Here is a 57,671-nt window from a genome sequence, read left to right as displayed (position 1 = left end):
ATCGTTTACTTCGATGTTGGCGATACGGGAATTGTAAATCCATTCTTTCAATTGGTTGTCCAATGAATCTTTCGGGATCCCCGGCTGGCCCGCCTTGTTGCGGTCGGTGCTGGTCATGGCGATGATTTGCTTGAGGTTTTGGATCGGCACGCCGAATCCTTCCATCACGCCAAATCGCTCTGCCTCTTCTGGTGTAAAGGTGATGCCGTACTTTTGCCCCATCAACTCGAGTGCTTTTTTGCGCACTTCGCGGCCTTTGAGGTCGTAGAACACCTTTCCTTTTCCTACGGTAATGGTGGCCAAATCCGATTCAGGGAGTTTGGTTTGTACCGTAGACGCCGGCGTATCGACGGGCAATGGTTCGGGCTGCTTTGCCGTTGCGGTCAGGATAAAGAACGTCAACAACAAGAAGGCAACGTCACACATCGCGGTCATATCGATAGACGCGGCTTTTTTGGACATTTTTACGTTAGCCATACTTATATTTTAAATACTGTATCCTTCTTATTAAGGACACACTATTATTTATAATTTAGTTTTTCAAAGAACCTCTGAAGTGTCTGTAAGTGTTCACGATGGTTGAACCAGCCTCGTCGATAGAGTAAGTCAACGTGTCGATCTTAGACGTAAAGAAGTTGTAAGCGATGATCGCCAAAGCCGAAGTTGCAATACCTGTAGCGGTGTTGATCAACGCTTCAGAAATACCGTTGGCCAACATAGCCTGGTCTGGTGTACCTGCAGTTGCCAACGCGCCGAACGCCTTGATCATACCAGTTACTGTACCCAAGAGACCCGCGAGCGTACCCAATGACACCAATGTAGAAAGGATGGTCAGGTTTTTCTCGAGCATCGGCATTTCGAGTGAAGTAGCCTCTTCGATTTCTTTGTGGATGGTTTCGGCAGCTTCTTCGCTGTTCAAACCTTCTTTTTTCACTTCTTGGTATTTGACCAACGCAGCTCTAATGGCATTGGCAACAGAACCTTGTTGCTTGTCGCAGTTTGCAATGGCACCGTCGATGTCTCCAGTCTTAATGTTGCCTTGAACATTTTTCATAAATTGGTCGAGGTTTCCTTTACCAGCTGCCTTGGTAATCACAAAGTAGCGCTCAAAAGAGAAAACGATAACCATCAAAAGTAAGCCCATCAAAACAGGAACGATTGGTCCTCCTTTATATACCATCGCAAGGTAGTTGCCTGGCAGTGGGTGGCCGGTGTTCACTCCTCCTTCAAAGTTTGCCCCGTTACCCATGATGAATTGCCATATGATCCATCCTACGAAGACGCACAACACAATCACGATACCCGAGAACATGCTTCCTCCTTTTGAACTACTTTCTTTTTTAACGTTTGCCATTTTTTTAATTTTTAATAGTTTAAATAATTTAGAAATTTTTAGTTGTAAAATTTTTTGAATAGGAGCAAATTTAATTTTTTAGTTTAAATAAAAAAACTTTTTTTAATTTTATTATGATTAATTTAATCGCTCAAAATGTCTGCATTGGTGCGGGTTTAGGCATTATTTGAAAATTGTTAAATAAAAGCCTAGATTTACCTAGATTTAGTTAGTCAATGTGTTTTTTGGATGGTAATTTTTCAACAAAAATCGCGTCCAAATCACTGCAAACCAAATCTTACAATTATCAGATTGACAATTATTTTGCTTAACCATTTCATAACAACAAGAACACAATTTACATACACTTTTCCATGAGCAATACAGAAAGCTTTATCCAGCAAATCAACGACGGTTATACGGCCAAAGGCGAAAGCATCACCTTGGGGGCCGCAATGTTAAACGGCGAAGCATTGGGCCAGGCCCATGTCAAAGTCCCGCTCAAGACCATGAACCGCCACGGTTTGATTGCCGGGGCCACGGGAACGGGCAAAACCAAAACCATCCAAGTACTGTCTGAACAGCTTTCGGCATTTGGCATCCCGGTGCTGATGATGGACATCAAGGGCGACTTTAGCGGTATCGCACAACCCGGCACCGAATTGCCTTTTATCACAGAACGCCATACCAAGATTCAAATTCCATACAAAACGTTGGGATTCCCTGTCGAATTAATGACACTTTCCGAGCAAAACGGCGTCAGGCTTCGCGCGACCGTGTCGGAATTCGGCCCCGTGCTGTTCTCGCGCATCCTTGATTTGAACGATGTGCAGGCGGGCGTGGTGGCCGTCATTTTCAAATATTGCGACGACAACAAAATGCCGCTGCTCGATTTGAAAGACATCAAAAAAGTCATCAACTACATCACCGAAGAAGGCAAGGCCGAAATCGAGGAACACTACGGCAAAATATCGACCGCCACTACGGGAACCATTCTTCGCAAGATCATCGAGCTCGAGCAACAGGGCGCCGATTTGTTCTTTGGCGAAATGTCGTTCGACATCAACGATTTGATGCGCATCGACCAAAACGGCCACGGCTACATCAACATCATCCGATTGACCGACATCCAGGACAAACCCAAATTGTTCTCTACTTTTATGTTGAGTTTGCTCGCCGAGATCTATCAGCAGATGCCCGAACAAGGCGATTCCGGGCAGCCCGAACTCGTGATTTTCATCGACGAGGCGCACCTCATCTTTAACGAGGCGAGCAAGGCGCTTTTAGACCAGATCGAAAGCATCGTCAAACTGATCCGCTCGAAAGGCATCGGCATTTTCTTTGTGACGCAAAACCCGATGGATGTGCCGTCGAGCGTATTGGCGCAACTCGGACTCAAGGTGCAACACGCCCTGCGCGCATTTACGGCCAACGACCGCAAGGCCATCAAGATGACGGCCGAAAACTATCCGATTTCTGAATTCTACAAAACCGACGAGGTGCTCACCAACCTGGGCATAGGCGAAGCATTGGTGACGGCACTCAGCGAAAAAGGCAACCCGACGCCGTTGGCCGCCACGATGATGCGTGCACCCATGAGCCGCATGGATATTTTGACGCAAGGCGAAATCGACCAGATCAACGCACAGTCCAAATTGGTTAGAAAATACAGCGAAGTACTCGACCGCGAAAGCGCCTACGAAATGCTCAACAAAAAAATCGAGGTCGTCGAACAGCAACAACAGGCCCAGCAACAGCAGCAAGCCGAAGCCAAGGCCGAGAAAAAAGCCGCAAGCGAACCGATGAGCCAAACCACCAAATCGGTGATCAAAGTGCTTACGAGCGCCACGTTCATCCGCGGGGCGTTCGGGATTTTGACCAAGCTGTTCAAGAAGTAATGAAGAGCGTTTTGACCATCGGGCTGCTCGTACTGTCGAATGTATTCATGACGCTGGCGTGGTACGGGCACCTCAAATTCAAGGAACTCAAATGGTTCGAGAACGCGGGGCTCATCGCGATCATCCTGATCAGTTGGGGATTGGCCTTGTTCGAATACTGTTTTCAGGTTCCTGCCAACAAAATAGGCTACAACGGCAACGGCGGGCCATTTTCGCTGATGCAACTCAAAGTGATACAGGAAGTGATTACTTTGGTGGTGTTCGTCATTTTCTCGCTGTTGTTCTTCAAAAACGAAACCTTCAGGTGGAACCACGCCGTTGGGTTCTTGTTTCTGGTGTTGGCCGTTTATTTTATTTTTAAAAAATAGTGATGCTTCCGATGAAAAAATACCACATCCAAAACGCCCCTTTTGTCGTCCCTACCACCGACGGCAAACTGATCGAGGAACACCACGGTCGCGTGGCCACGAACAACAACGAAATTTCGATTGCACACATGGTCGCGCCACCCCATTGGAGTGAGCCGTTCCAAACACCTGCATTCGACGAATACACGTACATCATTAGCGGCCGAAAGCAATTCATCATTGAAGGCGATACCGTTGTGCTCGAAAAAGGGCAATCGATCCGCATCGAAAAAAATGTACGCGTACAGTATTCGAACCCGTTCGACGAACCTTGCGAATATTTGTCGGTTTGCCTGCCCGCATTTTCTATAGAAAACGTTAACAGGGAGTAGATTTCGCGTTTTTAGCGGTACCTTTAGGTGCCAATTTTAACCTTATGGGAGCACGAAAATCCATCGTCATCGTAGGCGCCGGATTCGCCGGATTGCGCTTGGCGCGACACCTGGAAAATACCGACTACGACGTTTTACTCATCGACAAAAACAATTTCCACCAATTCCAGCCGCTCATGTACCAGGTCGCCACGGCGCGATTGGAGCCCGCGAGCATTTCGTTTCCGCTGCGCAAGGTGTTCCAGCACTCCAAGAACGTACGCATCCGGATTGCCGAAGTGCTTTCGGTAGACACGGCCACCAAACAACTGCAAACTTCGATCGGCGCGTTCGGGTACGATTACCTTGTCATTGCATTGGGCGCGACCACGAATTACTTCGGCAATACGCAAATCGAAAAGTTCTCCTATCCGATGAAGTCGGTTCCAGAGGCCATCCAATTGCGCAACCACATCCTGCAAACGTTCGAGGACGCGCTGTCGGTAGACCCATCGAACCTGCAACCGCTCATGAATTTCGTGATTGTGGGCGGCGGACCAACCGGCGTGGAACTCGCGGGCGCATTGGCCGAAATGAAAAAGAACATCCTGCCCAAGGATTATCCAGATAAAGATTTCTCAAAGCTCACGATCTACTTGCTCGAAGGCAGCCCGTTTACGTTGGCCCCGATGACCGAGGATTCGCGCAAGTGGTCGCAAAAATACCTAGAGGAACTGGGCGTCATCGTCAAAACCAACACCATCGTGAGCGATTACGACGGACGAACGGTCAAGCTCCAGGACGGCGGATCGATCGAAAGCCTGAACCTGATCTGGGCCGCGGGCGTTGTCGGGAATGTCCTCAAAGGCATGCCCGAAGGCAGCCTGACACGCGGCAATCGTTTTGTGGTAGACCGCTTCAATGCGGTGCAAAACGTACCCGATGTATTTGCTTTGGGCGACATTTCGTGGATGCCGACGCCAAAATATGAGAAAGGACATCCACAGGTTGCCGCCGTGGCCAACGAACAGGCCGATGTACTGGCCAAAAATTTCAAGGCCCGGCTCAAAGGAAAAGCAATGACCGAATTCGAATACCACGACAAAGGATCGATGGCCACGGTGGGCAAACGAAAAGCCGTGGTCGATTTACCCAAGTTCCATTTTCATGGGCGTTTTGCATGGCTCACGTGGATGTTCGTGCATTTGATGCTCATCCTGAATCACAAAAATAAATTATTGATTTTCATCCAGTGGATGTTCAGCTACTTCAGCAACGATTCGACCTTGCGCATCCTGCTCAGACCCGTCATCAAAAAAACAGAAAATTTGCCCAGAACAAACTAAAAATTTAACTGTGGTCCAACGGCGATTCGCGGAGCAATTCAAGTATTTTTTGCTCGACCTGTTCGCTGTCCCAAATGGCAAAGATGTTGGCCATGTCCATGACCTCGGCCATGATTTCATTTTGCTTGTCGCCAATGGCCAGCGCCTCTGAGTACGGCCGATGGCTAAACGTGACGCGGCTGTACAACGGCAGCCATTTGTCGGGATGTTTGTCGGAAAAACGTTTTTCGATTTTCTTGGCCAGCAGGAATTTTTCGTCGGCCGTCTTGGAACTCATCTCCATGAAGTTGCGGTAAGACAGCTCGGCGATGGCGTCGGCATTGGGCTTGCGGCTTTGTTCGTAGTGTTTGAACACCGATTGCCAGTCGTCGCCAAATTGCTGCATGAATTCGTTGAGCACGGTGATGTCTTCGAAACCGGCGTTCATGCCCTGCCCATAAAACGGCACGATCGCATGGCACGCGTCGCCAATGAGCGCAACTTTGTCTTCGTATGTCCACGGATAGCACTTCATGGTCACCAACGTACTGGTTGGGTTCTTGAAAAAATCCTCGGCCAGCATCGGGATCACTTCGATCGAATCGGGAAAATGCGTCTCGAAAAACGCCTCGACCTTTTGTCGGTCGGTAAGCGCCGCAAACGAGTGCTCGCCTTCGAACGGCATGAACAGCGTACAGGTGAAACTGCCATCGAGGTTGGGCAACGCAATGAGCATGAACTCGCCGCGCGGCCAAATATGGAACGAATTTTTATCGAGTTTGTGCGAACCATCGGCATTGGCCGGAATGTTCAATTCCTTGTAGCCCGTGTTCAAAAACTCCTGCGAATAGTTGAACATGCTCTGGCGTTGCATGCGGTGACGGATGCGCGAAAAGGCCCCATCGGCACCAAAAACCATGTCGTATTGCAGGTCTTTCCATTCGCCGCGTTCGCTTTCGCCGATGTGCAGCGTGGACGTAGCCAACGTCACGTCCCAGATTTTTTGCTCGAAGAAAAACTCGACGCCCGCCGCTTCCGCCAGGTCGATCATCTTGCGGTTGAGCGTACCGCGTGAAATCGAATAGATGCTCTCGCCTTCTTTGCCATAGGGCTGAAAGTTGAGTTTGTCGGGCAAGTGTATCGCGCGTTTGTCCATGGCAATGGCGATCTCGCGCACCGCATCGCCAATCCCTACACCATCGAGCGCTTTCCAGCCGCGGTGCGACATGGCCAGATTGATCGAACGCCCAGAAAACTGGATCGTACGGATGTCGGGGCTGCGGTCGAAAACGTGTACGGTGTGCCCGGCCCTCCTTAGGTAAATCCCGAGCAACGACCCGACGAGTCCCGAACCCACAACGGCAATCTTAAGCGGTTTTTGCATGTTCACTTGGTAAGTGGCGCAAAATTAAAGATTATTGTATAGAATCGGTCAAAATTGGGGATTATTTGGGATTTGGGAATTTCGGATTTTGACATGGTGCCGTTTTTCTAAATAAATTGACGCCGGTTGACGTTTTATCTTGATTACTTTTTATCGAAATCATCGGCGTTTTACATCGGCTCCTAGGGGATGCCCCAATCCCCGCCCTGAGTTCAAGTTACGCAATAGCGAGCAATGTCGATTGCATAAAATCTGCCTTAAATATTCAAAAGAATTTGCTATGGGAAGTCAAACCGTTTCGTAAAAACAAAAAAGACGGACCATCATCCGTCTTCTATCATATTTTTTGGTGGTTTTTTGAATTTCTAGCGGGGCTCCTAGGGGATGCCCCAATCCCCGCCCTGGATTCAAGTTACAAAAATAAAAGCATAACCATTGGAAGAAAATCTACCCCAAAAATCCAAATTATTTTCTATTGAACTGGATCTTATTGCCCACCGCCAAACCATTGTTCTTGGCCAAAACGCCGCACATGTGGAACAACATCCTGGCGCCCACGTTGCCGTCCCAATCGTCTTCGCCCGGCGCCACTTCGACAAGGTCAAATCCAATGATTTCTTTTCCCGACTCGGCCAAACGGCTCAGCAAATAGGCGGCTTGCTCGAACGAGAATCCACCCGGTACCGGCGTTCCCGTATTCGGGCAATACCACGGATACATGCCGTCTATGTCGAAACTGATGGTAACTTTTTGTGGCAACGCGGCAATGATGGCGTCGCATTGTTGGGCCCACGTGGTGCCCGCAAACGTTTCGGCTTTCAAATCCATATCGGTATGCACGACCACGCGGTCGGTAAGCGCAACCTGGACTTCCTGCTCGCAAAAATCGCGAATGCCCACTTGTACGATTTTCGAAATCTGCGGAATTTTGAGCGCATTGTACATGATCGATGCATGCGAATACTCGAAGCCCTCGTAGGCGATGCGCAAATCCATGTGCGCGTCGAGGTGCAAAATACCAAAGTTGTCATGTGTCGCAGCCAACGCCTCGTAATAGCCCAACGGTGTCGAATGGTCGCCGCCCAAAAGCGCTACTTTCTTGCCTTGCGCCATCCAAAACAAAGCGCGCTCGCGTACCTCATCGTGTAACTGGCGGCATACGCGGTTGATGTCATTAAGATCGGCTTGAAGCGATGCGTTTTCGGCTATCGTTTCGCCCGCTTCGAGCGCCTCGATGATTGGTTGGGCCAACGCCTTGTATTTGACACTGTCTTCGTCCCACTTTTTGGTCTGCTCGTTCAAATCGAGAAACATGCCCAGCTTCCAAAGATCGGGAAACTCCTGGTGTTGCAAATCGACCTGGAACGATGCGTCGAGAATCGCCTCTGGCCCTTCCGAAGCGCCCGCACCGTAACTTACGGTTACTTCCCAAGGCACGGGAATGATGATGATCTCGCTCTCTGCGGCGGTAAACGGCAAACCAAAAATACTTTGGTCGGCCAGGCCGGGTTGCGACGGATCGAACGTGTCTATCTTTTGTTGCTTGGTCAATTCTGCCATGACAATTTGCATTAGGATGGACGGCAAAATTAGGAATTATATCGCGAACGACCCGCAAAATTGCCGATTCTTAATATTTATTTGACACCTCTTTTCGTATCGCAAAAAGCCGTACATTTAAGCGGCTGGAAAACGGCCCGAACACTAAACCATTTGTAACCAACCTCTAACACAACCCACATGAAGAGAACTTTACTCGCTTTTTTTGGCCTCTGTTTTGGCGCTGTCCATGCGCAAGACTACCTCTCGTTGCAAGTCGCGTCTGGCTTTAATGCCGATGTCATCGCCAATGGCGTAGGGCCATCGCTGCTGTCGACCAATTCGTCGTTCGACAACGCTAATTTTGCTTTGCTCAGCGCCGATTTCCAGTTGTTCGCCGGCGACCTGACACCCGATTTTGCCTTACCGGTTTCGGGTACGATCGACTACGCCGTCATGCCCGGTCTGAGCTATCAGTTGGCACCTTATTCGGGCGATAATTCGCTGCGGTTGCAGGAAGAATTCGATTTTGGCTCGTTGTCCATCGCCAACGGCGTTCCCGCCACCACCTTGTATGTCTTGACTGCCACGGGAAGCGGCACGGCGACCTTGGGCGGTACCATCCATTTTTCGGACAACACCACGCAACAAATTACCTCGGGTGTGATCCCCGATTGGTTTTTTAGCGACGATTTGCCTGTGGTACTTTCGGGCTTCGGGCGCATCGGCACCGATACGGATGTCATCGAAAATCCGTCGGGTGATCCGCGTTTGTACCAATTCCAGATCGACATCCTGCCCGAAAACCAAACCAAGACCATCACCGCCATCGATTTCACCAAACTGTCGCCACAAGAAGGTACGATCAATATTTTTGCGGTGAGCGCCAAATCGCTTGGCACCTGTCCTTCGCCTACGCAAGTGACGGTGTCCGATGTGACCAACAGTGCGGCCACAATCAGTTGGGACGAACCCGTCATTGTGCCCGCCGATGGATTTGCGTACTATTTGACACCAGACGGCACGCCGCCCGCCAACGATGCCACCCCAGACGGATACACCGCTGTAGGTGTGACCACCGTGACGGTCGAGAACCTTACCATCGGACAAAATTATTGCGTTTGGATCCGTTCGGTGTGCAGCGGTACCGAGATGGGACCGTTGAGCCCATCGGCTTGTTTTACGCCGGGCCAGATCAACATGACTAATCCGAACGACATTCCTACGCTGTATGCCGATTTTGTAGACCTCAATTCAACGACGACGTGTCCGGGAACCCTGACGGTTAACGTACCCGATGGGTTTCATATTTCATCGGTGGCCACGGCCTATGACATGCAGACCGCGCAAAACGGATGGATGTCGGAACAAAACTCGATTTTGGTGTGCAACACCACAGGAATGATGGAAAGCAACATCACCACCGGCGTTGGCAATACCACCGGAACATACAGCTATGAAAGAACTGGACTTAACATCGCCAATGGCGCGAGCGGCTCGGTAGAATTTGAGTTGCGTGCTTGGCGAACCTATGGCGGTGCTGATTGCAACACCGATTACAACCGCGTCGTGGCCGGAACCTGGACGGTAACGGTGACGATCGAACAAAACCTGGCTGCAGCATCATTTACCCAAAATGACTTTGCCGTGTTCCCGAACCCGGCGCATGACCGCGTTACGGTAGCAGGCAACGAACCGATCCTTGATGTAGCCGTATTCAATTTATTGGGGCAACAAATGCTGCAACAAAATGGCCTTGACCAAAAACAAGTACAATTCGATACGACAAGCCTACCAAGCGGCCAATACATTTTGAAGATTACGGGCGCCAACGGGATTGCGACAAAATCATTGCTCAAAAACTAAAACCGAGCATCTACAAAAAAAGAGTCCGTCTTTCGACGGACTTTTTTAATTGGAAACGATGCCTTGTTTGAGGATTTGCCCGAAGTGGTACATGTCTTCGAACGAACAGTACAACGGGACGGGCGCCAACCTGATGACATTGGGTTCGCGCCAATCGGTGATGACGCCGTTTTTCATCAGGTAATCGAACAGCGTGCGGCCTTCGCCATGCAGGAATACCGACAGTTGCGAAGCGCGTTCCGTGGGATTCGCAGGCGTGATAATCTCGAACGTACTGTCTACCTGCTTGTCGATTTCATGTAGGATGAACTCAAGATAGGCGGTAATTTGATTGCGTTTTTGGATGAGCGCCTCCATGCCCACCTCGGCAAACATCTCGACCGAAGCCAAATAAGGCGCGAGCGACAAGACGGGCAGATTGGAAATTTGCCATCCATTGGCGCCCTGCACGGGATCAAAATCGGGTTCCATCTTGAAGCGGCGTTCTTTGTTGTGTCCCCACCAACCGGCAAAACGATTCAGTGTTTTATCGGCGTGGTGTTTCTCGTGCACAAAACAACCCGAAGCATTCCCGGGCCCCGAATTCATGTATTTGTAGCTGCACCAGGCGGCAAAATCGACGTTCCAGTTGTGCAGCTCGAGTTTGATGTTTCCTGCCGCGTGCGCGAGGTCCCAACCTACTTTGGCCCCGACAGCATGACCGGCTTTGGTGATGGCCTCGATATCGAACACCTGCCCCGTGTAATAATTGACACCGCCGATGAGCACCAGCGCGAGCTCGTCGCCAACTTCGGCGATCTTGGCCAGAATGTCTTCGTGGCGGACGTTGTGCTCGCCCTCGCGGCGTTGGATTTCGACGATGGCGTCGTTTGGCGCATAGCCGTGGTGTTTGACCTGCGACTGGATCATGTATTGGTCTGAAGGGAACGCCTTGGCCTCGCACAAAATCTTGTAGCGCTTGCCCTGGGGACGATAAAACGATACCATCAGCAAATGCAGGTTCACCGTGAGCGTGTTCATCACCGTGACTTCGGACGGTTTGGCGCCGACGATTTTGCCGAGTGGTTCGGCGAAGCGTTCGTGGTAGTCCCACCAGGGTTTGTTGGCATAAAAATGTCCTTCGACGGCCAGGTTGGCCCAATCGTTCATGACTTCATCTACGTAGGCCTTGGTGCGTTTGGGTTGCAGCCCGAGCGAGTTGCCCGTAAAATAGATCACGTTTTTGCCGTTGACCTGCGGGAAGATGAATTCCGAACGGTATTTTGAAAGTGAATCCTGCGCATCGAGCGATTGCGCAAATTCAAGTGTATTTTGGAAAGTCATGTTGTTTTTTGTTTGCGCCGTAAAAGTAAAAAAATTGTTATTGTTTATTGCTATTATTTATTCCGACTAACGCGGTCGTAAGGCAATAAAAAATAGAAGTTGACAATAATATTGCGTGAGGGATGGCAGCGGAAATCCTTTCATGAAGCGCCGCGACTCGAGCGATAGCGAACAGGCGCGAGCAAGTGAAAGATTGCAGCGCACAGCCCGACGGCGCCTTGGATGCGCAACCGAAAAGACCATTCTCTTGCGCCGGCACGCCCAAGAAAAATTCCAAAAAACAAATTCCAAATTCCAAAACATGCTAAGAACGTTTCGGATTTGGAATTTGAAATTTGGAATTTATCCTCGCTAGAGGATCAACATTGCGTCGCCGTACGAATAAAAACGATACTGTTCCTTGATGGCCTCTTCGTAGGCTTTTTTCATGAGGTCGTGGCCGATAAAGGCCGACACCATCATGAGCAGCGTTGATTTTGGCGTATGGAAATTCGTGATCATGCAGTTGGCCACGGCAAAATCGTGCGGCGGGAAGATGAATTTGTTGGTCCAACCTTCGTAGGGGTTGAGCGTTTTGTTGGACGATACCGAGCTTTCGATGGCGCGCATCGAAGTGGTACCCACGGCGCATACTTTTTTGCGTTTGCCCTTGGCGGCGTTGACGATGTCGCACGCCTCCTGGGTGATGACGAGTTCTTCGGAATCCATTTTGTGTTTCGACAAATCCTCGACCTCTACCGGGTTGAACGTGCCCAAACCTACGTGTAATGTAATCTCGGCAAAGTTGACGCCCTTGATCTCGAGTCTTTTGAGCAGGTGCTTCGAGAAGTGCAAACCTGCGGTAGGCGCGGCCACGGCACCTTCTTCTTTGGCGTAGATGGTTTGGTAGCGCTCGGCGTCGTCTTCGTTGACTTCGCGGTTGATGTATTTTGGGATCGGGGTTTCGCCGAGTTCGGTGAGTTTATTGCGGAATTCGTCGTACGAGCCGTCGTACAGGAAACGCAGCGTTCTGCCACGGGAGGTGGTGTTGTCGATGACTTCGGCCACGAGCGAATCGTCGTCGCCAAAATACAGTTTGTTGCCGATGCGGATCTTACGCGCCGGATCGACCAACACGTCCCACAAACGTTGCTCTGAGTTGAGTTCGCGCAGCAAAAATACTTCGATACGCGCGCCCGTTTTTTCCTTGTTGCCGTACAAACGCGCCGGGAACACTTTGGTGTTGTTGAGCACGAGCACATCGCCATCTTCGAAATAATCGATGATGTCCTTGAACATGCGGTGTTCTATTTTCTTGGTGTCGCGGTGGATGACCATCAGGCGCGATTCGTCGCGGTTTTCGGCTGGGTAATCGGCAAGAAGTTCTTTGGGGAGGTTAAAGTTGAAGTGCGATAATTTCATACAAAGATTTTGATACGGCGGCAAATATACGATGCAAGCAGGGGCGTTGTCAAGTGTTTTGGAAGTTATTTGGAACTTGTGCGGCTGAGTCCTTGTCTTTATTAGGTTCAGACGACTTCTTAAACCCGGCCAGCAAAAAAGTTGTGGTTGAAAAAGTACATTTTTTTACTTCGTACAGTTCGCCCTTTGGGCTCGGGTCTGTAGTATACTTATTGACCAAACGGGTATTTTTGTCCCATGGGAAGGGGGCAATGAAGGTATTCCCTAAAAAAACATCAACATACACGCAAGCAGACCCGAGCCTGCAAGGCGAACTGTACGAAGTAAAAATCTGTACATTTTGTTAAAGTTTACCGATAGGTTTCCATTGTTGATGACGGCAACCTCAGCCCTTAGCGTCTGGCAAAATTTCAAACCCAATCGACTGCAAATCATTCCAAAAATTCGGATACGATTTTGAGACGACTTCGGCATCCCCGATCAAGAGCGGCACCTTGAGTGCGAGCGGCGCAAACGCCATGGCCATACGGTGGTCGCTGTAAGTGGCGATTTTGACGTAAGGCGTTATCGAACTGGACGCGGCCAGTGTCAAACCGTCGTCGGTCACGCGGACATTCGCCCCCAATTTCGACAACTCGGTTTGCAGCGCAACAAGGCGGTCGGTCTCCTTGATCTTGAGCGTATGCAGCCCCGTCAAATGACAGCCAATCCCGAGCCCGAATGCCGTGACGGCGATGGTTTGGGCGATGTCGGGCGTTTGGTTCAAGTCTAGAGTTTGAAGTTTGACGTTCGAGGTTTGCTTGTGCAGGACGATTCGATTATCCTCGAAAATTGTTCGGACGCCGAGCGATTGGTAGATGTCGGCCAAAGCACGGTCGCCCTGCAAACTGCTTTCTCTATAACTCGACAAAGTAATTTTTGTACCGATGGCAGACAACGCCACGATCGAATAAAAATAAGACGCCGACGACCAATCGGATTCAACGGTCAACGTGCGCGCCGCAATATGCTGCGGGCCTGGCTTGATCGCAATGACATTGTGGTCAAAAGTAGCGTCGACCCCAATTTCACGCAGCAGTCCCAACGTCATGTTAATGTAAGGGACAGACGTGATGCGCCCCTCGAGCGTAAGATTCAAACCCTTTTCAAGCCGCGGGGCGATGAGCAGTAAGGCCGAAATATACTGGCTGCTCACGTCGGCGGCGAGCGAAACCTTGTTGTTGGTCAAGTTTTTTCCTTTGATCTTGAGCGGCGGAAATCCTTCGGCTTCCAGATAATTGATATCGGCGCCCAGGCTGCGCAACGCGTCGACGAGGATCTTGATCGGGCGTTCTTTCATACGGGAAGAACCCGTCAGCACCACTTCGCGTTGGTCCTGGATCGCAAAATAGGCGGTCAAAAAACGCATGGCCGTTCCGGCGTGGTGGATGTCGACGACGGCATCGTGGCCCGCAATGGCTTTTCGCATGACCTCGGAATCGTCGGAATCTGAAGTGTTCTCGAGCAAAAGTTGCGGATACAGCGCCTGCAACAACAGCAATCGGTTGGTTTCTGATTTGGAACCCGAAATCTGCAACGCCTGCCCTGATCGCAACGCCGATACCGAAAGTTCTAAATTCACTATTTTAGTTTTTCGTTGTTGTGGTGACGGTCGTGGTCGCGCTTGGTCTTCAAATCCATCTTTTTGTCGAAAGCGGCCTGCAAATCGACACCGGTTTGGTTGGCCAGACACAATACGACAAAAACCACATCGGCCAATTCCTCGCCCAAATCCTTGTTCTTGTCGCTTTCTTTTTCGGATTGCTCGCCGTAACGCCTGGCGATGATGCGCGCCACCTCGCCTACTTCTTCGGTAAGCTGGGCCATGTTGGTAAGTTCGTTAAAATAGCGTACGCCGTGGTTTTTGATCCAATCGTCAACCTGGAGCTGGGCATTCTTGAGGTCCATATCTGTGGTGTTAGGTCCTACAAAAATAGCGGTTTTGGGTCAGATTTTTTTCAGGACGATTTTTTCCTGCTGCTTTTCGATCATCTTGCGGTAAAATTCCTTGAGCGCTGGATAAAATCCGGCCGAAACAAACGCCGAATTGGTTTCGTGGGTCACGTTGAGCTGGATACGGTTGTCCTTGTGTACCAGATTGAAGTTAAAATTGCAGACGTTCTCGCCTGTGGTGATACTGACCGATTGCGGTACCGATTCTACCGCGTATCCGTCGGGAACTTGCAGGTTGATGTTGTAACGCATCTGCTTCGGATGACCAAAAAATACGGGCAGGATGCGCTGGTCCATCACAAACGGATTCTTGCTTTCGGCCAGGAAAACCATCGGATTGACATACATTTTCCCGCCAATTTGCTCGACCAGTTCGCTGGATACAAACGAATAGGTTTCGGTGATGGGTTTGGTGCAATCGGTTTTGTTCTCGCAGCCGTATTCCGAAACATCGGCGCCCAAACGTTCTTCGAGCCGCTCTTGGTATTGTTCTGGGTTTTGTCCTGCGAAAGAAGTCCTGAAGTCGTGCGCCTCAAAATCGGTGAGGTTCGCACGTACCTTGCCCGACACCTTGCCCGTCGCATCGATTTGCCCCATCAAATTGATATTTTGCCGCGAAATAAGCGATGGCATCATGTTGATTTCTTGCGAAGACCCGTCGCGACGGATCAACCTGCCGTTCCAATTGCACGCGCGTTGTGGCAAAATCCCCACCGCGGCATACTTGTCGGTCGCATCGAGTAGCGTCATCTTGCCGTCGATTTCTACCCCGACCACCACATAGTTGAACACACGCAGGTTCGGGAACGCGGGCACGCCATTATCGACCGTACTCACGAGCACCGGATAGGCTGGCAGTCCCGAATAATTGAGCATCGAAATCAAAATGAAATTGACCTCGGCGACATTGCCCACCTTGTCTTTGTAGGCCTGTCTGACACCTTTTTTGGTATTGTAGCCGTATTTGTTGTCCCACGTCATGGTGCGCTTGACGTGTTCGAGTACGGCCGTAACGCGCTCTTGCATGGGTGCCGAACTCTTGGCCAGGGCGGGTACGTCTTGTTCAAAAAACTGACGCTGCTCGAGTTCGGGACCAAAACGCTTGTCCTTGTAGATGGTTTTGGCCACACCTTCCCAAGTGGTCGAAATTTGCTTCTCGGGTTCTTCGGGCCAACGGATTCGGTCGAGCTCATGCTGTACAGACGATCGGTAGTTGGCGATGTTGTCCAGGTAGCCCTCTTCCTTTAACGCGGGCAGGTTTTCACCCGTGTACACGCTGTTGACCGACTGGAAATCGACCGAGACCATTTGGTTGTATTTGTTGTCGAACGTAAAATGGCCGCGTTCGATTTTGCCATCGGATTTGACGTAATCGTACCCAAGGATGACGGGCTTGTAAATGTAAAACTCGGGAATCTCGGTGATGTATTGCGTGTATTTGACCGGAATCGGGTACTGAAAATGGAACACCGGGAACTCACCCAAATCGGCCGACTTGAGCGTATACTTGAACTCAATCACCGAACCCGCCTTGACATTGGGCATCGTGATCGATCCCATGTTCCAATATTCGTTCATGTCTTTCTTGAAAGTCCCTTGTCCGGTAAGCTTGGTCTTGACGATTTGGCCATTTTCGAGGTTGTAGGTCACGCCGTCCGAAAACTTGAGCCAGTCGTCTGAAATGTTTTCGTAACCCACATAATACGGCACTTCGAAATTGGCCCACTTGAGCCCCTCGGGTTTGTAGATTTTAATGCGCATCTGGTATTCGTGCACGGCCGTGAAGCCTTTGACGCGGTCGTACTTGAACGTGGTTTTGGCGCCGTTGTACAACACCGCCGCGGCCGCCGACGTATCGATCGAACAAGACTTCTCCTGCAAATCGGCGACGGTGACTTTGCCCCAGTCTTTCTTTTGTGCAAAGCCCGAAAGGCCTAACAACAACAGCAACCAAATGTTTTTTCCCATCAGCGGTTTGTTTGAATTTAGGCTTTCACCAACACGATTTTCTCGGCCTGCTGTTCAACCATCTTTTGGTAAAATGCCTTGATGGTCTCGTAGTAGTCGGCCGGAACAATGGCGGTATTGATGTCGGTGGTCACGTTTACCTGGATCTTGTTGCCGGTTTGCCCGATGTTGTACTTGAACATCCCAACGTCGTCACCCGTAGACAACACAAGCGGCTTGGGCATCGACTCGACGGCATATCCTTCAGGAATTTCGATGGTAACCGAATACTTGCTTTGCGTCGGGTATCCGAAATCTACCGGGTATTCGCGTTTTTCCTGTTTGAACGGGTTCTCGGTATCGGCCAAAAACAACAGCGGCGACACATACAATTTCCCATTGATGACTTCGGTGGCCTTGGCATCTTTGAACGAATACTTCTCGACGAGCGGTTTGCCCAAATCGAGTTCGTTCTCACGCTCGTAATCGTTGATTTCCATATTGGTCCGCCCTTCGATCGATTCCAGATAAGCATCTGTATTCTGTCCGACATAACGCTCCCTGAAATCGAGCGCATGGTGTTCGCTCAATTGGTTGCGCACCTTGCCTTCGATGGCGCCGTCGGGTTTTATCGAATAGAGCAAAAAGCTCACTTCGCGCGAAGGGCTGCTCTCCATCAAATCGATTTGCGTCGAGGTGCCGTCCTTGCGGATCAACCGCCCGAACCAATTCAAATCGCGCAACGGCAGCGTGTTCGGGATCGAATACTTCTCGGTCGCGTCGAGCAACACCATACCTTTGTCGGTTTCCACGGCCGCGATCACGGCGTTGAAAGCCGTCGTATTCGGGAACATCGCAATGCCGTTCGCGCGCGTACTGATGAGTACCGGATTGGCATTGAAACCCGCGTAGCGCAACATGGCCGTGAGCATCAGGTTGATTTCGCCCATGTTCCCTGTTTTGTCTTTGAACGCCTTTTTGACCCCATCGTTACAGCCATAACCATAGTATTTGTTCCAGGTCATGTGGTTCTTAACGTAGTTGAATACGGCCGCCAAACGAGCATTTTGGGCACTTTCTGTACTCAATACCTGGTCAATCTCTTTTTCGAAATAACCAGTCTTGGCCAGCTCCGGACCAAAATCATCGTAGTCGTAAATGGTTTTGGTCAAGCTCGCCCAGTCTGTCGAAAAAGTCTTTGCAGGCGACTGCGGGAACCTGATCATGGACAGCTCGAACCGAACACTTGCCGTGTAATTGTCAATGTTATTCACGAAACGCTCAGCTTTCATCGCGGGAAGATCTTGCGCCTGGTAAGTGGCTTGCTTTTCGGAATAGGTAATTTGATCTTGCGTGAACCTGGTTTGGATGACATGGTTGGTCATTGGTGACGACTTACCTGTAAATACAACAGTTCGTGTCGTTTCGCCCTGGGTTAACTTTGGCGAAATAAATCCCTTGTGGATCGGATTGTAAAAAAAATACTCCGGAACAAATGTCCTGTATTCTGAATAATTGACGGGGATTTCCCTTTGAAAATTCCACTCGCGAATCTGGTCGAATCGCTGCGATTTGATGTTGTAGGAATACTCGATCACCGACCCTTCCTTGACGGCCGGCATCGTAATCTTGCGCTGGCCCCAATACCGGTTGACCTGTTCGTCAAACTCGCCGTCGCTTTTGAGTTTGGTCTTGATGATTTCGCCGTTCACCAAATTGTAAGTCACCGCGTCGTCGAACCTTACCGTTTCGCGCTGCGCCGACGGCAGGTAATAGGTCAGGCTTTTGGTGGCCCAATCATAACCTTCCTTCTTGTAAATCTTGACGCGTACCTTGACTTCGGTGTTCATTGTAAAACCATCGGTTTGGTCATAGTTGATCCTGACTGTGCCTTTTTCGAACAAAATGGCTGCCGCCGCCGACGGGTCTTTCGGGTGTTCTTTTTCCTGCAGTTCGGCCAAACTCACTTTGCCCAAATCGAATTTTTGGCTGTAACTATTCAACACGAATAAAACTACAACCAAGCTGATCACTAATCTTTTGTCCATCATTTTATGGTTTTTTAATGAGTACAATCTTGGCGTTGTCGTTCCGCGAAACCTGGTCCATGAATTGTCTGAAATCTTCGTATTCGTTGCTCGGATAAAGTCCTTTTTTGATCAACAACGTGCGTTTGTACACCAAATGCCGCTCATCGGATTGCACCAATTGGGTCTCGTAGTCCCCGTATTTGCCCGACAACTTGAAATCCTGCGGAAGCGCCTCGATGGCAAACCCCTCAGGCAATTCGACCGAAATCTCATCGACATCGTAGCTACCGCGCGCCATTTCGAACGGAAACTTCCGGTTCCTGATGCGTTTGACCGAGCCGGTCTGGTTGAATGCGTTGACGGCAAACATCATGCGCCCGCCCGACAAGCTCCCGTAGTTCTCGGCCTGCAAATCGAGCGTTTCGGTAAACGCCACTTTTTGCTTGTCGTTGGCAAAAGCCGATTGAACAATCTTGAGGTTGCCGATGTTGCTCCAGTATTCTTTGTAGTGGGCTTCTTTTTCGTTTGCGGGCCGTTCCGCTATGTGGTATTTTGAATACTGAGCCCCTTCAGAAACGATACGTATTTGCCCCGCCATCAATCCGTTCTCAGAAATGCCATAATGGCCTTTACTGAACTGACTGTTTCCCTTGTCATCATAGAATTTGGTCTTGATCATTTCGCCTCCGTCTGGTTTGAGTACCAATGCGTAACGGTCGTCTGTAAAACCTGCCTGAAAATCAAACGGATCGGACTGACTCGTACACTCCATCCAACGGTAGTTTGAACCGTCGGGAATGGCAAGTATCACGTGGTTGAATTGCATTCCGACAAAATCGGGATCTACCCTATTCATCCCTTTTGGCGAACCAAAAATACGGGTATAATACGCTGGGACGTCTACAGCTTCTAGTAGCGCCTTTGTGTAATTGCTCAACGCCTTGCAGTCGCCGTAGCCTAGTCTGTCGACATCTTTGGCAAGCATCGGCCTCCAACCCCCAATTCCCTCTTGAATACTTACATACCGCGATTTTTGCTGCACAAAATCATATACGATACGTGCTTTTTTGATAGGATCTTTCTCGTCGCCCACCAATTGTCGAATCTTTAATTTGGTCTCATCTGGTATCTCGTCGGTTCCCGATAAAATTTTTTCAGAAAACCATTTCCCAAATTCCTTCCAACTCTTTGCATTTCCGTCAACGCCTTCAAGTTGAAAGTAATCTAATCCCATCATTAGCCTCGGGAAAAAATCTGAAGCCGCTGGGCTGAGTTCCTCATACTTATAGGGCACAATGTTCGAAACTTCATAGGAAATATGTGTCGCGGACGCTGCTCCTCGTACTATCGGAAACCTCGAAAAATGCAGTTCTTTTTTCTTGAACCCGAGATCGCTCGGGAAAGTTACCGACAATACACTTTTCTCGATTCCCAAATAATAATGCTTGACCGGTTGCCATTCGGGCAAAAATGCGGTATTGGAAGAGCTTATTTCGCAGTCATAGACAATCGTAATGGGATACTCCGTGGGCGTGTATTCCAAATACAGAATTCTACCATCGGAGACAAATGTACTGCCATCCGCTGCAGTCTGGTCCCTGAAGTCTTTTCGTTTGAACCTTTTCAATTCCTTCCCAAAAGCATCAAAAACGGTCGCCTCGATATTTTTGATTGTGGTTCGCTTATCATAGCTCTCTATTGCCTCAACCGAAGAAAAACCATGTTCGTTAAAAACGGTCACTACTCTTCTTTGCTTCACGGTCATACTACGTTGAGATGCAATATCGACATCCAATCTTTCAAGCCGCACCACCGCATTGGCGTTCTGCTTCAAACTGTCTGGTAACGACAAAATACTGTAATCTGCTTTTTGCCCGCATACCGGCAGCGCCAGCAGGCAAAAAAACACCCAAAACAAAGATTTCATTGGAGACCGAATTTCTCCAAATATAGATTTTTTTTAGAAATATTTAACTTTCTCAGTATTTATTTTTGGTGTCGATCAAAATCGTGACGGGGCCGTCGTTGCACAGCGCAACTTTCATGTCTGCACCAAATTGACCGGTCTGGATTTTTTTGCCGAATGCCGCTTCGAGTCGCGCGACAAATGTTTCGTACAGCGGAATGGCCACCTCTGGTTTGGCCGCCTTGATGTACGACGGGCGGTTGCCCTTCTTGGTCGCGGCGTGCAACGTGAATTGGCTTACCGCAATGATTTCGCCGTTTATTTCGTGTACCGATCGGTTCATCACACCAGCGTCATCGTTAAAGATCCGCAGGTTGACGATTTTTTGCGCCAACCAATCGATGTCTTCGGCAGTATCGGCGTCTTCGATACCAACCAACAACAGCAACCCCCAGCCGATGTCGGCCACCTTGACGCCATCGATCGTAACCGAGGCTTGCGAAACCCTTTGGATTACTGCTTTCATCGATCAAACATTAAGATTCGCGGGTTTTGTCACTTGCGATCCGGTCTTCGTTGTAGGTGTTGGTGCGGTAGTGTTCTTCGTCGCCCTCGAGGATTTGCAGGTAGCTGTGGTAACGCGACCAGGCGATCTCGTCGTGGTCGAGCGCGTCCTTGATCGCGCAGTGCGGCTCGTCTTTGTGCAGGCAGTTGTTGAACTTGCATTGGTCCTGCAACCTGAAAAACTCGGGGAAATAGCCGCCGATTTCTTCTTTTTCCATGTCGACGATCCCGAATCCTTTGATGCCCGGCGTGTCGATGATTTTTGCATTGAACGACAAATCGTACATCTCGGCAAAAGTGGTCGTGTGCTGGCCCTGCTTGCTTTGTTGCGAAATAACCGACGTTTTCAAATCGAGCCCAGGTTCGAGCGCATTGACCAAGGTAGACTTGCCCACGCCCGAATGTCCCGAAAACATGCTCACCTTGCCCACCATGAGTTCTTTGAGCGGCAGGACGCCTTTGCCCTCGGCGGCCGAAACGCGCAGGCATTGGTACCCTATTTCTTCATAGGTATGCTGCAGGAACAGCTGTTCGTCGAGCGTGGCATCGGCCAGCGTGTCGATTTTGTTGAACACCAGGATCGCCTCGATACCATAGGCCTCGGACGTCACCAAAAAACGGTCGATGAAACTGGTGGTCGTGGGCGGATTGTCGATGGTAATGAGTAAAAATACCTGGTCTATGTTGGCCGCGATAATGTGGATTTGTTTCGACAAATTGACCGACTTGCGCACAATGTAGTTTTTGCGGTCGTGGATGTGGTGGATGAGCCCCGTGGCCGTATCGGTTGCATGTTCCAGTTCGAAATCGACGTGGTCGCCCACGGCAATCGGGTTGGTGCTCTTGATGCCTTTGATGCGGAACTTGCCTTTGATGCGACATTCAAACGCAGTACCATCCGCGGTTTTCACGGTGTACCAACTCCCTGTCGATTTGTAAACGGTTCCGGTCATGGTGCAAAATTAACTTTTTCGGACAAACCGCCATACCCATAACGCGGAATTGTGACCACAACGCCATGGCCTGCCAACAAATCGTCTTTATACGAAAACGATTTCCGCATGGCAATAAAGTTTCAAAATTATTACTGGATATCAACAATTTATCTTACATTTAATACAGAAAAACTGAAAAACTTAGATTATGAAAAGTAAAATTACAATCCTTTCCGCTTGGTGTTGCTTGGCGGTGGTGCTGTTTTCCTGTAACAAAAAAGGAGCGATGGCGGGCGACGAACCCATAGATGTCACCCAAATCAAGAACGAAATCCAAGCCATCGAAAACCAATTTGCCACGGCACAAAGCTTGGGCGAAATAGACGGCATGACGTATTATGCCGAAGACGCAACGAGCTATCCTTACGACCGTATGCCTGCCGTGGGCCGCGCCGCCATCCACAAAGACATGAAAGACGAAGTAGCGCGCAGGCCGCCGGGCATCACCAAAGTCACCTATGTCACCAACGAAGTATTCCCTTCGTCCGATGGCGAACAGGTGGTAGAGCTCGGCAGCTACAAGATTTCTGACTCGTCGAGTACGTTGTTGTTTTCAGGCAACTTTGTGGCGCTGTTTGTCAAACGTGACGGCAAATACTACTGCATTCGCGACATGGCCACCTCAGACCGCGCCAAGGAAGTCGCCGAAACCGAAAAAAAATAGCTTTATCCGTTGATGACTTTCACCTGATGGCTTATGCTTTCCTCGTGGATGGCCTTAAAGATGCGCAGGATAAATTCTTCCGTGAGCCCTTTTTGGCCACCCTCGGCGATCATTTTCTCGAGCACTTCGTTCCAGCGTTTGTTTTGCAACACCGCAATGTTGTTGGCTTTTTTGAGCGCCCCGATTTGTTCGGCGATCTTCATGCGATGACCCAACACCTCGAGTAGTTTGCTGTCGTCGATGTCGATTTGCGCGCGTAGCTTGTTCATCTCGGTATTGAAACTGTCGGCCTCGGTCGTGAGTTGGCGGATGCGCAAGTCGTCAAGGATTTGTTTGAGCCTTTCAGGTGTGACTTGTTGCGCCGCGTCGCTCCACGCTTCGTCGGGGTTGTTGTGCGTCTCGATCATGAGCCCATCATAGTTCAAATCGAGCGCCTGTTGCGCAATTTCCTGGATCATGTCGCGCTTGCCCGTGATGTGCGACGGATCGCAAATGAGCGGCAAATCGGGGAAACGGCTTTGCAACTCGATTGCGATTTGCCATTCGGGGATGTTGCGGTATTTGGTTTTTTCGTACGTCGAAAACCCGCGGTGGATGACGCCCAGTTTTTTGATTCCTGCTTTGTACAACCGTTCGACGCCGCCGAGCCACAACGCCAGATCGGGGTTGACGGGATTCTTGACCAACACAATCTTATCGGTATCCTGCAATGCATCGGCGATTTCCTGTACGGCAAACGGGTTGACGGTCGTGCGTGCACCAATCCACAACACATCGATGTCGTGTTCGAGCGCGAGTTTGACGTGCGCCGCCGTGGCCACTTCAACGGCCATGAGCAGTCCGGATTCGGACTTGGCCTTTTGCAGCCATTTGAGCCCGATGGCACCCACGCCTTCGAATCCGCCGGGACGCGTTCGTGGTTTCCAGATGCCCGCACGGTAGATGCTGACGTCTGAATTTTTGAGTTGGTGCGCAATGTCCAAAACCTGTTCTTCGGTTTCGGCGCTGCAAGGGCCCGCGATGACGATGGGGTGTTCGAGTTTGAATTCATCGAGCCAGTTTCTGAGTTGTTTATGGTTTTGCATGATGTTTTTCTTTTTTTGATAAATGTTGTTGTCTGGATGGGCTGCGTTAGCGGTTGAAGCGGCATCCTTTTGCGGCCGCAGCGCAGCGGAGGCCGTAAAAGATAGAGCGAAAGACGCGGTGGCGGCGAGCACAATGCGATCAGCTTTGTGCGAGCCGACGAACGCCCAAAATTAAAACTTCTTCCCCATCCCGTTCAATATTTCCTTAATCCTGTTGACGCCGTGCATTTCCTCGAAAATCGCGTCGTAATCCTCACCCTCCAAAAGTGCTTTGAACTGCTGCAAATTGGCGATGTATTCGTCGAGGCTTTTGGCGACGTGCTTGCGGTTTTGTTTGAAAATCGGCGTCCACATTTCGGGCGAACTTTTGGCCAATCGCACCGTACTTTCGAACCCGCTGCCCGCCATGTCAAAGATATCCCTTTCGTGCTTTTCTTTTTCGATGACGGTTTTGCCGAGCATGAACGACGAAATGTGCGACAGGTGCGAGACGTACGCAATGTGTTTGTCGTGCGATTTGGGCTCCATGTAGCGGATGCGCATCCCGATTTCCTTGAAGATGAACAGCGCTTTTTCCTGGAGCCTAAAGGTAGTCATTTCGACTTCGCAAATGATGTTTGTTTTTCCTGCGAACAGTCCTTTGATCGCTGCCGATGGGCCTGAAAATTCGGTTCCTGCAATCGGGTGCGTGGCCATGAAATTGCGGCGTTTGGGGTGTTTTTCGACCAGTTCGCAAATGGGTTTTTTGGTCGAGCCGGTTTCGATGACCAGCGCGTGGTCTGGAATCAGGTCGAGGATTTTCGGAACCACTTGCAGCGCGGCGTCGACGGGAATTGCGACAATAACCAAATCGACTTCGGGCAAATCTTCAAACGTCGCTTTTTGGTGGATGATGCCCAGTGATAAAGCCTCGTCCAAATGCGCGTCGTTTTGATCGATGCCCAAAACCGTGGCTTGCGCAAACACCGATTGCAAATCGAGCGCGAGCGATCCGCCGATGAGTCCGGTTCCGATGATGGCTATTTTCATGGTTGTCTGTTTTTGATGCGTTCGATGGCTTGCTTGATTTGGTCTTCGGGCACGCAAAGCGAAAAACGGATGTAGCCTTCGCCTTGGCTGCCGAAAACTGTTCCGGGCGTGATAAACACGTGTTGGTTGTACAAAATATCGTCAATAAAACTTTCTGCCGACGCGACGTTTTTTTGCAATTTGGCCCAAACGAACAACCCGACGGCATTGCGGTCGAACGTGCAACCGAGGGCAGTCGCCAATTCAAAAATCAAATCGCGGCGTTGGCCGTAGATTGTGTTTTGGCTTTCAAACCAATCGGCATCGCTTTGCAGCGCGGCGGCCGCACCTTTTTGGAGCGCATAAAACATCCCGCTGTCCATGTTGCTTTTGACCTTTAAAATCGCGTCGAGCAACTGCGGATTGCCGAGCACCATCCCTACGCGCCAACCCGGTATGTTGAACGTTTTCGAGAGCGAGTTGAGTTCGAGTGCGACTTCTTTAGCGCCATCGACCTGCAAAATCGAAATCGGATTGTCATTCAAAATAAAGCTGTACGGATTGTCGTTGACGATCAAAATCTCGTTGCGTTTGGCAAAATCGACTAGTTTTTCAAACAACGCTAAACTGCCCGTCGCACCCGTCGGCATGTGTGGGTAATTGACCCACATCAATTTGACTTTGGACAGATCGGACTTCTCGAGCGCATCGAAATCGGGTTGCCAATCGTTGGCTTGCTCCAAATCGTAAAAAACCGGTTCGCCACCCGCAAGATGTGTCGCCGAAACATACGTTGGATAACCCGGATTTGGAATCAGCACCTGGTCGCCTTCGTTCAAAAACGCGAGCGAAATGTGCACGATGCCTTCCTTGGAACCCATCAGCGGCAGGATTTCGGCATCGGCATCGAGCGCCACATTAAAATGTTCATGGTAAAACGACTGCATCGCACGGCGCAATTCGGGCAAGCCTTGATAACTTTGGTATTGGTGCGCGCCGGGCTGCGACAAGGCCGATACCATCGCATCAATTACGGACGACGACGGCGGTAAATCGGGGCTGCCGATGCCCATGTTGATGACCGATTTTCCCGAAGCGGCAAGTTGTCGGACTTCCTTTAATTTGGCCGAAAAATAGTATTCCCCGACCTGCGAGAGGCGTTTGGCTGTGATCATGGCTGTTCGTTGTTATATTCGCCGAGCACCTTGAAATGTTCGGCCATTTGGGTAATTTGCGATTGTGCGCGTTCGTAATTCGAATAATCGTCGAAAGTCACATCGACAAAAAAAACGTATTTCCACGGCGTTTCGATCTTGGGCAACGATTGGATCTTGGTGAGGTTGAGCCCGCAATCGGCCATCACATTGAGCACGGCGGCCAAACTGCCGCGTTCATGTTTGAGTTCGAATTTGAGCGATGCTTTGTCGAACTTCTTATCGACAACCGATTGCTTTTCGAGCACCACAAACCGCGTCATGTTGTTGCTGATGGTTTGGATTTCGGACGCGAGGATTTCCAGATCGTACAATTGCGCGGCGGCTTTGCTCGCGATCGCGGCGATTCCGGTGGTTCCTTTTTCGCGGATGCGGCGCGCGGTTTCGGCGGTGTCTTTGTCTTCGACCAATTTGAGGTGCGGGTGTTTTTTGAGAAATGCCATGCATTGCAGCAGCGCCATCGGATGCGAATGAACCTCGGTCAAATCGGCTATTTTTTGATTCGGCAGCGCCATCAAATTTTGGTGAATGTTCAGATAATGCTCGCCTGTGATTTGCAATTCGTGCCGATCGATGAGCGCATAATTCGGGATGATCGAACCCGCAATCGAATTTTCAATCGCCATGACGGCGCGCGTTGAATGCCCCGTGAGCAGGCTGTCGACAAGCGCTTCGAACGACAAACATTCATCGACGGCAACGCCGGCACCAAAATAATCGATGGCGACCTGGTGATGGAACGAACCTAGAATTCCTTGTATGGCTACTTTTTGCATCGGTTTGGACAAAAAAAAATCCCGATTTGCATCGGGATTGTATAGGATATTGAATTAATAATTTTTCAAATAACACCACGACAATCCCGCTTCTGGCTAAAGAAGTAAAATGAATTGTAGTAATATGCGTTGTTATTGAACATGCTTTTATTTTGTTTGGCTAAAATAGGAAAATTTATTTCGGGTCGACAAACGATGGCGTTTTTTTAACAAAAAAGCATCCGATTTTGGATGCCTTTCTGTGGATTGCGTTTGCAGGTTCTTAGAAGTTTTTAGAAATCCCGATGTTGAACGACTGCCCGAATGAGATGTTGAACTGGCTGAAATCGCCACCGTTGTTGTCGTAGTTGAGCGTCTCGTATCCGATACCGCCAATACCGAAGTTCAATCCAAAGCCTTTGTTCATGTTGATGAACAGTGCGGGGGTGATGCCCACGAAAAACCCGCTTGCCTTGCTGGTTGTCGTGGTCGAAAAAAAGCCGTTGAACGATGTATCTTCGTCTTTTCTGCCTTGGTAGCCCGCCTCGAGTTGTGCAAACGCAGCGAACGTTTCACCCAAAGGAATGGTGTACCTGCCAAACGCGCCAATTTTAAAATCGTTCTGCTTTTGCTCGGTGTTCGAAGCCGGGTTCAAATTGCTAGTGTTTTCATTCTTTTGACTGGCGATACCTCCCACGATGCCTGCAGTCCATTTGTCAGTAAACTGATAGCCAACCATAGGCGCAAACTCAAAGTAATTGCTCTTGTTTTCGTTTGGACCCACTGAGTTCTTTCCGGTGTTGTAATAGACGTTCCCGCCTACGAGGATGGTTCCCTTTTGTGCGTTGGCCATCCCAAAGAAAGCCAGTGCTGCGATGATCAGTGTTTTTTTCATGGTGTTTGATTTTAGTTGTTTCATTTATTAGCATAAAATTTCAACTTTTTTCGACACCTTGAATGGCTGCAAAATTGGGTTTGTAAACATAGTTATCGACAGTTTAACGCGAATTGCATTAAAATTTTGTCAAAATCGGCGGCGGCCAAAGCAATCCAACTCTTTTGATTACATTTGCGAAAAATCTCCCATATGTCTATCACGGTCAGCGGTATTTCTAAAAGTTACGGCGCGCAAAAGGCGCTCGATGCGGTTTCATTTTCGATCGAAAAAGGCGAAATTGTAGGTTTCCTCGGGCCCAACGGCGCGGGCAAGTCGACGTTGATGAAAATCCTGACGACCTATCTCTCGCCCGACGAAGGATCGGCCACCGTGAACGGACACGACGTAAACCACAACCCGAAAGCCGTACAACGCGCGATTGGCTACTTGCCCGAACACAATCCGCTGTACCTGGATTTGTATGTGCGCGAGTACCTTGCGTTCAATGCCGATGTGTACGGCGTGGGTAAATCCCGCATCGACGAAGTGATCGCGCTCACGGGTCTCACACCCGAAAGTCACAAGAAAATAGGGCAACTTTCAAAAGGTTACCGCCAACGCGTTGGGCTCGCCAATGCGCTGCTGCACAATCCCGATGTTTTGATTTTGGACGAACCTACTACGGGGCTCGACCCGAACCAATTGGTCGAAATCAGGAATGTCATTAAGAACGCGGGCAAAAACAAAACGGTGTTCCTCTCTACGCACATCATGCAGGAAGTCGAGGCGATTTGCGACCGCGTAATCATCATTAACCACGGCCAAATCGTCAAGGACGAAAAGATCGAACACATCGTCAAAGGCCAGGAACAAGTGATTGAAGTCGAATTCGATTTGCGCGTCGAAGAGCAGCTGCTGGCGCAAATCCCGAACATCACCGCGTGGAAAAACACGCACGACATGATGTGGGAACTCACTTTCGAATCGGATACCGATTGCCGTCCGGCCGTTTTTGATTTCGCGCAAGCCAACGGGCTCAAGACATTGCAACTCAACTTGCGCAACAAAAACCTCGAAGCGGTGTTCCGCGAAGTGACCAAAAAAAACAGCTAGGCCTCGCACGTCATTTTTGCACTATTCGAGCACGAACAACCGCCCCTGGTAATGCTCGGTCACGTCAATCAGCGGCGGCCGCCTCACTGAGAACACGTTGCCGATGTTGAAAATATTGCCCGAAATAGATTGGACGGGATGCACGTACAAATCGTTCGACCCGCGGTGGTACAACACAACCTGTTCGGCCATCAACTCCTGTCCGTAAAAAATACCGCCCGACTCATACACCGAGAGCTGCAGGTTGTTGGTGTGCCCCGACAAATAAAACCGCGACACAGTGTTGTTCTCGATCATGAGGTTTTGGTTGTCGATGTTCAAATAGAAATCGCCCGTACCCGTACCGTTGTAGCTGTCGTACGAATCCATCGAAACGATGTGCAAATCGGGAAAAGTCAACGTCCCGCGTGACACGATCGGCAATTCGGTCTTGGCGTAAATGTCGGTCAAATTGGGCGCGGTGATGTACACCACCGTTTGCCCATAGTCACGCACCCAATTGCATGTGGTTTGGTCCTCGAGCGTGAGCACGCCGTTCTCGACTTTGACCGTAATGTCGTTCACGAGATTTTCGCCCGCCTGCACCTCGACTTTGTAGACGTCGCCTTGCGCAATCACGAGTGCGATGCCGCGGTTGACCAAAACCGTATGGAACGAAAAACCATCGTAAGTCTTGACCGTGGTAGCACCCGCCGATTTGATGCAATCGCCAGGTTTTTCGCAGCCCGCCAAAACCAAAACCAACCATAAAGCGACTATCTTTTTCATGTTACAAACGCACCCCGACGCCCAGCTCCAACGCCTCGGCCAAAAAGCCGTGCGTCTTGACCGAAAGCGCGCCAAAGATTTTTTTAGTGATGTAATATTTGAGCCCGACGCGGTCGTAAAAAGACACGTCGAGTTTTGCCGGATCGTAGGCGTAGTAACCCACCTGAACCTCGATAGACAACCGGTTGATGAACAATTCGTGTCCGACAAAAACACCTACGCGTTTGTAATCGGTATCGGCATCCATGGGTTCGTTGGGGAAGGCAATCGCGCGGTATTTGATGTATTCCTTGTTCGAGGTCGTCGCAAATCCTTCGATGCCCAACTGCAAGGCGCTTTTGCGTCCGATGCGTTTGTCGGCGTAGGCACTTAAATGATAAAACGGTTTTTGCCCGCTGCCAATGACGGGGCTTTCGTTGACGCCGCCACGAAACACGGCGTTGAACCGTACCGGTTCGGTAAAACGAACGTTGGCCAGCGTCGTATCGACTTTGCGGTACTGCACCTCGCGAAAATTGTAGTTGACGCCCACGTTGAGCCCAATGGTGTTGAGCCCGCTGTTGGGCGATTTGACGCGGCCCATCGAGTAATGCGTAAACGCCAATCCGGCCTGCACGCCAAAATTGCCCACCAGGTTTTCCTTTTTGTAATCGATCAAAAAATTGGTGTTGGCCATGAATTTCGAGCCAAACGCGGTGTTCTTGCTGTTGCTTACTTTGTCGTACGGATGGGTCGTCAGCGCCACGCCTTGCGCGATCTTGACCATCAAATGCCGTTTGAGGAAGTAAAAATTGTAGTGCGCGCCTATGGTGTAACATTCGCCCAGTTGTTGGTTTTTCAAATCCTGGTACAAAAAGTAGCCACCATAGTCGGGGTAATTGTAGATGGCTTCCCATTCCTGGTTGCCGTTGGTCTTTTTGGAGAAACTCACCATGACGCCCTCGGGATGCCCGGTGATCAGGTGCGCAAGTTCGGGTGAATGCAGCACGACGTTGCCGCGCAAAAAAGACACGTCCACGGTTTCGTACTCGGCGGTATCTTGCGCCAACAATCCGTAGGAGAGCAATAAAAATAAGCCGCTTAGGAGTGTTTTCATAATTCCGAATGCGGCAAATATATCGTTTTTAGTTCAATCGTTTAACTGTTTAATCGTTTAATCGGAGCTTCAATGGTACGATCGGTTAATCAATTAAACGATTCACCGATTAAACAAATAAACCTTAAAACACCGCCTGCGCGATCGCCTTGATGTTCTCGGCCTTGCCCATCGAATAATAGTGCAACACCGGCGTTCCCGCTTTTACCAATTCCTTGCTTTGCGCGATGCACCACTCGATCCCGATTTGCTTGACCGCATCGTTGTCCTTGGCTTTCACTACCGCCATGATCAAATCGTCGGGCAAATCAACCTTAAAGCGGTGCGGGATCAGGTTCAATTGTTTTTTGGTCGCAATCGGCTTGAGTCCCGGAATGATCGGCACGGTGATGCCCGCCGCGCGCACCTTGGCCACATAGTCAAAATACTTTTGGTTGTCGTAAAACATCTGCGTGATGATGTAGTCGGCGCCGTTCTTGATTTTTTGTTTCAAAAAGTAAATGTCGCTGTCAATGCTGGGCGCTTCCATGTGCTTCTCGGGGTAGCCCGCCACGCCTATGCAAAAGTCGGTTTTGCTTGTGTTTTGCAGATCGGCATCGAGGTAAATCCCGTTGTTCAGGTTCGAAATCTGCGACACCAGTTCGGTCGCATAGTGGTGCCCTTCCCGCTCGGGCTTGAAATAAATCTCGCTCTTGATCGCATCGCCGCGCAACGCCACCACGTTCTGGATGCCCAAAAAGTCGATGTCGATCAAAAAGTTCTCGGTATCTTCCTTCGTAAACCCGCCGCACAAAATATGCGGAATCGCATCCACCTGGTATTTGTTCTGGATGGCCGCGCAAATCCCTACCGTTCCCGGCCGTTTCTTCACGATCTTCTTCTCGAGCAAACCATTCGGCAACTCCTTGAGCTCGATCTCCTCACGATGGTACGTCACGTCAATAAACGGCGGATCGAACTCCATCAGCGGATCGATACCGTCAAAAATCGATTGGATGTTCTGGCCTTTCACAGGCGGCAAAATCTCGAACGAAAAAAGCGATTTGCCTTGGGCGTTTTGGATATGTTCGGTAACCTTCACGTTATTTTTTATTGTTTATTTTTATTTTTTATTGGGGCGTGCCGGCGGAACGGCGTCCTCTTTCTAATCAAAAATTTTGGCCGCCGTCGCGCTGTCCGCTCTATCTTTTGCTTCGTAAACTCCGCAAAAGGATGCCGCTTCCATCGCTCACGCGGGCATCCCGTTTCCGCTACCTGTCTTGCAGCAAAGCGGTCCTGATTCTTGCAATGCAATGGTCTTGCAGCGCAGCGGTCTAATCGGCGATATTCGGCCCAAGCCAACGCATCGCTTCTTCCAAAGAAATCCCACGACGCTGCGCATAATCGGCCACCTGGTCTTCCTTGATTTTCCCAAGCCCAAAATACTTGCTCTCGGGGTGCGCAAAATAATACCCCGACACCGACGAAGCGGGCCACATCGCCATGCTCTCGGTGAGCGTCACGCCAATTTGGTTGGTTACGTCGAGCAACTCAAAAATCGTCGGCTTCTCCAAATGGTCGGGACACGCCGGATAACCGGGCGCCGGACGTATGCCTTTGTAATCCTCGGCAATCAGCTCGCTGTTCGAGAGTTTTTCGTCGGCGGCATAACCCCAGAATTCCTTGCGCACGCGCAGGTGCAGGTATTCGGCCAAAGCTTCGGCGAAACGATCGGCCAAGGCTTTGACCATAATTGCATTGTAATCGTCGAGGTTTTGCTCGAATCTGGCGGCTTTTTCATCGACACCAAATCCAGTCGTCACACAAAAACACCCCATGTAATCTTGCTTGCCCGAATCCTTGGGCGCAATGAAATCGGCCAACGCAATGTTGGGCGCGCCCGCTGTCTTTTGCGATTGTTGTCGCAAGGTCAGGAATTGGGCTATTTTGTTGCCGTTGGCATCGGTCAATTCGATGTCATCGTCGTTAACAGTATTGGCGGGAAAAATCCCGAATACGCCTTTGGCTTCGACCCATTTCTCGTCGACCATTTGCCGCAACATGCTTTGCGCGTCGGTAAACAACTTGGTCGCTTCGGTACCCACCACCTCATCGTTCAGGATGGCAGGATATTTACCGAACAACTGCCACGACTGGAAAAACGGTGTCCAATCGATAAAATCGACCAGCGCTTCGAGCGGTACTTCGATGGTTTTTTGCCCGATGAAATTGGGTTTGACCGGTGTAAAATTTTGCCAATCGAGCGCCCTTTTGTTTTGTCGCGCACCGGCAATCGTATGGTAATTTTTCTCGCGGCTGCGGTTCAAATACCCGTCGCGCAGTTTGTCGTATTCTTCGCGGATCGCCTTGACGTAATTGGCCTTGGTTTCGGCCTGCAACAAATTACTGGCGACGGTCACCGCACGCGACGCATCATTGACGTGCACGACGGTGTCTTTGTATTCAGGTGCGATCTTGACGGCCGTATGCGCGCGCGAAGTCGTTGCTCCGCCAATCATGATCGGAATTTTGATGTTGAGTTTGTCGAGTTCCTTGGCCAGATACACCATTTCGTCGAGCGATGGCGTAATCAATCCGCTAAGCCCGATGATGTCGACGTTTTCACGTACGGCGGTCTCGATGATTCTCTCGGGCGGCACCATGACGCCCAAATCAATGATCTCGAAGTTGTTACAACCCAGCACCACGGCCACGATGTTTTTGCCGATGTCGTGCACATCGCCCTTGACCGTCGCCATCAGCACTTTTCCGGCCGATGCCGACTGCCCGTCTTTTTGTGCTTCGATGAACGGCAACAGATAAGCCACCGCTTTTTTCATCACACGCGCCGATTTGACCACCTGTGGCAAAAACATTTTGCCCGAACCAAACAAATCGCCCACGACATTCATGCCCGCCATCAAATTGACTTCGATCACATCGATCGCACGCTCCGATTGCAAACGCGCTTCTTCGACATCGACCTCTATGAATTCGTCGACACCTTTTACGAGCGAATGGGTAAGTCGGTCTTGGAGCGAACCGTTGCGCCACTCCTGAACGGCCTTTTCTCCCGTCTTGGATTCACCTTTGAAACTTTCGGCCAGATCGAGCAGGCGTTCGGTGGCATCGTCGCGGCGGTCGAGCAGTACATCTTCTACATATTCGAGCAAAGTCGGATCGATTTCGTCGTAAATCTCGAGCATTTCCGGATTCACGATACCCATGGTCATGCCGTGCTGGATCGCGTGGTACAAAAATGCCGAATGCATCGCCTCGCGCACCTTGTCGTTGCCGCGGAACGAAAACGACACATTGCTCACGCCGCCCGAAATGTTGGCCAGTGGCAGGTTTTCGCGGATCCACGCGGTGGCTTTGAAAAAGTCTACGGCGTTGCGGCGGTGTTCTTCCATGCCGGTGCCCACCGGGAAAATATTGGGGTCAAAAATGATGTCGGCGGCGGGAAATTGCACCACGTTTACCAAAATGTCGTACGAACGTTTGCAGATTTCGATACGGCGTTCATAGGTATCGGCCTGGCCGACCTCGTCAAACGCCATCACGATTACGGCTGCACCATAACGGCGAATGAGTTTCGCGTGGTGGATGAACGCCTGTTCGCCTTCCTTGAGCGAGATCGAATTGACGACACCCTTGCCTTGGATGACTTTCAAGCCGGCCTCGATGATTTCCCATTTCGAGCTGTCGATCATGATCGGGACACGCGCGATGTCGGGTTCGGCGGCAATCAGGTTCAGGAATTTGGTCATGGCGTGCACGCCGTCGAGCATGCCTTCGTCCATGTTGATGTCGATGATTTGCGCACCGCCTTCTACCTGGTTTCGGGCGATGTCGAGCGCTTCTTCGTATTTTTCTTCCTTGATGAGCCGCAGGAATTTGCGCGACCCGGTCACGTTGGTGCGTTCGCCCACGTTGACAAAAATAGACTCCTCGGTCACCAAAAGCGGCTCGAGTCCTGAAAGTTGCAGGTGTATTTTGTTGGTTCTCGACATCAGGCAGTTTGCAGCTTTCGGGGTTGGTATTGGGCCGCGACTTCGGCAATCAGACGGATGTGGTTTGGTGTGGTACCGCAACAGCCGCCTATGATGTTGATCAGGTTGTCGTCGAGATAATCTTTGATAAGCGCCTGCATTTCCTCGGGCGTCTGGTCGTATTGGCCAAAGGCGTTGGGCAGGCCGGCATTCGGGTGCGCCGAAATGTTGAGCGTGGTGTTGTGCGCCAAACGTTTCAGATACGGTTTGAGCTGGTCGGCGCCGAGCGCGCAATTGAACCCGATGCTGAGCAGGTCGATGTGTTGGATCGAAATCAAGAACGCCTCGACGGTTTGGCCCGAAAGCGTACGGCCCGAGGCATCGGTAATCGTACCCGATACCATGACGGGAATGTCGAGGTGGCGTTCTTCTTTGACTTCTTCTATGGCAAAAAGGGCGGCCTTGGCGTTGAGCGTATCGAAAATGGTTTCGACCAATAAAATATCGGATCCACCGTCGATGAGTGCCTCGACCTGTTGTTTGTAGGCAATGCGCAATTCGTCGAACGTCACGGCGCGGAACCCCGGATCGTTGACGTCGGGCGACATCGAAGCGGTTCGATTGGTGGGACCTATCGAACCGGCAACGAATCGCGGTTGGGTTGGGTTTTTGGTAGTATAGGCGTCGGCGACTTCGCGTGCAAGACGTGCCGATTCATAGTTGAGTTCGTAAACCAGGTCCTCCATGTGGTAGTCGGCCATGCCGATGGTGGTGCCCGAAAAGGTATTGGTTTCGACAATGTCGGCGCCGGCTTCGAAATATTGGGCGTGGACATCTTTGATGGCCTCGGGCTGCGTGAGCGAGAGCAAATCGTTGTTGCCTTTGAGCGGGTGCGGGAAATCCTTGAAGCGTTCGCCGCGGAAGTCTTCTTCGCTGAAGTTGTACCGTTGCAACATGGTGCCCATGGCGCCGTCGAGCACGAGGATACGTTGTTGTAGGGCTTTTTCTACTGGTGACATAGTTCGTATTAATGTTCGAAAGGACGACGGACGTTCTCACCTAGCCCCGATGGTAGCGGCATCCTTTTTCCTGCGCCTTTAGCAGGAAAAAGATACAGCGTACAGCGGGACCAGACGTGATTGAACGACCAATCGCGTGCTCCTAAAAAATAAAAATGTTACCAAAAAAAGTGAGGGAAATCTCGGGGGTTATCTGTCTTTGAAATCAAAGTAGAATGTAGCACCTTCTTTAGTTAAAGGGTTGCTAAGGCTTCACCGGGTCTAGTCCCTCGGCCTTTCGTGATAACAGTCATGATGTTTAAGAACGTTGCAAAGTACGGGATTAGGTTTTGATTTTACAACATTGCCGCAAAAAATATACGATAACGTTATCGCTGCGGTTGTAACAATTGCGGTGGCATGCGCACCAATAGCCAAACCGCTAAAAACCAAAACCATGGCCACATCAAGTTTTTTCGAAAAATGGAACCGCGTGTGCAACCACCGCGTGCTGATTGGAATGTCTATCGTACTCGGCGCGATTTACCTGGCCAAAAAAGGCTACCAGTTCGGGCAGTGGCTGCAACTCCAGTTTTAGACCGTTGCTTTGTTCCAAACTGCCTCGGTGCGTTTGACCGATTCGGCAATCTTTAAGATGTCGGACAACACGCCGCGCGCCGTCACGGCCTTACCCGCTCCCGCGCCTTGCACGACAATTGGGTTTTGGCCATAGGATTCGGTGTAGATCTCGACCAGGTTGTCGGCGCCCGTAAGCCTTCCGAGCGGCGACGATTCGGGTTCGGAAACCAATTTTACTTCAAGTTTTTTTGACGCCACGTCGAGTTGCCCGATGTAACGCAGCACATGCCCGTCGGTTTGCGTAAGCTTGGCGATGCGGTACGGCCCATCGAGCAATTCCTTACCGATGGCGTATTCTTGCTTGCTGTTTTTTTCGTTCAAATCGGGCAATAGCAAAGAATGGATGGAAATGTCGTTCCATTCGATAGACAGCCCAAGTTCGCGTGCCAGCACGAGCAATTTGCGCGCAACGTCGTTGCCCGAGAGGTCTTCGCGCGAATCGGGTTCGGTGTATCCGGCTTTTTCGGCGGCTTGCAGGATTTGCGAGAACGACAAATCTTCGCGTCCGAAGCGGTTGAAGATGTAGCTCAGCGAGCCCGAAAACACGCCGCGGATTTGCGTGATCTTCTCGCCGACGCGGTGCAAATCGGCCAGTGTATTGATGACAGGCAAACCAGCGCCCACGTTGGTCCTGTATAAAAACTGACGGTCGAATTTGGCGAGGGTTTTGCGCAGTTGGTCATAGAATTCACCGTGCAACGTGTTCGCAATTTTGCTGGCGGCCACCAGGTGGAATCCGTTTTGCACCAACGGAAGATAACTCCTGACGAGTTCGGCGCTGGCTGTGGCATCTACAGCCACCAGGTTTTCGAGTTGTTGGGTTTTGACGTAGTCGATGATGTCGTCTACGCTGAACGGCACTGCCGATCGTTCGAAGTTGACCTCCCATTGGTTGGGGTTGCCGTCTTTCTCAAAAAAGGCCACGGTGGAATTGGTGATGACAGGAAACCGCAAATCGATGCCGTACCGTTGTCTAAAAAAGTTTTGGCTTTCGATGGCCTGCGCGAGCAGCGTGCTGCCCACATTGCCGATGCCGAACAGCACGATGTTAATACGTAGTGACATGGGTGTTTACTTTTAGGGGTTCAAAAATGGGTGATAGGATTTGGGCCAATTGTTCGTACTCGATCAAAAAGGCATCGTGCCCGTGGACCGATTTGATTTCATGGTAAAACACATTGGGTTTGACCACGCTCAAGACCTCGTAGGTTTGTCGGGTTTCGGAGGGGATGAAAAACAAATCGCTGTCTACGGCAATCAAGTGGATACTCGATTCGATGCGCGCGGCGGTATCGAGAAACGCATCGCCTGCACGAACGATGTTGATCGTACGCAGCAGGTGGTTCATCAACCGATAAGAAGCCAACCGAAAACGGTCCTGCAGTTTGACGCCATGGTGGATGAGCCAATTTTCGATATCGAAACGGTCGCCGTTTTTGTTGCGTTTGAACTTGAGCCCAAGCGATTGCGGCGTGCGGTAGAGCAACATAGCATGTGTACGCGCATCTTGGATCGGTTGCGACGAATGGTTGAGGATTTGGTCCTGCACGAGCACGTTGGCGATGACCCAATCGGTGGCTTTCCAATCGGTGGCCACGGGAATCAGGTGCTGGATGGCTTTGGGTTTGAGCGCCGCCATTTCCCAAGCGATGCCGCCACCGAGACTGCCGCCGATGACCGCAAACAGCGTGTCGATGTGCAGCGTCTCGAGCCCTTTCCAAAAAAGCGCGGCCACGTCCTTGGCCGTAAAATCCCTGTAGTTGAAAATCAGGTGGTCGAATTCGTCGTCGTAGCCGTTGCCGGGGATGTTGAACGCCAAAACGGTGACGCGTTGCGTGTCGATGGTTTTTTCATCGCCAATGAGCGCGTTCCACCAACCCGTTTCGCCCGAAACATTCGAATTGCCCGTGAGCGCATGGTTGACCAACACCACGGGGGCCGTGCCCAACGACCTTCCAAAAACCTGGTACGAGAGCGCCACGTCGTGGGTTTTTCCATTGGCCAGGCGCCAATCCGAAAAATAAATAGGATGTAATTTTTTCATGCGGTGGTTTTTTAAAAACTGCCCCGGCCTGGGATAGCCGAGGGCAGTTCCAAACAAACAAAAACAAACAATGTACTTCTAGTTAACCACCGGTTCGAGCGCATCGAGCGTCACCGAAACCGGCGTGGGATGGATCAAATTGTCCTGAACGGGACATCGGTATTCGACCTGCTCGAGCCACTGTTGCAGCAGTTCGGGCGAAGCATCGGCAGTGGGCTTGACGGTCACGTCGATTTGACGGAAACCCGCGCGAAACCCGGTAGGGATGCCATTGTAACGGTCGGTGTCGAGCGTGGCCGAAATCTCAACCTGCAGCGATTGCAAGGTGAGGTCGAGTTCCTTGGCCACGAGTTTGCCCACGGCGTTGATGCAGCCTGCAAAGCCTGCCAAAATATACTCGATCGGGCTAGGTCCTTCGAGTTCGGCCGCTTTGGGATTCTTGCTGATGCGGATGTCAAGGTTGCGCGCCTTGACCAAAAACTGGTCGTTGCCGCTGGCATAGCCCATTACGTTTACGGTTTTTTGGCTCATGATCAGACGGTTTGCGGGGTTTTGATGTTTTGGAATACGGCCTGCAAATCGGCTTTAAGGTCTTCGATGTCTTCGAGCCCTACCGACAATCGGATCAAATCTTTGGTGACGCCGGTGGCGATTTGCTGCTCGTCCGACAATTGCTGGTGCGTGGTGCTCGTAGGGTGGATGATGAGCGATTTGGTGTCACCGATGTTGGCCAACAAAGAGAATACCTTGGTTTGGTCGGCTACTTTGCGCGCCGCATCAAATCCACCTTTGAGGCCGAACGTGACGATGCCGCTTTGGCCTTTAGGCAGGTACTTCTGCGCCAAGGCATTGTACTTGCTCGACGACAAACCTGGGTAGTTGACCCAAGCCACGTCTTCCTGCGCTTCGAGCCACTGGGCCAGAGCGAGTGCATTCTCGGAATGCTTTTGAATTCTGAGTGGTAGCGTCTCCAAGCCCTGGATGATCTGGAACGCATTGAACGGGCTCAACGCACCGCCAAAATCGCGCAATCCTTCGATGCGTACTTTGGCGATAAAGGCCGCGTTGCCCAGTGCTTCATGGTAAACGAGCCCGTGGTACCCCGGCGACGGTTCGGTGAATTCGGGAAATTTCCCGTTAGACCAATCGAAGGTTCCGGCATCGATGATCGCGCCGCCCAGCGAAGTACCGTTGCCCGAAATGTACTTGGTGAGCGAGTGGATGACGATGTTGGCGCCATAAGCAATTGGGTTGAGCAAGTAAGGCGACGGCACGGTGTTGTCTACGATGAACGGCACCTTGAACGCTTTGGCCTCGTTGGCGATAGCTTCCAAATCGAGCACATCCAATTTTGGATTGCCCAATGATTCGGCAAAGAACACGCGGGTGTTTTGCTGCGCGGCATCGGTGAAATTTTTGGGATTAGACGGATCGACGAACGTGGTGGTGATGCCCAAGCGCGGCAACGTCACATTGAGCAAGTTGTAGGTTCCGCCATAAAGGCTGTTCGAGGCTACGATGTGGTCGCCTGCTTTGAGCAAGACCAGCAAGGCCGTGGCGAGCGCCGAGGTTCCCGAAGCGGTGACAACGGCCGCGATTCCGCCCTCTAAAGCGGCGAGTCTTTGCTCGAGCACGTCGTTGGTGGGGTTGTTCAGACGGGTGTAGATGTAGCCCGACTCGGCCAGCCCGAACAAATTGGCGGCGTGTTGGGCGTCGTTGAACACGTAGGACGTGGTTTGATAGATCGGCACGGCGCGGGTTCCTGCGTTTTTGGTGACATCGTGTCCGGCGTGCAAGGCGTTGGTGGCAAATTGTGTTGTACTCATGATTTCTAGGTTTTAAAGTTTATATTGATTTTGATTTTTACGTGAAATAAAAAAAGCCCTTCTGGAAGATGACCAAAAGGGCTTAGTTTTGAACTATAACTAGATTTAACTCGTTGACTTTTGGCAATAGCGGGGCGGGATACACATTGGCATCCAACACATCATCATCATTTTTTTGGCTATTGCGAACATTATTGAAAGATTAAAAATTTAAAAGATTGAAAAGTTTTGGTATAAAAAAAAGCCTCCCGGTTTGCGGAAGGCTCTTGCTATAATTTGAAATTTAAAATTATGCCATAGTGCGTTCCGCGGAAACCTTCCACTTCATCATACACATATGACACATTGTAAATTGCATTTTTCTCGTTTTTGTGAGTGACAAACTTCTAAACTATTTTTGGAAAACGCAAGCCAAAATTTAAATTTTAACAGAAAACGTTTTCGTGACAGGTATAAAAAAACCCGCCCGAAGGCAGGTTCCATAAGGCTTTATCAAAAAATTAGTTCTTGACGATTTTTGACGTTCCCACACCCGAATCCGAAGAAATCTTGAGCAAATAGATGCCCGATTGCAAGTCGGAAACGTTGATTTGCGTTTGGGAAACGTTACCCATGTCGAGCGATTTGACGATCCTGCCGTTCATGTCGGTGAGTTCGATCTTTTTCAAAGAAGCACCCGTCTTGGCGTTTACGTTCAACACATTCGAGGCCGGATTAGGCGACACGGCAAAGTTGGCCGCGAAAAATCCTTCGGTGTTCAGCGGACGGTCTATCGAGAAGGTATCGACACCAATGATGTTCGAGTTCGCTCCTGTTGTTCCTCCGTCGGTCACAAAATAACGAAACGCGATACGGCAAGGTACGATTCCGTCCAATCCTTCGACAGTATAAGTGTAATTGGTCCAAGCCAACGGGTAACCATCTGGGGTCAAATTCGGGTTGATGTCGGTAGCCAACAACGTAAAATCGCCTACACCATCGGCTCCTGTAGGCATGGCAGAAAAATCGGACCAGCTTGTTGCGATCCGCATCTGCAAACGATCGGCATAAATTTGCGGTGCCTCACCACCTTGGCGCGACCAAAACGAGATCACATCGCCGTTTTGCAAATCGTATACGGGCGCGAGTAACCAATTGCTGATGGTGCCTGTGCCTGTTGCACTAGTGTAATTAACAAGCGTAAAAGACGTAGCGCCTCCGCTTTGTCCACCTGTATTTGCAAAGGCGGTCCCGCCACCTTGTGTCCAATTGGCTGCACCGGTTGGCGCGCTCTGGTTCGTAAACACCCATTGGCCCGAAGCGCCAGGGCCCGCTACGCCTGGAAAAACATCGAAACCTTCATAAGTTATGTTTTGGGCCTGCGTTGCTGCCGAAATCAATATCGAAAGCGAGAGTAGAATTCTTTTCATAATTATCATGGTTTTTAAGGTTAAAGCAAAGCTATACAAATTTTTGACAAAAAAAAATCCGATCACAAGGACCGGATTTCTCATAGGCAAAAGCCTAATTATCTTTTAACCACTTTGGTAGTACCTACGCCTTGGTCAGAAGTCACTTTCAACAAGTAGATACCTGCGTTCAGGTCGGCAATGTTCAATTGTGTTGAAACCGCACCTACGTTCAGGTTCTTCACTACGCGGCCGTTCATGTCGGTCAACTCGACGCTGGTCAAGTTGATGTTGTTTCTGCCGCTGATGTTCAGGTTGTCTGAAGCCGGGTTTGGATACACTTGGTAGTTAGACGCGAAGAAGTTTTCGGTGCTCATGACAGAAACCTCTACAGCCACGTCGTCTACTTCGATCGTAAACTGATCCGAAACACCGTGGTGTCTGAAAGCTACGTAAATGATTTGTCCGAGGTAGTCGGTAACGTCCAATGTTCTTTCGGTCAAGGTGTTCACCCCTGCCAAAGAAGGCTCGTTAAAGCTCAGTGGAGAAGCCAACATATGCGCCACGGTATTTTCTGTACCTACGTATACGGTGTATTGCTCCAAATCCCAAGCCGCGTCAATCGCCATTACTTTCCATGACAATTCAGCAGTACCCGATCCAGGGAAGAATCCGCTCAAATCGATGGCCGGTGTAAAGGCATAGTTGTTTGGCGTCAACGGCACAGTTTGCCATGAAGCCGAACGCAATACCGGCGTACCTACAGGCTGTCCGCCATTGTCCTGGATTTGTACCACGCTCCAGTTTCTGGTGTCGCCATCGGCGTCAATCACTGTCCAAGGAGCGAGTGTAAGGTCGTTGAAATCGTCGCTAAAAACGACTTGTGCATTTGCATTGAAAACAGACGCCAAAACAACGCCTGCAAGAAGTAAAGTTTTTTTCATTTCTGTCAGATTTTATATTGATGACAACAAATCTAAACTAAAAAAATGAAACTGCAACTTCTTTGTTATGTTTTAACCATTTTTGGTCTAAAAATCACAGTCAAAACAACACTCAAAAATTAATTTTCGATTTGCTTCGGCCAATCAAAAATGGTTTCATACATTTGCGAACGAAAATTTCAAGAGGAAAGATTTGAACTGATTGCAACCTCTGACGCGCCCTTGGGTAGTCGTAAAAATGCTAAAGCAGAACTCCTTTAGCGTTGCCGTTCAAACCAATCCTCGGTTAATTAAAATACAACATTATGGCTTATTTATTTACGTCGGAGTCCGTCAGCGAAGGGCATCCGGACAAAATCGCTGACCAGATTTCTGACGCGCTCATCGACAACTTCCTTGCCTTTGACCCTACCTCAAAAGTAGCCTGCGAGACCTTGGTAACCACAGGCCAGGTGATTTTGGCGGGCGAAGTAAAATCAAAAACGTATCTCGACGTTCAGCACATTGCGCGTGAGGTGATCGAGAAAATCGGCTACACCAAAAGCGAATACATGTTCGAAGCCAAATCGTGCGGCGTTTTGTCGGCCATCCATGAGCAATCGGGCGACATCAACCAAGGTGTAGAACGCGCAAACCCTGAAGACCAGGGCGCCGGCGACCAGGGGATGATGTTTGGCTATGCGACCAACGAAACCCAGGACTACATGCCGCTCGCGCTCGATTTGTCGCACAAATTGTTGCAGGAACTCGCTGCGTTGCGTCGCGAAAACAACGAAATCAAATATTTGCGTCCCGATGCCAAGTCGCAGGTGACGCTCGAATACGACAACCACAACAAACCGACGCGTATCGATGCGATCGTCATCTCGACGCAGCACGACGATTTTGACGAAGAAGCGACGATGTTGGCCAAGATCAAGAACGACCTGGTGTCTATTTTGATCCCGCGCATCATCGCCAAGTATCCGCAATACGCGCATTTGTTCAACGATAAAATCCAGTACCACATCAACCCGACGGGCAAATTCGTCATCGGCGGACCACATGGCGATACGGGACTCACGGGCCGTAAAATCATCGTAGACACTTATGGAGGAAAAGGCGCACACGGCGGCGGGGCATTCTCAGGAAAAGACCCGAGCAAGGTAGACCGTTCGGCCGCTTATGCAACGCGTCACATCGCCAAGAACCTTGTGGCAGCGGGCATTGCCGACGAAATCCTCGTTCAGGTATCGTATGCGATTGGTGTGGCCAAGCCGATGGGCATCTACATCAACACCTACGGCACGGCCAAAGTGCAGCTCACCGATGGTGAAATCGCCAAGAAAGTCGAGAACATCTTTGATATGCGCCCGTACTTTATCGAGCAACGCTTGAAACTCCGCAACCCGATTTACAGCGAAACGGCGGCGTACGGCCACATGGGACGTAAATCAGAGGTGGTAACCAAGACGTTTACTTCGCCTGGAGGCAATTCTAAAACCGTGGAGGTTGAGTTGTTTACTTGGGAGAAGCTTGACTTTGTTGACAAGGTCAAAGCGGAATTTGGTTTATAATCTAAATCGCATTTGATAGGAAGCCTGACGTTTGTCGGGCTTTTTTTTTGGAGCTGATTCCCGCTTTTCACTGCAATCTTTTTTAAACTTTTACAAAGTTTCAAAAAGGATTTCCGTTTCAATCGGGGCTAGGGACAGACTGCGTCGCTACGACTCTTCTCAAAACTGGAAGTTTTGAAATTCTTTGAAGTTTCCGCTGCCGCGGAGGCCTTCTTTTGTCTCGCAACAAAAGAAGCAAAAATGCGGTGCGGCACACTTTCTCGGCTAAAAATCAACTCCGTTCGCTAAGCCAGCTGAACTCGCCTGCGGCTCAAACAGCACCTGGCTTTTAACGCTCACTTTGTTGATTTTCTTAACGCCTCCAAAGTGAATGCCGCGCCAGTCAGGAAAGTAATATTTACATTTTTGGCTTGCCCGCTGCGCCAAAAATCCGCACGTTGAACGTTCGCACAAAGTTGAGCGAATCGTTTCGCTTGGGGCGTTCGTCATGCGACGTCCTCCGCGGGGAAAAATCTTCCGGCGACTACAATCTTCCCGGCGCGTTATACGAAAGCGCAAAGCGGAAACTGAACTTTCTATTTACGACAAACGTTCTTCGTGAGGTTGGCGCATCGACCTTGCAGGCGGGCACCAGCCGTTCGAAGATGGCGCAAAAATTAAAAGCTGTCTGAGCCATTTGATATTAAGAGGAGGAAGTCCAGTGGACTTCAGGTATTTTTTCTAAACGAGTTCTTTTAATTTCGCCATCGAGAACTTGGCTGGTCGCCGAAAGGTCTGCGCCTAGGCATTTTTGCTACTTTTGTTGCCAGACAAAAGTAGGCCCGCGGCAGCGAAAACCTCAAACGGATTCAAAACGTCCGGTTTTGTAAACAGTTCTAGCGACGCAGTCACCCCTAGCCCCGATGGAAGTGGAAATCCTTTTTCGCGAGGAACGAGCGAAAAAGATTGTAACGGAAAGCGGGAAACAGCTCCTACAAATTAAACTTCAAAGAAAAAATCAAATACCGCGGCTGCACCACATACTGCGACGTCCGTGTCGCAAACTGCGTAAAACTATCATCGTTGAGCGACGTCGTGTTGAGCAAATTCGTCGCCGCGATCTTGTACTCCCACGGGCTGCCCTTTTTTTGGTAAATCAAGCTCGCGCTCAGGAAATCGTACTCGTTTTCGATCATGTTGTCGGCGCTGTTGTAGTGGAAGAATTCGTATTCGGACACGAGCGAAAACGCATCCCAGAAATAATAATCGAGCCGAGCCGACGGACGGTGCGTGTAAAACGTCGCCTGTTGGTAATCGTTGATCATGATGTTGTAACCAAGCTCGAGATTCGGTGCCGATTTGTAATTGGTAGAGAACTTGGCGGTGTAAGCCTGCGTAAACGATTCGGTTTGGTTGAGGCGTTCGAAGTTGCCGATTTGGCGCAGGTTGTTGAACTTGGACCAATTCAAATTGACATTGACCGATGCTTTGTATTTGCCGAACGAGCGGCCGTAATTGGCGACGCCCGTCAGCATTTCATCGGCGAAGTTCGAATTGTACGGCGTCGAAAATTGGTTGATGCCTACAAATGTCGCGCGCGTCTTGACCGCATCGACGCGACGGCTGTAATTGACAAACCCGAAAATGTTCGTAAAATTGAACATATTGTACTTGAAATAGCGCAACGAATGCGTCTGCACGAGCGCGTTCTCGAGGAAAGGGTTGCCGCGCGCAAACGAGTTATAGTTGTTCATGACGAAGTTTTCGGCGAGTTTGGTCACATCGGTAAAATCGGTCGTCATCGCGTAGTTGTAGGTCAGCGACTCGGATTTTTTGATTTGGTAAAGCGCGTAGACATCGGGCAACACGCGGATGAAATTCTGGTCTTGGCCCACGCCGCCTTGAGCATTGTCGGTGTTGTATTGGTGGACGCTCACGCCCGGATTGAACGTGAATTTGCCCGTGATGAATTTGTAATGCAACCCCAAAAACGCATCGTTGAACCTAAAATTGACGCGGTTGCCGCTGACCAGATTGGTCGCATCGTTGTCCAGAATCTGGTAAAACGACGAGTCGAAACTCTGGTATGAATACGTATCGCCGACGGTCACGTTGATGTTGCTCTTGGGCGTAAGCATGTAGTAATAATCGAACTTCGCGTCGGTTTTGTTGGTCTTGACGAATCGGCTTTGGTTCAGGTTGTAGCGGTCGTCGAACACGAGGATGTTCTCTAACACTTGACTGTTGAGCTGCGCGTTGTAGAACGGATCTTCGTCCTGGTACAAATGCTGGGCCTCGACGGCAAAAACGTGTTTGTCGTTCTTGGTGTAGTACAGGTTGAAATTTTGGTTGAGCGACACCGGATCCTGCTTTTTGAGCGTATTGATGTTTTGCGGATCCTCGACATTGCTCGTCGAAAAAAGCCCCGTGTATTCATCGTTGCGCGACTTTTTGAGCAAGGCGTCGTAGTCGATTTGCAGCGCGGTGTCGGGTTTGTAGCTCGAGGAAATTTTAAAGAGACCGAGGTTGCTTTTTTGGTGTGTGGCCTCTTGTGTGTTCTGGATGGTTTCCGTCGGCGTGCCGGGATTGTTCAATCCTTGAAAGTCGCGTCGCGAAACTTGCGATTGTGTTTCCAGATCGGTTTTGGTGGCCGATACGATCGCGAATCCGCTCAAGCCCCAAGCTTTATTGATGTTGTACGAGAAATTGGCGGCACCGAATTGCGTTTCGATTTCTTTGGCGCGGTTGTTCCGCAAAAGCGTCAGCCCCAAATCGTTGGACGACACGTTGAACCCCGTCCCGCCCTTGCGCATCAAATTCTTGAATCCGCCCGTAAACTTGAAATAATCCTGCGGCGTAAACGGCAGCTCGCCGATGTTGTTGAAGTTGCCGATCAAGTTCAGGCTGTATTCCGGGCTGTAGTAAAACACCTTCGGATTGACGATATAACGGCTGTCCTCATGCCCCACGCCTATTCCGGCCGTCATGTCGCCAAACCAAAAATTCTTTTTGCCGCTTTTGAGCTTGATGTTCATCGCGACGTTTTCCTCGTTGTTTTCGAGCCCTTTGAGCGCGCCGATTTCGTTGTAGTTCCTGAGCACCTGTACTTTATCGATGGCGTCGGCGGGAATGTTTTTGACCCCGAGTTTGGTATCGCCGTCGAAGAAATCCTTGCCTTCGACCATCAATTTCTGGACTTTTTTACCTTCGACTTCGACCTCGCCGTCTTTGTTGACTTCAACGCCGGGCAGTTTTTTGAGCACGTCTTCGAGCTTGCGTTCGGTGCCGGTCTTGAACGAATCGGCATTGTAGACAATGGTGTCGCCCTTGATCGAAACGGGCATTTCGCGTACGATTTCGACACCTTGCAGTTGCTCTGCGCCCGCTTCGAGCGTAATGTTTTGCGACAGATTTTCGGACAGGGTAGACAACGTCAATTCCTTGGATTGCATCCCCAGGTAACTGACTTTAACCGAATAGGTCGCATTGGGTTTGAGTGTCAGCTGGTAACGGCCTTTGTCGTTGGTGATCGCGTACGAATCCATCTGCTTGGTCACGACGTTGACCGCCATGACGTTGGCCATCTCGAGCGGCTTGCCCGATTGGTCCAAAATAAAGCCGTCGAGTTTAACCGATTGCGCGACGGCGAAAAAAGGCAAAAGCAAAAACAGTAAAAAGGTCTTGGTCATGGCGTCGAAAGGCGTAAACGATTAGTTGCCGATGCGCATTTGGAACCCGCCGTTGCGGCCTTGCATCTCGCGCAATTCCTCCATTTTCTTGATGACGATTTCGTCGTATTCTTTTTGGTTGACGACTTTGCCGTTGGTAGGCGCTTTGATCGCGACTTTTTCTTTGGCGTTGAGCACGATTTTCGAGCAAAGAATCGTGGTTTTGTCGTCGCTCGCTTCGAGGATCAGCCCGGGCAATCCCCAGTAATTTTCAGGGCCTTGCGCAATCGGGATTTCAGGCGTGTACCAGGCGGTGATGGTAATGGTGTCGGGCACTTCGACGTCGTCCATGAGGTTGGTCGTTTTTTCTTTTTCAGGTTTCGCGTCCTTTTTGTCGTCGGCTTTTTTGGGACGGAAGTTGCGGATGTCAGACTTGCTGGCCTTGCGGACGGCCGTCGCCTTGAAACAATTGTAGCCGCCGATTTGCTTGGTTTCGCTTTCCATTTTCCAATCGAGTTTGGGCAGCGAATCTTTGACGAGAAATTCTTTGCCCATGAATTCTTTGTCGACCGTATACGTCTTGTCTTTGACGTTTTTGTAGAACGTTCCGCCACCGCCGAGCATCGAAGACATCATGCGGCCCGGCACCTGGTTTTGCCCCGGCGCTTCGAGTTTTTCTTCTTCTTTGTAGACCGATGTCGTTTTGTCGAAATTCAGGATGAACGTCTTTTCGAACATCTTTTTCATCATGTTTTCAGCCATGGCGCGCATTTCGGGCGTCAGTTCTTTGCTGCTTTCCATCCGCGTTTTGATGTCGGATGTGCTGGTTTTGGATTCGTAGACGGCCATGCCCTGAAAGTCTTGTGCACGGACCAAAGTAGTGGCGGCAAATAAAGCTGCCGCAAGAAGGATCTGTTTCATAGCGTTGTTGTTCAAGGCAAAGATGACGAAAGCGCCCCAAATCTGTTACAAGTTTTTGTTAAAAGATTTTGGGTGAATGTTTTGGCCGAACAGCGTTTGGGCTGTACTTTAGCCGCTATGAAAATCCGGATGCTTGTTTTTTGGTCGTTGTTCTCGCTCGTGGCACCTGCGCAAGTGACGATGGTCAGCGGTAATTTTGAGCAATTGGTTGCCGATGCGTTTGTTGGGCACGACAATTTCGGGTTTCGGTATTTTATCAAAAACAACGTGTTTTGCAAGCAAAAAAGCGGCGTCACACTCGAATACAAAAACCTTGCGCTCGGGAAGATCACGCGCGTCGATTTGCGAAATCCGCTGCAAATCGTTTTGTTTTATGAAGGTTTCAACACGGCGGTTTTGGTCGACAACCAACTCAATGAAACGCATCGGATTAATTTTTCCAAAAATGCAACGCCCATTGTTGCCTCGGCCGTTGCGATGGCTTCGGGCAATCGGCTTTGGATCTTCAACACTTTGTCGCAAAAGGTCGGATTGTTCGATTATCTGCGCAACGAACTGCGCGAATTGACGGTGCCGTTTACCGGAAAGGTTTCGGTTTACGAATCGGATTTCAACCATTTCCACTGGATCGACGACCAAGGCAACCATTACGCCACCGACGTGTACGGCAAAATCACGACGTTCGAACCGATGGCCGGCATCCAGCAATTTGTCCTTGCAAACGATGCCTGGCTGCTGTACGCCAAAGACGGCAAAATATACGCCCGCACGGCCAAAAACGACAAATCTGAAACGCTTCCGATCGGCGAAAAAACGTTCAAAAGTTTTCACTACCAAGCGCAAATTTTGTCTATTTTTACAGAACAAGGAATCACGAATTATAAAATCACATTACCGTAATGCACATAGCAGTAGCAGGAAACATAGGCGCAGGAAAAACAACACTTACCCGATTATTGGCCAAACAATTCAAATGGGAACCGCATTTTGAGGACGTCGTAGACAACCCGTACCTCGACGATTTTTACCACCAGATGGAACGTTGGTCGTTCAACCTTCAGATTTACTTCCTCAACAGCCGTTTCCGTCAGATATTGCAAATTCGTGAAAGCGGCAAAAAGATCATCCAGGACCGTACGATTTATGAAGACGCGCACATTTTTGCGCCCAATTTGCACGCGATGGGACTCATGACCAACCGCGATTTCCAGAACTATTCGTCGTTGTTCGAACTCATGGAATCGCTGGTCAAGGCACCCGATATGCTGATTTACCTGCGCAGTTCGATTCCGAACCTGGTGGCGCAAATCCACAAACGCGGCCGCGATTACGAGAACTCGATTTCGATCGACTACCTGAGCCGCCTTAACGAAAGATACGAGGCCTGGATCCAGACTTATGACAAAGGCCCGCTTTTAATCATCGATGTAGACAATGTAGACTTTGTAAACAATCCCGAAGATTTGGGGATGGTCGTGAACAAGATCAATGCGGAATTGAACGGTTTGTTTTAGCAGAAGGTAGGTTCAGGCATTAGCCTTTGAAAAAAGTACAGATTTTCTGTAAGGCGCGTATATCGAAAAAGTTTATTTTTACCGTAGGGAAGGGGGCTATGAAGGTATCCCCTACAAAACAAAAAGAACACTTGATTACAGAAAAACTGTAGATTTTGTTAATTTTTTTGAACGCCCGACACAATCCCCTATTTTACTCAAAATGTTTTCTTATTTCAAATAGATCAAGTTCGGCCCAAGCGCTCAATGGGTTTAACTGACGGCTAAATACTCAGACAAAAAAAAGCCCCGCATTCGCGGGGCTTTTTGTTTGAATTGGCACAATTACTCGATGACAATCTTCTTCACCACCCTACTGCTGCCGTTCTCGACGGTAACCATGTAGATCCCCGACGAAGCGTTGCGCAATTGGATTGTTTCCTGGAACATACCGCCTGCCCTATACGCCTGGTTGAATATCTGACGGCCGCGCATGTCGTGTACGTTGATTTTCACGTCGTCTGAATTGGGCGTGAAGCGCACGTCGAACGCACCGTTGTTCGGGTTCGGATACAACGCAAAGTCGGTAAACTCGCTTTGCGCGACACCCAATTCTTGCGTGCTGCACACGTTGATCGACCAACTGTTGATGGCGCCGCCGTCTTGGTTGGCCTGATCGGCCACGCGCAACGTCCAGGTGCCTTCGGTATTCTCACCGACAAAAGCCGACAACGCATCAAACGGGATGATGGTACCTCCTACCGCCGGATTGTTCGCGCAAATCAGGACAATGCCTTCGTCGTCGAACGTTGCCTGGATGTTGTTGAGCGCCGCGTTCGTACACGGACGATTTACGAGTCGTGCCTCTGAGCCTGCCGGACTGATTAATGTCACAGTCAAATCGCGTACCCAAGTATGCGTGATGTCTACGGTCACGGTAAGGCTCTCGATGTCTGCCCCTTCCCCGGCTGGGATCACGAGCGTCGAATTTACCGTCGGCGCGCCCGATGCCGAAATGGTTACAGGCACATCGGTCGACTCCCAGTCGTCGCAAGAAGTCATTCCGGTTTGGAACGAAAACGCCGCGCTCAGTTCGCCGCTACACGACGCGTTCTTAGGCAAAATGCGCCAGTAATAGGTGGTTCCTGTCGCAAGTCCGGTCACCTGGTAGCTGTTGGTATCGGTTGTGCCTTCGATGAGTCCGGTCGTGAAACCAGCATCGGTGGCCACCTGAATATCATAGGACGACGCGTTGGCGTTGGCGTCCCATTCGAGCGTGAGCGTGGTAGGCTGCGTAGTCGCGCCATTGGCCGGCGTGGTCAACACCGAGGCTGGGAACGTAGTCGCAAACAAATCATAGTACAACGTGAGTGTCTTGACCTCGCTGCCCGAAGTACCGGTGAGCGTCATCGTGTAGGCACCCGCAGGCGCTGCATTGGTGTTCGAAACCGTCAAGGTTACCTGTCCTGGTGTCGTCACCGGATTTTGCGAAAACGATACGGTCGTACCCGCCGGTTGCCCCGAAAGACTAAACGTGGTTGGGTCGTCGAAGCCGTTGATGGTGTCGTAAAGGATCGTATAGACCGCCTGCCCGCCTTGACACGATGTTTGCGTGTCGGTTCCGCCTGGCGCCGAAATCACAAAGGTCGAAACTGCCGTTGTGATCGTGAAATTCGTGTTCGAGATGTCGTAAAAAATATGGTTGTGGCCTTTGACCATCACGCGGTTGGTTGTGCCCGGAACATCTGGGAATACCACGGCCTGCGTACCATCGTTCGGGACATTGTTGGCCAACTCGTACGGATACGTGAATCCGCCATCGGTCGAAAGGAAAATATCGACGGTAGCCGCATTGACACCATTGCCCGTGGTCCCGGCTACGTTCCAGGTCACATCGTAATTGGTGGCCGCCATCACCGAAATATTGGTGTTCGGCGTGTTGACGATAAACGGTCCGGCTGCCGCAACGGTGGTTACCTTCATAAAATCCGAAGCGGTTTGCCCCACCTCGAGGTCGCGGTCGCGCACGGTCAAGACAAAATTACACTCGCGCGCCACCGAGCTGATGGCCTCGGTAGTCACCGATCCGAACGTCGAAGTCAATTGGTTGTTCACCACACGCGCCAACGGCGGCATGTAGCGGCTTGGCGACAACGTAGGGTCGTAAGAACGCCAGTTCGGGCCACCTGTCTTGGTAGGCGATGCCGGGCTCGAACCGCCGGTTTGCGACGTCGCCGAATCGTTTTGCTCCCAACAATACAAAAGCGTATCGCCTTGCGCATCGGTCGCCGACCCGGTCAACACATAAGGGGTACTGATCGGGATGATGTAATCGGCACCAGCGTCGACTGTAGGCGCGGTATTGGCCAATGGCGTACGCACCGGACAAGTCTTGCCCACCATATTGTCCTGCACCTGTTTGATGCTCGCATACACAAAATAGGCATCGGAATGGTTGGCGATGTCCCAGTTCGTGATGCCCGCATACCCCATGATGGTCGAGCCCGATCCCGGTTCTACGTTCACGCCCGTACCTTCTACGCCGTGCGAAAAAGTGTGGTTGGCGCCGAATTGGTGCCCCATTTCATGCGCTACATAGTCGATGTCGAACGTATCGCCCATTGGGACGCCATCGGCCGGAGAGGTCTTGGCGCTGCCCTTTTGTCCGTTGACGCACACGCAGCCGATACAGCCTGCGCTGCCGCCGCCACCCGTAGAGCCGAACATGTGCCCGATGTCGTAATTGGCGTTGCCCACTTCATCGTTGAGCAGGTTTTGCAGTTGGCTGTTCCACTGCCCGATGGTCGTATACGGATCGGTTGATGGATTGGTGAAAATAAGGTCGGTATTGTCGATCATGTTCATGTGGATGGCCATGTCCATCTCGAACACACCATTGACACGTGTCATGGTCGCGTTCATCGCAGCGAGCGCCTGCGCCACGCCACCAAAATAGTTGGTGTATTCGGCGTTGCAAGACAAGGCCAGGCGAAACGTCAATAATTCGCCCGAATTCGATCGGTTCTCATCGCCGTGGTCCTCGAGCGACTTGGCGATCGAAACGTCTTCGGTAGAACAGGTAAACGGCAAACTGCCTTTGTTGCGCGAGGCGTTGTACACCGCATAAATATCGCCGCCTTCAGCATAGGGCTCGATGAATTCGTTGCGTTTGTCGGTGCGGAACACCATGCCCTGAATGCCGCTCGGGTCTACGCTCAAACGCACGGTGGCATTTTTGTCGTCGATGCCCTTACCAACGTAAGCACGGATTTCGGGATGTTGCGCCTGGAATTCAGGAACAAAGTTTGACGCTTCGAGCATTTCGAAACGCTCGGTTTGGCCCTGTACATTGGGCAACGAGATGATCACGCCCGATTGGTGTACCGATACATTGCGTTGCGGCGCGGTTTGCAGCACCGCGCGGAGGGTTTGCGGGGCAAGCCGCATCAGTGTAAAATCGGCCGGGAACGACTGTCGTTGGACCGTTTTCGAGGGCTTGACATTGGTGTTCGAAACAGCCGTCCAAGCCCTGTTTGTTTGGGCCCAACCGCTTGTCGCACAGAACGCCAAAGCCATCAGTAAAGATTTTTTCATAGGTGTTGAATTAGTTATTAGGAGCGTAAATGTAACCAATTTTGATGGGTTTGCCCGTTTTCAAATCATAAAAAAAGCCCTGTCGCGAAGGTCACGCAACAGGGCTTTGTACTTGTAAAAAAAGTCTTATTTAATCGAATCGATTTTGGCTTGCACCTCGGCTTCGGTACCCTCGAATTTGAGGACTTCTTCCTTGCCGTCGATGTTGGTGGTTACGGTCGCTTGAACCTTGCCATCTACATTGGTCTTCTCGACCATGATCTTTTTCGAAACTTCATGTTTGACTTCGGTTGTAGCAACCATGTGCTCGCAAGTAGGATTGGTGCACCCTTTTGCAACACATTCTTCCTTGGTCATCGAAGTACATTTGCCTTCGGCTGAACAGCAAGTCGCCATGGCGTGACCTTCGGTAGTCGTGTGGCTGCCGTTACCCAAGATTGGGGCGATGACGAGTCCGATCAAACATGACAATTTGATCAAGATGTTCATCGACGGACCTGACGTATCTTTGAATGGATCACCAACTGTATCTCCGGTTACCGCCGCTTTGTGCGCGTCTGAACCTTTGTAGGTCATTTCGCCGTTGATCATGACACCAGCCTCGAAAGATTTCTTGGCGTTGTCCCATGAACCACCCGCGTTGTTTTGGAATACCGCCCACAATACACCTGAAACGGTCACACCGGCCATGTAGCCACCGAGCATTTCGGCGATGAGCAAATTGTCGTAACCCAAAACCATTGGCAACAAAACAATCGCGATCGGGAAACCGATGGTCAAGATACCCGGCAACATCATTTCGCGCAAAGCCGCTTTGGTAGAGATTTCGACGCATTTGCCGTACTCTGGCTTGTTCTTGCCTTCCATGATGCCTGGGATTTCCTTGAACTGGCGACGTACTTCGTACACCATGTCCATGGCTGCTTTACCTACAGAGTTCATGGCCAAAGCCGAGAACACCACTGGGATCATACCACCCACGAACAACATCGCCAAAACCGGCGCCTTGAAAATGTTGATACCGTCGATGCCTGTAAACGTGACGTAAGCCGCGAATAAGGCGAGTGACGTCAAAGCCGCAGACGCGATGGCAAAACCTTTTCCGGTAGCCGCAGTCGTGTTACCTACTGAATCCAAGATGTCGGTTCTTGTACGTACTTCTTTCGGCAATTCGCTCATCTCGGCGATACCACCGGCGTTGTCAGAGATTGGTCCGAAAGCGTCGATCGCGAGTTGCATCGCAGTGGTCGCCATCATAGCAGAAGCCGCCAAAGCCACACCGTAGAAACCGGCGAACGCATAAGATGCCCAGATGGCAGCGGCAAACAACAATACCGTCGGGAAAGTCGACACCATTCCGGTCGCCAAACCAGCGATCACGTTGGTTCCGGCACCAGTCGATGATTTTTGTACAATCGCCAATACTGGCTTCGTGCCCAAACCGGTGTAATATTCAGTAACCGATGAAATGACACCGCCTACGATGAGTCCTACAATCGTTGCGTAGAATACGCGCAACGAAGAGATTTCTTTCAAACCTTCGCCAAAGAATTCCATTTTCATGGTTTCCGGCAACATGTATTTCACCAATACGAAACAAGAGATCGCAGTCAACACGATAGAAACCCAGTTTCCTACGTTGAGCGCGCCTTGTACTTGTTTTTCTTTCGCATCGTTAGAAGAGATTTTCACGAGCATGGTCCCGATGATCGAGAACAAGATACCGAAACCGGCAATGGCCATCGGCAACAAGATCGGTCCGATTCCGCCAAAAGCGTCGTCGATTTTTCCGCCCATGTCCGAAATCACATAGTTTCCGAGTACCATCGCGGCCAAAACGGTCGCTACATAAGATCCGAACAAATCGGCACCCATACCGGCTACGTCACCTACGTTATCACCAACGTTGTCGGCGATTGTTGCAGGGTTACGCGGATCGTCTTCAGGGATACCAGCTTCTACTTTACCCACCAAGTCGGCACCTACGTCGGCAGCTTTGGTGTAAATACCACCACCTACACGCGCAAACAATGCAATCGACTCGGCGCCCAAAGAGAAACCGGCCAAAGTTTCGAGTACCACGGTCATGTCTTCGCCGTTGGTCCAAGTACCGCCCATAAAGAAGTGGTAGAAGAAAATGAAGAACGCGGTCAAGCCCAAAACGGCCAAACCGGCAACACCCAAGCCCATTACGGTACCACCGCCGAAAGAAACTTTCAAGGCTTGTGGCAAGCTCGTACGAGCGGCCTGTGTAGTTCTTACGTTGGTTTTGGTGGCGATTTTCATCCCCATATTACCCGCCAAAGCCGAGAAAATGGCACCAAAAACAAAGGCAATTACGATCAACATGTGTGTTTTTACACCCGGCACAAAAGTGATTCCGGCCAAGACAACGCTCGCCAATACGACGAAAATGGCCAACAAGCGGTACTCTGCTTTCAAGAAGGCCAATGCACCTTCGTAGATGTAATCTGAAATTTCTTTCATCTTACCGTCGCCGGCGTCTTGTTTCAAAACCCAGGCTCTTTTGGCCGCCATGAACAGCAAACCTATTAATGCCATTACTATCGGCACGTAAATCATCATTGATCCCATAAAAGTAATTTTTGTTCTTATTTTAATCGCCTGCAAAAGTAACAAAACATTAACAAAAAACAACTATTGAAAGTTAATTTGTTGCAGGCTGATTCTAAAGCGAATAATCGATTTTGCGGTTGCGTTTGCACAGGTAGTGGTGCCACAGCAAATAGGTGGCCGTCGAGCGGTGTGGTTGCCAGCTTTGCGCCAGGGTGGCCATCGCTTCCTGGGTATGCACGTCAAACAATTCCCTGATTGTCGTGACCACCGCGATATCGCCCAGCGGTATGATATCGGGCGATTGAAGGCAAAACATCAAATAAATATCGATCGTCCAATTCCCGATGCCTTTGAGTTTAATCAATTCTTCGCGAACGACTTCGGCAGGTTTGTGCGGCAGGCTGTCCAGATCGATTTGCCCGGTAAGGACCGCATCGGCCAAACCGCCAATGTATTTGGCCTTCTGACGGCTCACCCCAAACACGCGAAAATCTGCTTCAGACAATTGAACCAAATCTTCGGGCAACATTTCGGGAAATTGCGCTTTGATTTTGTTGAACGTCGCCTTGGCCGAGTCGATCGAAACCTGCTGCTCCAGAATCAGCAAAACCAACGTTTGAAAACCTTGCGGACGCGACGGCACGGTCGGCAAACCATAGGTGGCGATGATGGTGCCGAAGATTTTTTCTTGGGAAAGGTGGTTTATTGCATCTTGCATGGTGTTGTTTTTTTAGGAGCTTTTTCCCGCTGTACGTTGCAATCTTTTTTAAAAGAGATTTGCCTACGCTGCCGCTTCGGCGAATCCTTTTAAAAAAGGATTTCCACTGCCATCGGGGCTAGGGCGCGTTGCATCGCTAGAGCTTCTTTCAAAACCGGAAGTTTTGAAATCCGTTTGAAGTTTTCGCTACCACGGGTCTACTTTTAGCTCACCAAAATAATATTTGGTTTTGGTGTTCGCTGAACCTCGCAAGCTCGGTTTGTATGGCAACAAAAGTAGCAAAAATGCCTGGCGCGCGGTCGTTCGGCGACCTGCTGGCTTTAGCTTCGCTCAGTTCGGCTAAAGCCTCGGGTCGCCGGCTAAAACAAATGAACTCGCTTCGCTCAAACACCATTTGTTTCTTAACGCCAGCTTCAAGCCGGGCCAACGCGCCTCCTGGCTCCTTCGCTAAAACAGTCCTCTGGACTGTTTCTTTACGCTCGGCCCTCCGCCTGCCACGACCAAAGCGCGCAGCCTCACGAAGAAAGTTTATCGAAAATAGAAAATTCATTTTT

The 57,671-nt window shown here is 50.3% G+C and carries 46 protein-coding genes and 1 riboswitch (1 of these 47 running past the window's edge); of the genes, 11 read left to right on the top strand and 35 right to left on the bottom strand.

What is annotated here, in order from left to right:
* On the bottom strand, positions 1–477 hold the 5' portion of the coding sequence (locus BLP55_RS13970) for a biopolymer transporter ExbD (protein WP_091145742.1). It extends 135 nt beyond the left edge of the window; the window shows 477 of its 612 coding nt (coding positions 1–477); it begins with the start codon at positions 475–477; its stop codon lies off the left edge, out of view.
* Positions 478–532: 55 nt separating this feature from the next.
* Positions 533–1,354: a MotA/TolQ/ExbB proton channel family protein gene (locus BLP55_RS13965; RefSeq protein WP_091145738.1), complete on the bottom strand. Its 822-nt coding sequence runs from the start codon at positions 1,352–1,354 to the stop codon at positions 533–535.
* Between the two features lie 353 nt (positions 1,355–1,707).
* Here BLP55_RS13965 and BLP55_RS13960 point away from each other — a divergent pair, with 353 nt between their 5' ends.
* The 4 genes from BLP55_RS13960 to BLP55_RS13945 are packed head-to-tail and all read left to right on the top strand — an operon-like array spanning position 1,708 to position 5,295.
* On the top strand, positions 1,708–3,231 hold the full coding sequence (locus BLP55_RS13960) for a helicase HerA-like domain-containing protein (RefSeq protein ID WP_091145735.1): 1,524 nt from the start codon (positions 1,708–1,710) through the stop codon (positions 3,229–3,231).
* On the top strand, positions 3,231–3,599 hold the full coding sequence (locus BLP55_RS13955; protein ID WP_091145731.1) for a DMT family protein: 369 nt from the start codon (positions 3,231–3,233) through the stop codon (positions 3,597–3,599). The genes BLP55_RS13960 and BLP55_RS13955 overlap by 1 nt, the downstream gene beginning before the upstream one ends.
* An 11-nt stretch (positions 3,600–3,610) precedes the next feature.
* Complete coding sequence (locus BLP55_RS13950; RefSeq protein ID WP_091145798.1) at positions 3,611–3,970, top strand: cupin domain-containing protein; 360 nt, start codon at positions 3,611–3,613, stop codon at positions 3,968–3,970.
* 44 nt (positions 3,971–4,014) lie between these two features.
* The gene (locus BLP55_RS13945; RefSeq protein WP_091145728.1) at positions 4,015–5,295 is read left to right on the top strand and encodes an NAD(P)/FAD-dependent oxidoreductase; all 1,281 of its coding nucleotides are present in this window, start codon (positions 4,015–4,017) and stop codon (positions 5,293–5,295) included.
* A gap of 4 nt (positions 5,296–5,299) precedes the next feature.
* Here BLP55_RS13945 and BLP55_RS13940 read toward each other — a convergent pair whose 3' ends face one another.
* The gene (locus tag BLP55_RS13940; protein ID WP_091145724.1) at positions 5,300–6,658 is read right to left on the bottom strand and encodes an FAD-dependent oxidoreductase; all 1,359 of its coding nucleotides are present in this window, start codon (positions 6,656–6,658) and stop codon (positions 5,300–5,302) included.
* Positions 6,659–7,123: 465 nt separating this feature from the next.
* A complete protein-coding gene (locus tag BLP55_RS13935) occupies positions 7,124–8,218 on the bottom strand; it encodes an agmatinase family protein (RefSeq protein ID WP_170826880.1) in 1,095 nt (364 codons plus the stop codon).
* Between the two features lie 180 nt (positions 8,219–8,398).
* Here BLP55_RS13935 and BLP55_RS13930 point away from each other — a divergent pair, with 180 nt between their 5' ends.
* Complete coding sequence (locus BLP55_RS13930; RefSeq protein WP_091145720.1) at positions 8,399–10,063, top strand: T9SS type A sorting domain-containing protein; 1,665 nt, start codon at positions 8,399–8,401, stop codon at positions 10,061–10,063.
* Positions 10,064–10,108: 45 nt separating this feature from the next.
* On the opposite strand, the gene kynU is transcribed toward BLP55_RS13930, so the two are convergent.
* The 9 genes from kynU to rsgA form a co-directional block, all read right to left on the bottom strand.
* A complete protein-coding gene (gene kynU, locus BLP55_RS13925) occupies positions 10,109–11,386 on the bottom strand; it encodes a kynureninase (protein WP_091145716.1) in 1,278 nt (425 codons plus the stop codon).
* Positions 11,387–11,737: 351 nt separating this feature from the next.
* Positions 11,738–12,787: a tRNA preQ1(34) S-adenosylmethionine ribosyltransferase-isomerase QueA gene (queA, locus tag BLP55_RS13920; protein WP_091145712.1), complete on the bottom strand. Its 1,050-nt coding sequence runs from the start codon at positions 12,785–12,787 to the stop codon at positions 11,738–11,740.
* Between the two features lie 385 nt (positions 12,788–13,172).
* Positions 13,173–14,408 carry a 3-phosphoshikimate 1-carboxyvinyltransferase gene (locus tag BLP55_RS13915; RefSeq protein ID WP_091145709.1) on the bottom strand — a complete coding sequence of 412 codons (1,236 nt, stop codon included), beginning with the start codon at positions 14,406–14,408 and terminating at the stop codon, positions 13,173–13,175.
* Positions 14,408–14,734, bottom strand: a complete 327-nt coding sequence (locus BLP55_RS13910; protein ID WP_091145705.1) for a nucleotide pyrophosphohydrolase — start codon at positions 14,732–14,734, stop codon at positions 14,408–14,410. Before BLP55_RS13910 ends, BLP55_RS13915 begins: the two co-directional genes overlap by 1 nt.
* A gap of 39 nt (positions 14,735–14,773) precedes the next feature.
* The gene (locus tag BLP55_RS13905) at positions 14,774–16,747 is read right to left on the bottom strand and encodes a DUF3857 domain-containing protein (RefSeq protein WP_091145702.1); all 1,974 of its coding nucleotides are present in this window, start codon (positions 16,745–16,747) and stop codon (positions 14,774–14,776) included.
* A gap of 17 nt (positions 16,748–16,764) precedes the next feature.
* Positions 16,765–18,774, bottom strand: a complete 2,010-nt coding sequence (locus tag BLP55_RS13900; protein ID WP_317040311.1) for a DUF3857 domain-containing protein — start codon at positions 18,772–18,774, stop codon at positions 16,765–16,767.
* 4 nt (positions 18,775–18,778) lie between these two features.
* A complete protein-coding gene (locus BLP55_RS13895; RefSeq protein ID WP_091145694.1) occupies positions 18,779–20,683 on the bottom strand; it encodes a DUF3857 domain-containing protein in 1,905 nt (634 codons plus the stop codon).
* A gap of 52 nt (positions 20,684–20,735) precedes the next feature.
* Positions 20,736–21,188, bottom strand: a complete 453-nt coding sequence (gene dtd / locus BLP55_RS13890; protein ID WP_091145690.1) for a D-aminoacyl-tRNA deacylase — start codon at positions 21,186–21,188, stop codon at positions 20,736–20,738.
* A gap of 10 nt (positions 21,189–21,198) precedes the next feature.
* Complete coding sequence (gene rsgA, locus BLP55_RS13885) at positions 21,199–22,179, bottom strand: ribosome small subunit-dependent GTPase A (RefSeq protein WP_091145687.1); 981 nt, start codon at positions 22,177–22,179, stop codon at positions 21,199–21,201.
* Between the two features lie 190 nt (positions 22,180–22,369).
* Between rsgA and BLP55_RS13880 the strand changes: the two genes are divergently transcribed.
* Positions 22,370–22,885 (top strand): YybH family protein, encoded by a 516-nt coding sequence (locus BLP55_RS13880; protein WP_139149679.1) that lies wholly within the window; start codon positions 22,370–22,372, stop codon positions 22,883–22,885.
* A gap of 2 nt (positions 22,886–22,887) precedes the next feature.
* Here BLP55_RS13880 and BLP55_RS13875 read toward each other — a convergent pair whose 3' ends face one another.
* From BLP55_RS13875 to BLP55_RS13855, 5 genes are all read right to left on the bottom strand, one after another.
* Complete coding sequence (locus BLP55_RS13875; RefSeq protein ID WP_091145791.1) at positions 22,888–23,970, bottom strand: bifunctional 3-deoxy-7-phosphoheptulonate synthase/chorismate mutase type II; 1,083 nt, start codon at positions 23,968–23,970, stop codon at positions 22,888–22,890.
* A gap of 171 nt (positions 23,971–24,141) precedes the next feature.
* Positions 24,142–24,999: a prephenate dehydrogenase gene (locus tag BLP55_RS13870; protein ID WP_091145680.1), complete on the bottom strand. Its 858-nt coding sequence runs from the start codon at positions 24,997–24,999 to the stop codon at positions 24,142–24,144.
* Positions 24,996–26,153: a pyridoxal phosphate-dependent aminotransferase gene (locus tag BLP55_RS13865; protein ID WP_091145677.1), complete on the bottom strand. Its 1,158-nt coding sequence runs from the start codon at positions 26,151–26,153 to the stop codon at positions 24,996–24,998. Before BLP55_RS13865 ends, BLP55_RS13870 begins: the two co-directional genes overlap by 4 nt.
* A complete protein-coding gene (locus BLP55_RS13860) occupies positions 26,150–26,968 on the bottom strand; it encodes a prephenate dehydratase (protein ID WP_091145674.1) in 819 nt (272 codons plus the stop codon). The genes BLP55_RS13865 and BLP55_RS13860 overlap by 4 nt, the downstream gene beginning before the upstream one ends.
* A 262-nt stretch (positions 26,969–27,230) precedes the next feature.
* On the bottom strand, positions 27,231–27,842 hold the full coding sequence (locus BLP55_RS13855; RefSeq protein WP_091145670.1) for an outer membrane beta-barrel protein: 612 nt from the start codon (positions 27,840–27,842) through the stop codon (positions 27,231–27,233).
* Positions 27,843–28,034: 192 nt separating this feature from the next.
* On the opposite strand from BLP55_RS13855, the gene gldA reads away from it, so the two are divergent.
* Positions 28,035–28,937 carry a gliding motility-associated ABC transporter ATP-binding subunit GldA gene (gene gldA / locus BLP55_RS13850; RefSeq protein ID WP_091145665.1) on the top strand — a complete coding sequence of 301 codons (903 nt, stop codon included), beginning with the start codon at positions 28,035–28,037 and terminating at the stop codon, positions 28,935–28,937.
* A 21-nt stretch (positions 28,938–28,958) separates the two neighbouring features.
* On the opposite strand, the gene BLP55_RS13845 is transcribed toward gldA, so the two are convergent.
* From BLP55_RS13845 to BLP55_RS13825, 5 genes are all read right to left on the bottom strand, one after another.
* Positions 28,959–29,705, bottom strand: coding sequence for a head GIN domain-containing protein (locus BLP55_RS13845; protein ID WP_091145663.1), 747 nt, complete (start codon positions 29,703–29,705; stop codon positions 28,959–28,961).
* Position 29,706: 1 nt separating this feature from the next.
* Positions 29,707–30,801: an acyloxyacyl hydrolase gene (locus BLP55_RS13840; RefSeq protein WP_091145659.1), complete on the bottom strand. Its 1,095-nt coding sequence runs from the start codon at positions 30,799–30,801 to the stop codon at positions 29,707–29,709.
* A gap of 124 nt (positions 30,802–30,925) precedes the next feature.
* Positions 30,926–31,882: a methylenetetrahydrofolate reductase [NAD(P)H] gene (gene metF / locus BLP55_RS13835; protein ID WP_091145656.1), complete on the bottom strand. Its 957-nt coding sequence runs from the start codon at positions 31,880–31,882 to the stop codon at positions 30,926–30,928.
* A gap of 232 nt (positions 31,883–32,114) precedes the next feature.
* Positions 32,115–34,793 (bottom strand): methionine synthase, encoded by a 2,679-nt coding sequence (gene metH / locus BLP55_RS13830; RefSeq protein WP_091145652.1) that lies wholly within the window; start codon positions 34,791–34,793, stop codon positions 32,115–32,117.
* Positions 34,793–35,791, bottom strand: a complete 999-nt coding sequence (locus BLP55_RS13825) for a homocysteine S-methyltransferase family protein (protein ID WP_091145648.1) — start codon at positions 35,789–35,791, stop codon at positions 34,793–34,795. The genes metH and BLP55_RS13825 overlap by 1 nt, the downstream gene beginning before the upstream one ends.
* Before the next feature lie 186 nt (positions 35,792–35,977).
* Positions 35,978–36,080, bottom strand: a riboswitch (SAM riboswitch).
* Between the two features lie 147 nt (positions 36,081–36,227).
* Here BLP55_RS13825 and BLP55_RS17055 point away from each other — a divergent pair.
* Positions 36,228–36,368 (top strand): hypothetical protein, encoded by a 141-nt coding sequence (locus BLP55_RS17055; protein WP_170826879.1) that lies wholly within the window; start codon positions 36,228–36,230, stop codon positions 36,366–36,368.
* Here the strand turns inward: BLP55_RS17055 and BLP55_RS13815 are convergent.
* The 6 genes from BLP55_RS13815 to BLP55_RS13790 all read right to left on the bottom strand — a co-directional run bounded on the left by BLP55_RS13815 (position 36,365) and on the right by BLP55_RS13790 (position 42,611).
* Positions 36,365–37,474 (bottom strand): homoserine dehydrogenase family protein, encoded by a 1,110-nt coding sequence (locus tag BLP55_RS13815; protein WP_091145639.1) that lies wholly within the window; start codon positions 37,472–37,474, stop codon positions 36,365–36,367. The genes BLP55_RS17055 and BLP55_RS13815 overlap by 4 nt on opposite strands.
* Positions 37,458–38,453 carry an alpha/beta fold hydrolase gene (locus BLP55_RS13810; RefSeq protein WP_091145636.1) on the bottom strand — a complete coding sequence of 332 codons (996 nt, stop codon included), beginning with the start codon at positions 38,451–38,453 and terminating at the stop codon, positions 37,458–37,460. Before BLP55_RS13810 ends, BLP55_RS13815 begins: the two co-directional genes overlap by 17 nt.
* Positions 38,454–38,531: 78 nt before the next feature.
* Positions 38,532–38,984, bottom strand: a complete 453-nt coding sequence (locus tag BLP55_RS13805; RefSeq protein ID WP_091145632.1) for an OsmC family protein — start codon at positions 38,982–38,984, stop codon at positions 38,532–38,534.
* Positions 38,985–38,986: 2 nt separating this feature from the next.
* Entirely contained in the window at positions 38,987–40,279 is a 1,293-nt protein-coding gene (locus tag BLP55_RS13800; RefSeq protein WP_091145629.1) for an O-acetylhomoserine aminocarboxypropyltransferase/cysteine synthase family protein, read from the bottom strand.
* Between the two features lie 500 nt (positions 40,280–40,779).
* The gene (locus tag BLP55_RS13795) at positions 40,780–41,688 is read right to left on the bottom strand and encodes a T9SS-dependent choice-of-anchor J family protein (RefSeq protein WP_170826878.1); all 909 of its coding nucleotides are present in this window, start codon (positions 41,686–41,688) and stop codon (positions 40,780–40,782) included.
* Positions 41,689–41,786: 98 nt separating this feature from the next.
* On the bottom strand, positions 41,787–42,611 hold the full coding sequence (locus BLP55_RS13790; protein WP_091145622.1) for a T9SS-dependent choice-of-anchor J family protein: 825 nt from the start codon (positions 42,609–42,611) through the stop codon (positions 41,787–41,789).
* Between the two features lie 305 nt (positions 42,612–42,916).
* Between BLP55_RS13790 and metK the strand changes: the two genes are divergently transcribed.
* Positions 42,917–44,167 (top strand): methionine adenosyltransferase, encoded by a 1,251-nt coding sequence (metK, locus tag BLP55_RS13785; RefSeq protein WP_091145618.1) that lies wholly within the window; start codon positions 42,917–42,919, stop codon positions 44,165–44,167.
* A 971-nt stretch (positions 44,168–45,138) separates the two neighbouring features.
* Here metK and BLP55_RS13775 read toward each other — a convergent pair.
* Positions 45,139–47,835, bottom strand: a complete 2,697-nt coding sequence (locus tag BLP55_RS13775; RefSeq protein ID WP_091145612.1) for a TonB-dependent receptor — start codon at positions 47,833–47,835, stop codon at positions 45,139–45,141.
* A gap of 21 nt (positions 47,836–47,856) precedes the next feature.
* Positions 47,857–48,735: a GLPGLI family protein gene (locus BLP55_RS13770; protein WP_091145610.1), complete on the bottom strand. Its 879-nt coding sequence runs from the start codon at positions 48,733–48,735 to the stop codon at positions 47,857–47,859.
* Between the two features lie 129 nt (positions 48,736–48,864).
* On the opposite strand from BLP55_RS13770, the gene BLP55_RS13765 reads away from it, so the two are divergent.
* Positions 48,865–49,635 carry an NHL repeat-containing protein gene (locus BLP55_RS13765; RefSeq protein ID WP_139149678.1) on the top strand — a complete coding sequence of 257 codons (771 nt, stop codon included), beginning with the start codon at positions 48,865–48,867 and terminating at the stop codon, positions 49,633–49,635.
* The gene (locus tag BLP55_RS13760; RefSeq protein ID WP_091145605.1) at positions 49,635–50,249 is read left to right on the top strand and encodes a deoxynucleoside kinase; all 615 of its coding nucleotides are present in this window, start codon (positions 49,635–49,637) and stop codon (positions 50,247–50,249) included. Before BLP55_RS13765 ends, BLP55_RS13760 begins: the two co-directional genes overlap by 1 nt.
* 324 nt (positions 50,250–50,573) lie before the next feature.
* On the opposite strand, the gene BLP55_RS13755 is transcribed toward BLP55_RS13760, so the two are convergent.
* The 4 genes from BLP55_RS13755 to BLP55_RS17175 all read right to left on the bottom strand — a co-directional run.
* On the bottom strand, positions 50,574–53,822 hold the full coding sequence (locus tag BLP55_RS13755) for a zinc-dependent metalloprotease (protein ID WP_091145602.1): 3,249 nt from the start codon (positions 53,820–53,822) through the stop codon (positions 50,574–50,576).
* A 126-nt stretch (positions 53,823–53,948) separates the two neighbouring features.
* Positions 53,949–56,417, bottom strand: a complete 2,469-nt coding sequence (locus BLP55_RS13750) for a sodium-translocating pyrophosphatase (protein ID WP_091145599.1) — start codon at positions 56,415–56,417, stop codon at positions 53,949–53,951.
* A gap of 94 nt (positions 56,418–56,511) precedes the next feature.
* Positions 56,512–57,117: a DNA-3-methyladenine glycosylase family protein gene (locus BLP55_RS13745; protein ID WP_091145595.1), complete on the bottom strand. Its 606-nt coding sequence runs from the start codon at positions 57,115–57,117 to the stop codon at positions 56,512–56,514.
* Positions 57,118–57,325: 208 nt separating this feature from the next.
* Positions 57,326–57,671, bottom strand: a 346-nt coding sequence (locus tag BLP55_RS17175) for a hypothetical protein (protein WP_211516832.1), incomplete at its 5' end; no start/stop codon positions are given.

Origin of the sequence: Flavobacterium caeni (assembly GCF_900101895.1) — a bacterium.
GTDB lineage: Bacteria > Bacteroidota > Bacteroidia > Flavobacteriales > Flavobacteriaceae > Flavobacterium > Flavobacterium caeni.
Note: the sequence above shows the minus strand (reverse complement) of the source record. Positions and strands in the feature narration are given on the sequence as shown.

Excerpts from the sequence above, each read along its gene's own strand:
- BLP55_RS13965 (WP_091145738.1), bottom strand. The coding sequence starts at position 1,354 with ATGGCAAACGTTAAAAAAGAAAGTAGTTCAAAAGGAGGAAGCATGTTC.
- BLP55_RS13960 (WP_091145735.1), top strand. The coding sequence starts at position 1,708 with ATGAGCAATACAGAAAGCTTTATCCAGCAAATCAACGACGGTTATACG.
- BLP55_RS13955 (WP_091145731.1), top strand. The coding sequence starts at position 3,231 with ATGAAGAGCGTTTTGACCATCGGGCTGCTCGTACTGTCGAATGTATTC.
- BLP55_RS13950 (WP_091145798.1), top strand. The coding sequence starts at position 3,611 with ATGAAAAAATACCACATCCAAAACGCCCCTTTTGTCGTCCCTACCACC.
- BLP55_RS13945 (WP_091145728.1), top strand. The coding sequence starts at position 4,015 with ATGGGAGCACGAAAATCCATCGTCATCGTAGGCGCCGGATTCGCCGGA.
- BLP55_RS13940 (WP_091145724.1), bottom strand. The coding sequence starts at position 6,658 with ATGCAAAAACCGCTTAAGATTGCCGTTGTGGGTTCGGGACTCGTCGGG.
- BLP55_RS13935 (WP_170826880.1), bottom strand. The coding sequence starts at position 8,218 with ATGGCAGAATTGACCAAGCAACAAAAGATAGACACGTTCGATCCGTCG.
- BLP55_RS13930 (WP_091145720.1), top strand. The coding sequence starts at position 8,399 with ATGAAGAGAACTTTACTCGCTTTTTTTGGCCTCTGTTTTGGCGCTGTC.
- kynU (WP_091145716.1), bottom strand. The coding sequence starts at position 11,386 with ATGACTTTCCAAAATACACTTGAATTTGCGCAATCGCTCGATGCGCAG.
- queA (WP_091145712.1), bottom strand. The coding sequence starts at position 12,787 with ATGAAATTATCGCACTTCAACTTTAACCTCCCCAAAGAACTTCTTGCC.
- BLP55_RS13910 (WP_091145705.1), bottom strand. The coding sequence starts at position 14,734 with ATGGACCTCAAGAATGCCCAGCTCCAGGTTGACGATTGGATCAAAAAC.
- BLP55_RS13905 (WP_091145702.1), bottom strand. The coding sequence starts at position 16,747 with ATGGGAAAAAACATTTGGTTGCTGTTGTTGTTAGGCCTTTCGGGCTTT.
- BLP55_RS13900 (WP_317040311.1), bottom strand. The coding sequence starts at position 18,774 with ATGGACAAAAGATTAGTGATCAGCTTGGTTGTAGTTTTATTCGTGTTG.
- BLP55_RS13895 (WP_091145694.1), bottom strand. The coding sequence starts at position 20,683 with ATGAAATCTTTGTTTTGGGTGTTTTTTTGCCTGCTGGCGCTGCCGGTA.
- dtd (WP_091145690.1), bottom strand. The coding sequence starts at position 21,188 with ATGAAAGCAGTAATCCAAAGGGTTTCGCAAGCCTCGGTTACGATCGAT.
- rsgA (WP_091145687.1), bottom strand. The coding sequence starts at position 22,179 with ATGACCGGAACCGTTTACAAATCGACAGGGAGTTGGTACACCGTGAAA.
- BLP55_RS13880 (WP_139149679.1), top strand. The coding sequence starts at position 22,370 with ATGAAAAGTAAAATTACAATCCTTTCCGCTTGGTGTTGCTTGGCGGTG.
- BLP55_RS13875 (WP_091145791.1), bottom strand. The coding sequence starts at position 23,970 with ATGCAAAACCATAAACAACTCAGAAACTGGCTCGATGAATTCAAACTC.
- BLP55_RS13870 (WP_091145680.1), bottom strand. The coding sequence starts at position 24,999 with ATGAAAATAGCCATCATCGGAACCGGACTCATCGGCGGATCGCTCGCG.
- BLP55_RS13865 (WP_091145677.1), bottom strand. The coding sequence starts at position 26,153 with ATGATCACAGCCAAACGCCTCTCGCAGGTCGGGGAATACTATTTTTCG.
- BLP55_RS13860 (WP_091145674.1), bottom strand. The coding sequence starts at position 26,968 with ATGCAAAAAGTAGCCATACAAGGAATTCTAGGTTCGTTCCATCACCAG.
- BLP55_RS13855 (WP_091145670.1), bottom strand. The coding sequence starts at position 27,842 with ATGAAAAAAACACTGATCATCGCAGCACTGGCTTTCTTTGGGATGGCC.
- gldA (WP_091145665.1), top strand. The coding sequence starts at position 28,035 with ATGTCTATCACGGTCAGCGGTATTTCTAAAAGTTACGGCGCGCAAAAG.
- BLP55_RS13845 (WP_091145663.1), bottom strand. The coding sequence starts at position 29,705 with ATGAAAAAGATAGTCGCTTTATGGTTGGTTTTGGTTTTGGCGGGCTGC.
- BLP55_RS13840 (WP_091145659.1), bottom strand. The coding sequence starts at position 30,801 with ATGAAAACACTCCTAAGCGGCTTATTTTTATTGCTCTCCTACGGATTG.
- metH (WP_091145652.1), bottom strand. The coding sequence starts at position 34,793 with ATGTCGAGAACCAACAAAATACACCTGCAACTTTCAGGACTCGAGCCG.
- BLP55_RS13825 (WP_091145648.1), bottom strand. The coding sequence starts at position 35,791 with ATGTCACCAGTAGAAAAAGCCCTACAACAACGTATCCTCGTGCTCGAC.
- BLP55_RS17055 (WP_170826879.1), top strand. The coding sequence starts at position 36,228 with ATGGCCACATCAAGTTTTTTCGAAAAATGGAACCGCGTGTGCAACCAC.
- BLP55_RS13815 (WP_091145639.1), bottom strand. The coding sequence starts at position 37,474 with ATGTCACTACGTATTAACATCGTGCTGTTCGGCATCGGCAATGTGGGC.
- BLP55_RS13810 (WP_091145636.1), bottom strand. The coding sequence starts at position 38,453 with ATGAAAAAATTACATCCTATTTATTTTTCGGATTGGCGCCTGGCCAAT.
- BLP55_RS13805 (WP_091145632.1), bottom strand. The coding sequence starts at position 38,984 with ATGAGCCAAAAAACCGTAAACGTAATGGGCTATGCCAGCGGCAACGAC.
- BLP55_RS13800 (WP_091145629.1), bottom strand. The coding sequence starts at position 40,279 with ATGAGTACAACACAATTTGCCACCAACGCCTTGCACGCCGGACACGAT.
- BLP55_RS13795 (WP_170826878.1), bottom strand. The coding sequence starts at position 41,688 with ATGAAAAGAATTCTACTCTCGCTTTCGATATTGATTTCGGCAGCAACG.
- BLP55_RS13790 (WP_091145622.1), bottom strand. The coding sequence starts at position 42,611 with ATGAAAAAAACTTTACTTCTTGCAGGCGTTGTTTTGGCGTCTGTTTTC.
- metK (WP_091145618.1), top strand. The coding sequence starts at position 42,917 with ATGGCTTATTTATTTACGTCGGAGTCCGTCAGCGAAGGGCATCCGGAC.
- BLP55_RS13775 (WP_091145612.1), bottom strand. The coding sequence starts at position 47,835 with ATGACCAAGACCTTTTTACTGTTTTTGCTTTTGCCTTTTTTCGCCGTC.
- BLP55_RS13770 (WP_091145610.1), bottom strand. The coding sequence starts at position 48,735 with ATGAAACAGATCCTTCTTGCGGCAGCTTTATTTGCCGCCACTACTTTG.
- BLP55_RS13765 (WP_139149678.1), top strand. The coding sequence starts at position 48,865 with ATGCTTGTTTTTTGGTCGTTGTTCTCGCTCGTGGCACCTGCGCAAGTG.
- BLP55_RS13760 (WP_091145605.1), top strand. The coding sequence starts at position 49,635 with ATGCACATAGCAGTAGCAGGAAACATAGGCGCAGGAAAAACAACACTT.
- BLP55_RS13755 (WP_091145602.1), bottom strand. The coding sequence starts at position 53,822 with ATGAAAAAATCTTTACTGATGGCTTTGGCGTTCTGTGCGACAAGCGGT.
- BLP55_RS13750 (WP_091145599.1), bottom strand. The coding sequence starts at position 56,417 with ATGGGATCAATGATGATTTACGTGCCGATAGTAATGGCATTAATAGGT.
- BLP55_RS13745 (WP_091145595.1), bottom strand. The coding sequence starts at position 57,117 with ATGCAAGATGCAATAAACCACCTTTCCCAAGAAAAAATCTTCGGCACC.